This window comes from Desulfomicrobium macestii (assembly GCF_014873765.1).
Classification (GTDB): Bacteria; Desulfobacterota; Desulfovibrionia; order Desulfovibrionales; family Desulfomicrobiaceae; genus Desulfomicrobium; species Desulfomicrobium macestii.
Genome location: NZ_JADBGG010000003.1, coordinates 174,957 through 232,627 on the forward strand (window position 1 = coordinate 174,957; position 57,671 = coordinate 232,627).

A 57,671-nucleotide genomic window follows, 5' to 3' on the forward strand; every position below is an offset into this window, starting at 1 on the left:
CCCGCCGTCCGGCGCAACCCATCTACGCCATGACCACGGACGCGCGCATCATGCGCTGGATGAACTTCTTCTGGGCCATCACCCCGGTGGAAAGCCCGCTCGAGCCCCGCAGTCACCAGAAGAGAGCGGAAAAGTTCGTGCAGGAGTACGCGGGTTTCAGGCCCGGCGAGAACGTGATCATCGCCAGCGGCCAGGCCACCCCGGGCATGGGTACGGTCATGACCAACGAGATCAAGGTGTATTATAAGTAGCTTGGAGCAGTTAGAGAGCGCTCCGCCATCAAACGACCATGTTTTTGACGTAAACTTGTCTGCGAGGTATGCCGCATGACCGCGTGACGGTCGTGCGGCATATTTTTTTTTGCATCGCTTGGTTTTGAAAAAGGAGGCTTCTGTGAGAATCGCGATCTGCAGCTATAGCCAGGGTGTTGGCAATGGCATAGCCAGGATGGATGAGTATCTTTTGCAATATTTAGACAGAGGCACTTTTTCTGTTTTGTACGTCTTTATCGATACCAAGAAGGATGGTTTGTTCGAAAGAGTCTCCCCAGGGAGAATACATCTTTCCCTTGATATCGCGCTGGAAAATCTTCCCGACATTTTTAGACATGTCGATATCATACAATTCAATGGGAGCTATGATCCTGTTATCTGTTCCGCCGCAGAGATAGCCGGAAAAAAAGTGGTGATTGAGGTTATGCACAATATTGAGCCTGGGATGATGCATCGAAATGTGTGCCATACGGTTTGTGTATCCCGAACGGTTCAGAGGGCTCAGCTGAATGCCAGCAAAACCAGCGTTATATATAACGGTGTAGACACGCAGAAATTCGTTCCTGCGCGGATAAGACGCTATCCGGAAAAGATTGTTGTGATGCAGCCAGCCCGGCGTGACAAGGTGATGCACGCGAATCTGGAAAATCTCGCTCCTCGCATCTTCGCGCATAATGGCAATCTCGAGTTTTGGATGGTCGGCCCGGGCCAGGACACGGCCTACGGCGAAAATTTTTCCGCCATGAAATATCTCGGGGTGCGAGCGGACATGGAAGAACTTTACGCCAATGCCGATTTCATGCTTCTGCTGTCCAAAGGAGACTCTTTTGGTCTGGTTGCGGCCGAGGCGATGGCGTGCGGGTGCCTGCCTATAGTGTCTCACGATGGTGGAGCCGCCGAGTTCGTTGAGCATCTGAAAGATGGATATGTGGTTGACTGCTCGCGGCCGGAAGGAATTGTTCCTGCCATTCTGGAGGCCCTGAACGCTCGTGGCGAAGACGAAGTCATGCGTCTGGCGGCGCGCAGAAAAGCGCTGGACGTGCTCGATATTAAAAATTCAGTGTGGCACTATGAGCAACTGTACGCAGAGATAGTTTCAAAGTCCTGTGCTCACGAGTCTTGTGGTGCATGCTTGTCGAAGGAGCTTCCAATCATGGAGTCACGTATGATGACTTTGGCCATGTATCATCGGCAAGGACGCAGCTTGTGTGAGTTGGCTCCGTTTTTTTCAAAACTTGTCCTCACGGAGCAGGGATTTGATCCAGGCAGGCTTAGGCATCCGTTTTGGGGAAACGTATTTGAAATCGTTTCTTCCTTGGCGCACGAAATGGTTCTTAGTGGGCACAAGGATGTCGCGTTTAGATTCTACGACAAACTGTTGTCGAGTAGAATTATCTTTCCATTTTATTTGCAAAATTGGCTGGAGAGCGGTCCTGCTTTAGATGCACGTACGAGAATTCGGCATGCTTTGGATGTGCTTGGCTGCGGTTGAAAAGCATCGTGTTTGCAGGCGTCGCACAATAGGGTTTCAAGGTGAAAAATCGCAAAAGGTAAGGAAAAGGGGCGGTCCAGCAGGCCGCCCCTTTTTTGGTAACATGTCGGGATGAAGTAGCTTTAAAAATCCAGCGTCTTTTTCCAGGCTGTGGCCAGGTCTTCTACCGAAGCGTTGGCCAGGATTGCGCTTCCAGCGCGCAGGGTCAGCTTTTCGTCGGATGTGGTCCGGCCGATGGCGGCCATGAAGTCATCGGCGAAGAGGGCTTCGAAGGCGCCGCGCCTGTCTTCCGGCACCGTGACCACGAAGCGGCTGGCGGATTCGCTGTAGAGGCGCTGTTCGGGCAGCGGGCAATCAAGGGCCGGGATCTTGTCCACGTCGATGTCCGCACCGATCCGTCCGGCCAGAGCCATTTCGGCCACAGCCACGGCCAGTCCGCCGTCGGAGACGTCGTGGGCCGCGCTGACAAGGCCGGTGGTGATGGCTTCGTGCATGCGCTCGTAGCGGATGCGCGCGGAAACCGCGTCGACCTGCGGCACCGATCCGCACACACCCAGGGCGTCGGCATATTCCGAGCCACCCAGTTCGTTTTTGGTCAGGCCGAGCACGTAGACGTTTTCGTCCGGACGCTTGAAGTCGGAGGTCATGGTCCTGTTGCAGTCGTTAATCACGCCCATGACCGAGAAGAGGACCGTGGGCGGGATGGAGATCTTGGTTCCGCCGCCGGTGTAGTCGTTCTTCATGGAGTCCTTGCCGGAAATGCAGGGCACTCCGTAGGCGAGGCAGAAATGGGCCAGGGCCTGATTGGCGCGGACCAGCTGGGCCAGTTTGTATTCGCCGTCCGGGGTCTTTTCGGACTGGACCGGGTCGCACCAGCAGAAGTTGTCCACGCCGGCCATGTGGCGGATGTCGCCGCCGGTGGCCACGGCGTTGCGCACGGCTTCATCGATGGCGCCCGCCATCATCCAGTACGTATCGAGATCGCTCAGTTTCGGGCAGATGCCGTTGGCCACGACCAGGGCCTTGTCGCTGCCGAGCTGGGGACGGATCACGGCGGCGTCGGCCGGACCGTCGTTCCGGGCTCCAATGAGGGGCTTGATCACGCTTCCACCCTGTACCTCGTGGTCGTACTGGCGGATGACATACTCGCGGGAGCAGATGTTCAGGCGGCCGAGCATGGTTTGCAGAAAGTCCTGATGGTCCGTTACCTTGGGATGCGGCGTTTCGCAGCCACAGCAGACCTGCGGTTGCCGCCAGGCGGCGCGGAGCTTCATCTGCGGGCAGCCGTCATGCAGGAACTGCATGTCGAGGTCGGTCACGATCCTGTCATTGTAGCGCACATGCAGGTAGCCCGAGTCCGTGAAGCAGCCCAGATCCGAGGCCTCGACGTTCATTTCTTCCGCCAACTCCATGAAGGCCTGAAGTTTGGACGGGGGCACGGCCAAGGTCATGCGCTCCTGGGCTTCGGAGACCAGGATCTCCCAGGGGCGCAGGCCGTCGTACTTGAGCGGGGCCTTGGCCAGGTCCATGTCGCAGCCGCCGCAGTCCTGGGCCATTTCGCCGACCGAGGAGCTCAGTCCTCCGGCGCCGTTGTCGGTGATGGCGTTGTAGAGGCCCAGATCGCGGGCGCGCATCAAAAAGTCGTACATGCGGCGCTGGGTGATGGGGTCGCCGATCTGGACGGCCGTGGCCGGAGAGCCCTCGTGCAGCTCTTCGGACGAGAAGGTCGCGCCGTGGATGCCGTCCTTGCCGATGCGGCCGCCGGTCATGATGATGCGATCGCCGGGCAGGGCCTTCTTTTCGTAGCTGGGATGTCCGGCCACGGTGGCGGGCATGGTGCCGATGGTGCCGCAGAATACCAGCGGCTTGCCCAGGAAGCGTTCGTGAAAGACGATGGCTCCGTTGACCGTGGGGATGCCGGACTTGTTGCCGCCGTGTTCGACGCCTTCCCGCACGCCCTCGAAAACGCGGCGCGGGTGCAGCAGGCGGGGCGGCAGTTCGTCGTCGTGAAAGGGCGAGGCGAAGCAGAACACGTTGGTGTTGCAGAGCAGGTTCGCGCCCATGCCGGTGCCCATGGGGTCACGGTTCACGCCGACGATGCCGGTAAGGGCTCCGCCGTATGGGTCCAGGGCAGAGGGGCTGTTGTGGGTTTCGACCTTGATGCAGACGTTTATGTCTTCGCTGAAGCGGATCACGCCGGCATTGTCCTTGAACACGGACAGGCAGAAGTCGTCCTTGCCCATGCGCTGGCGCAACTGCTTGGTGCTGCCCTGGATGTAGGTCTTGTAGAGGCTGTTGATTTCAGCCTTGGTGCCGTTTTCAAGATTCTCGTAGCTGATGCGGGAGCTGAAGATCTTGTGCTTGCAGTGCTCGGACCAGGTCTGCGCCAGGCATTCGAGTTCCGCGTCCGTGGGTGCGGCGGGGAGATTTTTGGCCTTGCGGTGGGCGACGACCTCGGGGCTCGCATAGTAGTCGCGGATGCAGCGCATTTCTTCAAGATTCAGGGCCAGGATGTTTTCGCGGCTGAGCTTCATGAGCGCGGCGTCATCCATGCTGCTCAAATCCACGATATCGACGGTGCTCGAGGCTTCGCCCGTGACCGCCGCAGTGCGCGCCGGAAAGCCGGGGCTTGTGGTCCAGGTGTCCCTGTCCACGATCTGGAAGCGCTGGATCAGCTCGTTGGCCAGAAGGTCCTTGGCGATGTGCTCCACCTGGGCCGGGCTCAGGTCGCCGCTGATCAGGTACTGGGTGGATGTGTAGACCGCGATGTCCGCGTTGCGTTCCCCAAGCACTGTGCGCAGGGTTTCGCGAGCGGTGCGGCCCTCGTTGTCGGTCACGCCGGGGCGGAAGCCGACCTCGATGATCCAGTCGAAATCCGTGGCCGCCGGAGCGGTCTGGGCCGTATGCAGGACCGGGTCATGCAGGGCTCCGGCCTCGATGGCCTGATCCACCTGGGCCTGGCTCAGTCCGTCGACGGTGTAGATCCGGATTATCCGGACCTGATCCACGGTCAGGCCGAGCTCGTTTTTGATCTTGTGGGCGGTCTTGTTGCCCTGGGTATCGGTAACTGCCTTGCGCAGAGCCACTTCGACTCGGATCGGCATGTTGTTCTCCTAAGGTGGCGCTTATGGTTCAGAGGTACTGGTTGGCTGCAGGTGCACGATGGTGTTTCCGCCCTGAGCCTTGGCTTGATAATTGGCTTTGTCGCAGCGTTCAAGCAGGGATTGCGAGGTATCCTCGGGTTCGAGCATGCTCATGCCAATGCTCAAGGTAACCTGATTTTGGTGCAATATGCTGAATTCTTTCTGAATTCTTTCTGCGATCGTCAGCAGGTTTTCGACGGTGGAGTTGCTGGAGATGACAACGAATTCGTCTCCTCCGAAGCGGCAGGGAAAATCCAGCCCCTTGCGCAGGATGCGTCGCAGGAGCTGCCCCAGCTCTTTCAAGGCCTTGTCGCCCCCGTGGTGACCATGGGTGTCGTTGAAGAGCTTGAACTTGTCGATGTCGAAAAAGATCAGTCCGAGCGAGGATCCAGTGCGCTTGGCGCGGGACATTTCCCGGTCGAGAAGCGGCTGGAGGTGATGCCGGTTGAAAACCTGGGTCAGGGAATCGAAAAGAGCCTGTTCCCGGATCTTGCGCTCCAATCTTCTGATGGCCGAAATGTTGCGGCCGACAATCAGTCCATGGTCGGTTCCGAACGAAAAGCGTGAAAAGACGAGCTCAAGCTGCAAGTGTTCGTCGTCAAGGACGATCTGCACTTCCACCGCCGCCTGGCTCTGCTCCAGAAATTCCATGTCCCAGGCTTCTTCCTGCGCGTTCATGGGGCGGGTCAGGTGGAAGAGGTTGCGGCCGGTCAGGAACGAGCCGTGGCGACCGGAGGCAAAGGTGATGGTCCCGACTTTGTCCGTGGTCAGGACCAGGTCCTGCATGGACCCGAGCAGGGTGTTCAGGAAGTCCCGTTGGTGCAGGGCCTCGAATTCGAGCACCCGGATTTCCGCCAGATCCTGGACCATGGCCAGAATGTTCGTTTGCGAGCCGTGGCTGATTTTGTAACCGGCCAGGGAGAAGGACGAGGTCGCGGGCTCCTTGCCGGGACCAAGCGGGCAATGGATGGAGCAATGGCCTCCCTGGGATGAGTTGCTCAGGAAGTTGCGCCAGCCTTGCATGGCTTGCCGGGCCTGCTCCGCGTCCTTGCCCTGCGCCAGTCGGTCTTCGAGCTGCTCCGCGCCGTCGAGAAATTCGGTAAAGGTGGGATTGGCCCGCAAGATGCGCCCCTGTGCGTTGAGCAGCGCAACTCCGGTGGGAAGAATGTCAAGCAGCTCGGCCTTGATCTCAAGCTGGCCGACGGTGCGCGCCTGACGCCGGATGCCCCGGGCCAGGAGGCGCGTGTAGAGCGTGGCTTCGGCCCTGGTCCGGCTTGATTCGTTGGCGTCGTTCAGGTGCAGCTCTCCGACCGTTTGCCCCTCGGCTTCCAGTGGGTAGGCGTCTTCGGAAAATATCCTGAGTTTTTCAAGGGATGGGGCGATGTCGGGCCCGTGCACTCCGGCATTGTTCAGGACAAATCGTTCCCAGTACGTGTTGGCGGGCGCGTGCAGGATGATCTCGGCTTTGCGACAGTCCCAGTTCCAGCGCAGATGCCTGCCGATGCAGGCCGCGATGGCCGCATTGCCGCCGGTCAGGCCCTCGACTTCCTTGGCCTGGTGGTGAAAATCCTGGATGGATTGAAGGGAGTGGGCGTAAAGCCTGTCTTCCGGATCAAGATCCTTGACGTTCATGGCCTCGGACAGTTCCGAAAAAAGAGTCGCGCATTGCCGACGCAGCCCGTCCATGCCTTCGGGAGGCAGGGCGCCTGCCTTGGCCAGAAGAAAGCTGAGCTGGTTCAAGCTGTCCGGGGCCGGGTCGGTGCGAAATTCCGCTTCCGCCCATCTGGTTCCGAGAATGACCGCCTGGGTCAGGGGCGGGTAGTCGAAGACATGTTCCAGGTCGTGGTGCGCGGTGATGGCCGCGATCATGGGTTCGGGGAAATTCCACTGCGTGAGCAGTTCTGCGGTCAGGGTGGAGTGATCCTCCGGAAGATGGTCCTGCCAGGACATGAAGGTCGGGCCGGTGTTGACGAAGTCCGGCCGCTTGAGATGCGGCAGGAGATGTTCGGGAAAATTGGCGGCGTAGAGAAGCAGGGATAGGTCCTTGACCAGGGCGCAGATGTAGGCGGTTTCCGCTTCTTCCGGGGCCAGACGCTGGGCGATGAGCTGCGCTCCGAGTGCCGCCCAGATGATGATGCGCCAGTTGGCGAAGGTGTCGAAACCGTTTTTTTCCAGAATCGAGTTCAGGTTTTTCTGCAGGGACAGGGACAGGGCGATGCGCAGGATCTCGTTGTCGCCAAGGATGATCGCCGCCCGCTGCACGTCGGAAATCTTGCTGGTCTGTCCATAATAGGGCGAGTTGACGAGGGAAAGGATGGCCGTGGCCAAGGCCGGATCAAGCCGCAGTATGGAGGCGATGACACCGAAGTTCGGCTCGGATTTGACCGCCTCCTGGAGGAGCTGGGCCGTGGCCGGCGAAAAGGTCGCTTTCAGGCTTGCACGCAACGAGGTCGCGAGGTTGCGAGGGGGAAGGCGATCCTGGTTTGGCATGCTTATTTATCTCTTGTCAGGACGAATTCGATCATGGCTCCGAGCAGTTTTTTTTCCAGGCATTCGGGTAGCACGGCGAGAGCCTGGCTGGCTAGTGTCAAATAGGATTTGGCTTCATCCCGGGTCTTTTCGGCAAAACCCTGTCCCACGACATCGGCGACGATCTGGTCCTGCCTGACCGGGTGCAGGTTCACGTCCGTGAGCTCCCGGGTGGTAATCGCGCGTTGGTCCGCTGGCAGCGATTCAAGATACAAAAGCAGGGGCAGTGTGAACTTGCCTTCGCGCAGATCTCCGCCCAGCGGCTTGCCCGAGGTGTCGGCCCGCGACGTGTAGTCCAGGGCGTCGTCCACCAGCTGGAACGCGATGCCAAGGTTCAGGCCGAAGGTCTTGGCGCCCGTGCGCGCGCGCTCGGACCCTCCCGCCGCGATGACGCCGAACTCGCAGGCCGACTGGATCAGGTAGGCCGTCTTGCCGGTGATGATCTCAATGTATTCGGCCCGGGTGATATGCGCCTTGCGGATGGCGGCGATCTCCATGATTTCGCCCGTGGCCGTCTGCATTATGGCCTTGGTGATGCAGGAGGTCAGGGCCGGATTGTCCGTGCGGGCCACGATTTCGTTGGCCAGCGCCAGGAGCACGTCTCCGGCCAGCACCGTGGGTGTGATGCCGTAGATGGTGTGGGCGGCCGGTTTGCCTCTGCGCAGGTCCGCGTTGTCCAGGATGTCGTCGTGCATGAGGGTGGCCGAATGCAGAAACTCCAGGGAACTGGCCAGGGTCTGCAGATTGTCTCCCCGGAAATCCAGGGCGCGGGCAAAGAGAAGCGTGAGCATGGGGCGCAGGCGTTTTCCTCCGGCGTCCATGACATGCGCGGCCACGGGTCTGACCAGTTTGGGCAGGGCGTCGATCTCCCGCGCGATGGCGGCATTGATGGCCGGCAGCTCTTTGAGGAAGGTTGCTTTGAGTTGGGCGAAGGCTTCGTTCATGAAAGATCCCGCAATGTTTGCAGCGTGTTGAGAGCGGCCTGGCCGTCTGGGCCCATGTCCAGGCTGTATTCGTTGACGTAGGCGGCAATATGTTGTTCCAGCGTGATCGCGTCAAGCTCTCTGGCCAGGGAGGAGATAAATGGCATGACGGAGTCCTGCCGGGCCCTGGCATGAAGGATGCTCGCGCGGATGCTATCCGCTATGCGTGCGTGGAGGTCCGTGCCGAGTTCGTTCCGGGCCACGATGCAGCCCAGGGGAAAGGGCAGGGCGTTTGTGTGCTCACGCCACCATTGCCCAAGGTCGAGGCGCAGGGCAAGATCGTAGCGGTCATGGACCAGCGCGGTTTCGTGGATGAGCAGCCCCGCATCCACATCTCCGGCGCGCACGGCATCGACGATGGCGTGGAAGATCATGGGCACCGGGACAAAATTTCCGCCAAGGGCGGCGCGCAGCACGCAGGCCGCCGTGGTGTCGAGGCCGGGCACGGCGATCCTGTGCGGAGTGCCCGAAAAATCCTTGCGGGTCACGAGCTTGGGTCCATGTTCGAGGCCGAAAGCCCCGCCGCAGGGCAGGATTGTGTACGTGTCGCCCAAATTCAGGGCCGTGGCCGCGCTGACTTTGATCACGTCCCAGGCGCCGGCGAAGGCTCCCTGGTTGAGCTCCTGCACGTCATGCCAGAAAAACCGGCAGTCGCGTCCGGCCGGGGATGCGGTTAGGCCGAGCACCCAGGCTCCAAAGATGAAGCTGTCGTTGGGGCAGGGCGAAATGGCGACGCTAAGGGGGGTCATGCCGAGTCTCCGGTGAGAACGGGGAGAATGTTTTGCAGGGCGTTCAACGCCAGCTTGAAATTCCAAAGACGCTTGTCGCGGGCGCCGACAGGGTTGGACACGGTGCGGATCTCCAGAAACGCGATGCCCAGCCGCCGTGCCGCCAGCGCGAGGCTGAATCCCTCCATGTTTTCCGTGAGTCCGCCATGAAGGTCGCGAAGCGATTGCGCGCGCTGCGGGTCCCCGCTCACTCCGGCCACGGTCAGGCTCGGGCCGATGGCCCACGCGGGATGCAGGGTCATGCCCATGGCGGCCGCTTGCGCGATCGGATCAAGGTCGAGCCGGTTGGGGGGATCAAGGGGCAGGTCGGCGAACATCCGATGCCCAAAGACTTCCTCCTCTGCCGGTGAGGAATGACGCACTCCGTACTCCGGCCAGATTTCGGCGTCGGCGACGCAGGTCGAACCCAGGGGGGCGCGGGCCATGTCGAAGCTGCCGCAAATGCCCAGATTCAGAACTCCGGTCACCTCGGGATGGCGTTCGAGCAGGGCTCCCACGCTGAAGGCTGCGGCCACCGGCCCGATGCCTACCGGGCAGGGCAGAAAGTCGCGTCCTCGGATGCGTACGGGTTTAAGCGTATCCGTCGGAGAAGCTGCCGGCAGGTTTGCCGCGTTCTGGCATTCCAGCTGTGTTGCGCAGGCCAGGAGAATCATGCGGGGTCCATGGTTTACAGACGCCAGTATTTGAATTCGCGCGACAGGGCGTCCCTGTCCAGAAAGCCCTTGACGTCGATGACGATTCCGCCGGCGGGATTCTTGAACATGGCCGCGATGCGGCCCGCGTCAAGCTGCGCGAACTCGGCGTGCGAGACCGCCAGAATGAGAGCGTCAAGCTGCCGCAGTTCCGGCAGGGGCAAAAGATCCACCCCGTATTCCTCTTTGGCTTCCCGCGCATCGGCCAGCGGGTCGTGCACCAGGACATCGACGTGATAGTCGGAAAGTTCGTGGATGATGTCCTCTACCCGGCTGTTGCGCAGATCCGGCACATTTTCCTTGAAGGTCAGGCCCAGAAGGCCGACGCGGGCACCCTTGATCAGGCATCCGGCATCGATCATGGCTTTTATGGTCTTCTCGGCGATGAACTTGCCCATGCCGTCGTTGATGCGCCTGCCGGCAAGGATGACCTGCGGGTGGAAGCCGATGGATTCGGCCTTGAAGGTCAGGTAGTAGGGGTCCACCCCGATGCAGTGCCCGCCGACCAGGCCCGGCCGGAAGGGCAGAAAGTTCCATTTGGTGCCCGCGGCCTCGAGCACTTCGTTGGTGTCGATGCTCATGCGGTCGAAAATCAGGGCCAGTTCGTTCATCAGGGCGATGTTCAGATCCCGCTGGGTGTTTTCGATGACCTTGGCGGCTTCCGCGACCTTGATGCTCGAAGCGCGGTGCACCCCGGCCTTGACGATGGACGCGTAGAAGCGGGCCAGCAAGTCCGCCGTGGGCTGATCCTGGCCTGCGACCACCTTGACGATGCTCTCCAGGGTGTGGACCTTGTCGCCGGGATTGATGCGTTCCGGGGAATAGCCCACGGTGAAATCCCTGCCGCAGGTCAGGCCGGATTTCTCTTCCAGCAAAGGCACGCAGATTTCTTCCGTCAGCCCGGGATAGACCGTCGATTCATAGACGATGATGCAGCCCTTGCGCATGTGCGCGCCCACGGTGGCGGTGGCTCCGACCACGGGCCGCAGGTCCGGCTTGCGGTTGCCGTCGATGGGCGTTGGCACGGCCACCACGATGATTCCGGCCATGGCCAGCCTTGCGGGATCGTCGGTGTATTCGACCCGGGCGCGGGCCAGCTTCTCAGGCTCCACTTCCCGCGTGGAGTCCCTGCCGCTTTGCAGCTCTTCGATGCGGGGGCGGGAAATATCGAAGCCAATGACCTTGAAGTGGTCGCCAAGGGCCACGGCCAGGGGCAGGCCGACATAGCCCAGTCCCACCACGGCAACTTCCGAGGCGCCGGATGCGATATCTTCAAAAGTGATCATGGGAGTTCCTCGTTACAGCATGTCCCAAAGGGTTGAGGGGTGACGGCAATGAGCGGCCGGGAGGGCATCAGGACGGTTTTTGGGCCACGTGGATATAGACGATTCCCGAGCTCAGGGCCTGATAGCCGACCTGGTCGAAACCGGCGTCCCGGAGCTCTTTGGCCAGGGCCGAAGCGTTGGGAAAGGCCAGGATCGTGTCAGCCAGGTATTGGTAGGCTTCGGGATTCTTGGAGAAAAAGCGCCCGATGCGGGGCAGGACCTTGCCGAGATAGAAATTGTAGGCTCCCTGCCAGATCCTGGCCTGTCCGGTGCCGAATTCAAGAATGCACAGCCGTCCTCCGGGCGCCAGGACGCGCAGAATCTCGCTGTAGGCTTCGCTTCTGGGCAGGATGTTGCGGATGCCGAAGGCGATGGTCACCGTGTCGACACATTCGTCAGGCAAGGGCAGGGCGCGTCCGTCGGCCTGGACCGGAAAAATGGCTGGCTGGCTCACGACTTTTTTCTTGCCGCTGCAGAGCATGGCGCGGGAAAAGTCCATGCTCAGGATCTTTAGCGTGGGATGACGGCGCAGAATTTCCCTGCTCACGTCCAGGGTTCCGGCCGCAAGGTCGAGCACCGCGCCCGTGGCTCCGGTCCGCAGGGTGCGCACCAGACGATAGCGCCAGTAGATGTCTTGGCCCAGGCTCAGGAAATGATTGAGAAAGTCGTACCAGGTCGCGATGTTGTCGAAAAGGCTGGAGACCCGCTTTCCGTGCTCATTCGGGTTCAACGGCGCTGTCCTTCTCGATGTCCGAAATCTGACCGGTCTTGGTCACCGTGCGGTAGACGTCGTCGTAGATGGGTTCGAAGTATTCGGAAAAATTGGAAGGGGAGATGCGTCCGACTTCAATGAACTTGACGACGATTTCCTTGGCGACCTGCAGGGCTTGTTTTTGGATCTGGTCCATGAGTGTCTCTCTCTGGGTTGAAATGCAACAAAAAAACCGCCCGGGGGGAATGGTATCGACCTGCTTTGGGGGAAAACCGGGCGGTAAAAAAAGAAAGAAAAACCCTGAAGCCATCCCTTCGTTTTTTTTCTAGCTAGCACAGCCCAAAGTGGGAGTCGAGAGCCTCCCGGAGCCTTGACCCCGGGGGGCGGCTCAGTCTTCCATTTCCTGGAGCAGGGCCTGAATTTCCTCGCGGATGATCTTGGCCGCGGCGGCGGGCATCTGCTGCTGAACATATTCCTGAAGTCCGCTTCTGATCGCGTCCAGATCCGGGGTTGCGGGGGCCTTGGCGGCCAGGGCGTCGAGCTCCGCGCGCAGGCGATTTGCCTCGTCGCCAAGGGCAGCCATGGCGGCATCCTTGTCCGACAGGGCTTTTTGCATGGCGCTCAAGGCTTCTTCCTGTCCGCGCACAAGGGATCTCAGGTTTTCAAGTTCGGCTTCCATTTTCTGCATGGCCGAGGCGGGCAGGGTCTTGGCCAGTTCGGCGCGGATGTCCGGAATGGATTCGACCTGGCTTTGCAGGGCGTTCACGGATTCCTGCAGCCCGTCCATGCTGGCCGAGGACGCCAGTTCCGCCACCCTGGCCTCGACATGTTCGAGGATTTCCTGGCGCAGGGCTTCGGCCAGGGGCAGGTCCTTGGGGGATTGCGGCAGGAGGGCCAGGATTTGTTCGGCCCCGGGTTCTTCCCGGTTCTCAATCTGTGAACGCAGGCCTTCAAGTTCGGCCTCGATTTTCTGCATGGCCGAGGCGGGCAGGGTTTTGGCAAGTTCCGCCGAAAAGTCAGGCAGGGATTCAACCCGCTGTTGCAGGGCGCTCACGGATTCCTGCAGCCCGTCAACGCTGGAAGATGCCGCCAGTTCCGCCACCCTGGTCTCGACATGTTCGAGGATTTCCCGGCGCAGGGCCTCGGTCAGGGGCAGGTCCTTGGGGGACTGCGGCAGGAGGGCCAGGAGTTCTTCAGGACTCGGTGCGGGGGCGACTTCGGGCCGGGACTCCAGGGCGTCGAGCCGGGCGCTGATGATTTCGAGTTCGGCGCTTGAGACCGTCGGTTCACCTTCAAGCCGCGTCTGCGCGGCTTCAGGAGCCGCCTGGGCCGGAGAGGCCGCTGGCGGGGCTTGCTCTTTTGCCGACTGAAGAGGCGCGGGTTCATCCGCTTCCGCCTGCTCGGGCTCGTCCACCACAGGGGTGCCGAGCTGGATTACGGGAGCCTCCACGGGTTCTTCGGCCTGTTTTGCCTCGGCGGCAGCCTTGACGGGCGCTTCGGGGGCGGGGGGCTCGGGCTTGTCAGTCGATTCCAGGAGCACGGTTTCAGGAATGTCCGTGAGCAGGTCGTCGGTCAAGTCCTGGATGCTGGCGGCTTTTTCATCGCTCTTCAAACCCGGGATTTCGAGCTCGAGATCGATGGAGTCGGAGGAATAAAAAGTATCGTCGCCTTTTTGCTTTGGTTCCGGCATGTCCCCGTCGAGAATGATGTCGAGCGCGGTATCATCGTTGTCATTGTCTCCGATGCCTAGAGAATCGAAAAGATCGTCCAGATCCGAGATGTCCATGCCGGGATCGGGCGTCTGCGTTTTGGCCGGGGCTGCGGGAGCCTGGGGCCGGGCCGGGGTGGGAGCCGGTTCGTCGAAGAGGATATCAAGATCGATTTCATCGCCGGTTGCCTCGGCAGGCGCGGACTGGGGTTCGGCGTCGCGAAGCAGGTCGTCAAGCTCCTTGTCCAGGCTTTTGGCGTCAACGGCTTTGTCCATGGCGAAGTCTTCGAACTTTTTATCCAGCGCGATTCCTTCTTCCACGATCTCCGTCAGTTCAATGATATCGTCCGTCGGGTTGGTGCTTGTGGTCATGGCGTGATCCTTTCTTGGCGTTGTGGACATCGGCTTTTCCTATCAAGAAGCCTGGGCAAGGGCAATGCACGGGGCGGGTTATCTGATTTCCGACCGAAAAAAAAGCCCCCGCCACAGGGTCTGTGGCGAGGGCAACCAAAGGCCGGCCTTTGCTTGTGCTGATGTGCGGTCTCTAGCGTGAACGCTAGTTGGTGTGACACTTGCCACAGGCGGTGGGGCCGGTGGGCTTCTTGTCTTTTTTCAGAGCCTTGTGACAATCGATGCACTGGGTGTGGAAAGCGTTTTCCACCAGCTTGATGTCTTTGGCATTGGCCTTGTCGCGGAACTCCAGGGAGTCGTGGCAGCCGGAAGTGGTGCACTTCTTGACTGCGCCGCCGTCGGCTTCCAGGGTGTGGTGACACTGGACACATTCTACAGTGGCGTGTTTGGAATGGGGGAAGGGCACTGTTTTCTGCAGGGCCCCGGGTTTGTCACCCTTGGGTTTTGCCTTCATTCCCTCAGGGGCGCTGATGACGTAGTCGTCTCCGGGAGCGTCGGCAGCGCTGACGCTCATGACGGCGCCCAAGCACAGGAAAGCCGCGCAGATCAGGCTGATCAACAATTTCTTTTTCATCCTCTTTCTACCTCCAGAAAGAAAAGTTACAAAAAGCACAAGCAGGGACGTATATATCGACGGTCTTGGTCTTCAGTCAAGGACGCCCGGAAAAAGGGTTTGATTTTTCTAGAATTCAACCTTCCGGGCCGCCTCCAGGGTGCGTTCAAAATCCTGCTCGGAGTGGGCGAACGATGTGAAGGCGCACTCGAATCCTGAAGGTGCAAGATAAATGCCCTGTGCCCGCATCTGCTGGTAAAAAGACACGAAAGCCTTGCTGTCGGCCGTCTGCGCCGAGGGGAAGTCGACGACCGGAGTCTTGGTGAAGAAGAGTGTGAAAATGGAAGCGATGTGGTTACGGGTCACGGGCACGCCCTTGCCGCGCAAAATGTTCTCAAGTTCCCCGGAGAACGCATCGGTGCGGGCGGCGAGAGCCGGGTAATCCTGCTTGGCCAGCGCCTTCAGGGTAGCAAGGCCCGCGGCCATGGCCAGGGGATTTCCCGAGAGCGTTCCGGCCTGATAGACGTTGCCGCTGGGTGCGATGTGGCTCATGATCTCTCGTTTTCCGCCGTAGGCTCCAACCGGCAGGCCGCCTCCGATGATCTTGCCGAGGCACGTCAGGTCCGGGTCGATGCCGAAGGCCGCCTGGGCTCCGCCGAAGCTGACCCGAAATCCGGTGATGACTTCATCGAAAATGAGCAATGCCCCATGCTTGCGGGTCAACTCGCGCAGGCCCTCCAGGAATCCGGGCTTCGGCAGGACCAGGCCCATGTTGCCGGCCACCGGTTCGACGATGACGGCCGCGATGTCGTCTCCCTGCCGTTCAAACAGGGTCCGCACGGCGTCCAAATCATTATAGTGGGCCAGCAGCGTGTGCTTGACCACGTCGGCGGGCACGCCGGGGGTGCCGGGGATGGACTGGGTGGCGACGCCGGAACCGGCGCTGGCCAGAAATGCGTCGGCGTGGCCATGATAGCCGCCGTGAAATTTTATCACACCGTTTTTGCCCGTGTAGCCTCTGGCCAATCGCAGGGCGCTCATGGTCGCCTCGGTCCCGGAACTGACCATGCGCACCATGTCGATGCCAGGGACCGCGTCCACCACGGCCTGGGCCAGTTCGACCTCAAGCCTGCAGGGCGCTCCGAAGCTTGTGCCTCTGGTGGCCGTCTCGGCGATGGCCGCCGCCACTTTGGGGTGGTTGTGGCCGAGCAGCATGGGTCCCCAGGACATGACATAGTCGATGAATTCGTCACCGTCTTCGGTCGTGAGCTTGCTGCCGCCAGCCGAGGCGACGAAGAGCGGATCGCAGTGCACGCTCTTGCAGGCCCGCACGGGGCTGTTGACACCGCCCGGGATGAGGGTTCCAGCCTTCTGGAAAAGTTCCTGTGATATGGTCATGTCATCCCTCCGTGAATGCGCTAGAAATATTCCATTGATGTCTTTTTCAGCTCTTTTATGCTGAAAAGCATTTCGTACTGGGTCACCCCGGTCTGCTCCATGAGCGCCTGCACGACCTGCATGCAGTCCTCGCGGCTTTTGCCGTGGATCATGGTGTACATGTCGTAGGGCCAGTCCATGCAGTTGGGGCGCAGATAGCAGTGAGAAATTTCGGGGCGTGTGGCCATGATGCGTCCGACCTCGTCGGGGTCGAACCCCTCTTCGATGTACCAGGCCACCATGGCGTTGAAGCCGTAGCCCGCCTGCTGATGGCGCAGCGTTGCACCGAAGCGGCGAATCTGGCCGCCTTTTTTGAGTTTTTTGAGCAGCGCGAGGACTTCCTCTTCCGTACTGCCGGCCTGACGGGCAATGTCCGCGTAGGGGGTGGCGCTGTCGGGCAGGGTGTCCTGGACGATGCGCAGTATGTCGTGTTCGCTTTGGGTAAAATCCACTTTTTCTCCTGAGGGAGCCCGAAACTCCGGGTTTGTTTCGCGTCGGTCCTTACCTGTTTCGCCATATGCTGGCAATAGCGCCCTTTACAGAACGCGGAGCATCTTCGATAGTAAGCGGGCTTGCCCAAAGATCCGCATGGAGGTTTTTTCGTGAAGATTTCGATACTTGGAGCCGGGAGCTGGGGTACGGCCCTGGCCAATGTGCTGGCCTGCAAGGGCGAAGAGGCCTGGCTTTGGGCCCGGCGGACGGAGATCGCCGAGGACGTGAACGAGCGGTCCGCCAACAGCCGCTATCTGCCTGGTCTGCCACTTAACCCGAGCTTGCGGGCGGATACGGATCTGGCCCGGGTGCTGGCCGGGGCCGCCTGCGTCGTGCTTGCCGTGCCGTGCCAGAATCTGGCCCTTTTTCTGCGCGAACATCGCGGCCTTTTTCCGGTGCGGACCGGGATCGTGTGCGCGAGCAAGGGCGTGGAGCTGGGCACGTTCCGGACCATGGGCCAGGTGGTGCGCGACGAACTGTCCGGCCTTGAGCCTCGCTACGCGGTGCTCTCGGGGCCGTCCTTTGCCTCGGAGGTGGTGGCGAACATGCCTACGGCCGTGGCTCTGGGCTGCGCCGATCCGGCGCTGGCCGATCTGGTGCAGGGGCTTTTTTCCACGGAGAGCTTTCGCGTCTACGTCAACAATGATGTCACGGGCGTGGAGCTGGGCGGGGCGGTCAAGAACATCATGGCCATAGCTTCGGGCATTTCCGACGGCCTGGGGTTTGGAGAGAACGCCCGCGCGGCGCTGATCACCCGCGGACTGTCCGAAATGTCGCGCCTGGGCGCGGCCATGGGCGCGCGTCCGGCCACGTTTATGGGCCTGTCCGGCATGGGCGACCTGGTTCTGACCTGTACCGGGGATTTGAGCCGCAATCGGCAGGTGGGGCTGGCCATCGGCCGGGGGCAGACCCTGGAGGAAGTCCTGGCGGGGATGCACAATGTGGCCGAAGGGGTGAAAACGACCCAGGCCGTGCACGCGCTGGGCGTGAATAAGGGCATCGATTTACCCATCACCGGCCAGGTTCACGCCGTCCTTTTCGAGAACAAGAATCCCGCCGAGGCGGTGCGTGAACTCATGACTCGGCCCTTGCGGGAGGAATGAGTCAGCCTGTGAACGTGACCCAGATCGTGCGCGTTCTGGGTCCGTCGAATTCCCCCAGGAAGATGCGTTGCCATGTCCCGAGCATGAGCCGCCCTTCGTGTACGATGACTTGTACGGATGACCCGAAGAGCGTCGCCTTGATGTGCGCGTCCGAATTGCCCTCGGCGTGGCGAAAGCCTGCATGCTGGGGGATTATGCTCCGCAGGTGGGCCAGGATGTCCCGGCAGACGTCGGGATCGGCCCCTTCGTTGATGGTCAGTCCCGTGGTCGTGTGCGGCGTGTAGACCGTCATCAGCCCTGAAACGGTTTCCCGGCTTTTCAGAAGCTCTTCCAGACGCGCGGTGATGTCGATCATGGCCTCTTTGGCACTTGTCTTGATCTGAATGGAATGCATGGCTAGCCTCGATATTCAAGCGTCAGGGCATTGCCCTTGGTGTTGTAGCGGGCGGCCTTGGCATAATTGCGGAAAATCTCGTGCCCGCGGCCGCTGACGTCGTCAGCCTGGCTGCGGGCCTGCATGTGCCTGTCCCAGGCAAATCCGGGGCCTTCGTCCATGATTTGCAGATCAAAGCCGTCTGCGCGGGCCAGCAGCCGAAACATCACCGTCTTGGTGCGATCCAGGTTGTTGCCGTGGATCATGGCGTTGTTGAGCGCCTCGCGCGCCAGGAGCGAGAGGGGGAAGAGATGCTCGCTTGCGTTTCTTTCCTCCAGGAAAATGCGGATCTGATCCACGCAGCGGTCCACGTTTTCAAGGATGGTGTCCATTTCAAGGGCGAATCCCTGAGCAAGGGGCGTCAGTTCAAACATGTCAGACCTCCAGGCCAAGGAGGATGGTGTCATCCTCACGCGCTGCCCCAGGCTCGGCCAGCGTTTCGTGGATTGCATTCACGGCCTGCGCCAGGGGCAGATTCCGGTGCGCTTCGCAGACCGCTTTGAGCCGGGCCTGTCCTTCCTCGCGCGTCATCTTCTTGTCTCCGAAACCTTCTATGAGACCGTCGGTGTACATGAACAGCCGGTCGCCGGGTTGCACCGAAAGCTCCAGCGCTTCGAACCAGACGGAATCGAAGACGCCCAGAATGTCTCCGGAAGGTTGCGGGATTTCCGCGCTGCCTCCCGACCTGAGAAGGACAGGCGCGGGGTGCCCCGCGTTGACGTAGGTCAGGGTCCGCCGCTCGCGGTTCAGCCGGGCGAATCCGGCCGTGATGTGGGTGCCGCCGGTCAGGATGCGGCAGAGGACGCTGTTGATCATGGTCAGGCTCTCCGTCGGGGAGGTGACCAGATTGCAGTTCTGGCTGAGCAGGGCTTTCAAGGCCGAGGTGATGTAGGATGTGCCGAGGTCGTGTCCGCTGACATCGGCCACGACATAGTCGAAGGTCGTGCCGCCGACATGCAGCACGTCATAGAAATCTCCGCCCGCCTCAAGGACCGGCTCGAAGCGGACCGCGAATCCCGCCTCGGGCAGTTCGGCGGGCAGGACCAGGAGGGCCTGCTGCGCGTCCTGGACCTGGGCCAGCCTTTGGGCCTGGGCTTCGATGAGGGCGCGGTAGGTGAAGCGCAGCTTCAGGTGCACCTTGACCCTGGCCAGAACCTCGGCCTTCTCGAAAGGCTTGGAGATGAAATCGACTCCGCCAACTTCCAGCCCCCGGACCTTGCTTGAAGTGTCTGTCAGGGCGGAGATGAAGATGATCGGGATTTCGGAGGTCAGCGATTGCTGCTTGAGCAGTTCGCACGTTATGTATCCGTCTTCGCCGGGCATCAGCACGTCGAGCAGGATGAGGTCGGGGATGTGCTCGGCGGCCAGGGCCCTGGCAGCGGGGCCGCTGGTGCAGGACAGGGTGCGGTATCCGTTTTTTTTGAGCACGATATCAAGAAGCTTGATGTTGAGCGGCTCGTCATCGACGATGAGAATGCAGGGTGTGGTGTCTTTCACTGGCGCGCCGTGTTGCAGAGGTGGTGGATGCCTTTGGGGATAGCTGAAATCGGGGGGAATGCAAAGGTTCGGCCCCGGCTTTGCCCTGTCGGCCTGCGTCAATCCTGACTTGCGATCATTATTATGGATATGCAACGGGGTGGATCGGCCTTTGCGTTCTTGAGCGCGGGGCGTTGGCCGGCATGCGATGGCGAGGGTTTTCGGGAGAAGTTTCAAAAAAAATGCGCAACATGCAAAAGAGATATTGACAGAAGTCAAAAAGCGAAGATATATGCGGCTCTCCATTTAGGTGCGTAGCTCAGTGGGAGAGCACTTGCTTGACGTGCAAGGGGTCAGGAGTTCGACCCTCCTCGCGCCTACCAAAAAAGAACTCATAGGGAGGCACAGCCTCCCTATCGTGTTTGTGAGGCAGGGCATTATGGTTCAGATACAAGGTCAGGACGTCGAGGTTCAGGCTGGTCAGACATGCGCGGATGTGTTGCGCACGGTCCTTTCCGGCAAGAAGATGAAGGCAGCGGTGGCCTGTGCTTGCGACGGCGCGCTGCTCGACCTGGCTCGCCCGGTGCCTGCCGGAACCGCCGTCATGGAGCCCGTGTTCACGGACTCCGCCCAGGGCCTGACCGTCCTGCGTCATAGCGCCGCCCATGTCATGGCCGAAGCTGTCAAGGAGCTGTTCCCCTCCGCCAAGGTGACCATCGGTCCCGATGTCGAGAACGGCTTCTACTACGATTTCGATTTCGAGCGCCCGTTCACTCCCGAAGATCTGGAAAAGATCGAGGAGCGCATGGCGCAATCCGTGGCCGCGAACCAGCCCTTCACCCGCGAGGAGATGAGCGCTGCCGAGGCCAAGGAGCTTTTTGCCTCCATGGGCGAAACATACAAGCTTGAAATCATCGATGACCTTGGCGCCGATGAGGTGTCCATCTACCGCCACGGCAATTTCGTGGATCTCTGCCGCGGACCGCACCTGCCGTCCACCGGCTTTTTGCAGGCCGTGAAGCTGACCTCCGTTGCCGGAGCCTACTGGCGCGGGGATTCAAACCGTCCCATGCTGCAGCGCATCTACGGGACAGCGTTTGCCACCCCCAAGGATCTCAAAGCCCATCTGGCCATGATCGAAGAGGCCAAAAAGCGCGACCACCGCAAGCTCGGCCCCCAGCTTGACCTGTTCAGCTTCCACGAACGCGGCGGCGCGGGCATGGCGTACTGGCATCCCAAGGGCGGCCTGCTACGGACCATCCTTGAAGATTTCGTGAACAAGGAAATGATCCGTCGCGGCTACGGCATCGTGCGCACCCCCCAAATTTTGAAGCGCGACCTGTGGGAGACCTCCGGACACTACGCCAACTACCGTGAAAACATGTATTTCACGGAGATCGACGAGGTGCCTTACGGGGTCAAGCCCATGAACTGCGTGGCGCACATGCTCATCTACAACACCACCCAGCGCAGCTATCGCGATCTGCCTGTCCGCCTGTTCGAATTCGGTGTCGTGCACCGGCACGAGCTGTCCGGCGTTCTGCATGGCCTGATGCGCGTGCGCCAGTTCACCCAGGACGATGCGCACATCATCTGCCGTCCGGACCAGCTCCTGGACGAGATCAAGGGCGTCATGACCTGGATTCAGGATCTCATGGGAGTCTTTGGTTTCGAATATTCCATGGAGATCAGCACCCGGCCCGAGAAGTCCATCGGCTCCGACGAAGACTGGGAGCGCGCCACCGCCGCCCTCATGGACGCCATGGGTCAGATGGAGCTGCCGTATACGATCAACGAGGGCGACGGCGCCTTCTACGGTCCCAAGATCGACGTGAAGCTGCGTGACTGCCTCGGCAGGCAGTGGCAGTGTTCGACCATCCAGGTCGATTTCACCTTGCCGGATCGTTTTGACTTGTTATACGTGGGCGAGGATGGCGAGCGGCACCGGCCTGTCATGGTGCATCGCGCCATCATGGGCTCTGTTGAGCGTTTTATCGGCATCCTGACCGAACATTTCGCCGGAGCTTTTCCGGCATGGCTTGCTCCTGTCCAGGCCCGTATTTTGACAGTGACCGACAACCACAATGAATTCGCCCGCGATTGCCAGGCCGCGTTGCAGCGGGCGGGAGTGCGTGTGGAACTCGATCTGCGCAACGAGAAGCTGGGATACAAGGTGCGCGAGGCGCAGATGGAAAAGGTTCCGTACGCGCTGGTCATCGGGGATCAGGAAGTCGAGCAGGCCTGCGTCAACGTGCGCATGCTGGGCGGCAACAATCTGGGCGCCATGCCTATTGATACGTTTGTCGACCTTTTGCGGCAGGAATGCGAAAAACCATTTAAACATGGAGGAATGAGATATTCTTTCAGCTGCTAAGGCCCGCCGGAACAAGCAAATCAGGGCCAAGGAAATCCGGGTTGTTGGAGATGATGGGAATCAGCTGGGTATCATGACCGTGCCCGAGGCCTTGGAACAGGCCGAGGGAAAGGGACTTGACCTGGTTGAAGTGGCGCCCAACGCCAAGCCGCCGGTCTGTAAAATTATGGACTACGGCAAGTACCTCTACGAGGAAAAGAAAAAGTCACAGGAAGCCAAGAAGCGTCAGACCCAGATTCAGGTCAAGGAAATCAAGTTCCGTCCGCATACCGACGATCATGACTTGATGACCAAGATCAAGCATATCCGCAGGTTCATAGAGGACGGAGACCGCTGCAAGGTGACAGTGTTTTTCCGAGGCCGCGAAATGGCGCACAAGGATCGAGGGCAGGTCATTCTGGACCGGATCGTGGAGATGGTTTCCGACGTGGCCAAGGTCGAGCAGACCTCCCGAGTCGAAGGCCGGACCATGTTTCTCCTGCTGGCAGGGCTTCCCAAAAAATAAGCTAGCTCCCTCTGCCGCCTTTTTAAGAAAAATTTCCCGCCACATCGGCGGGAGGGAGCAGTATTGCCGGTCGCTCACGCGACCATTCAAGTCTGTTTGAGGAGGAACTATGTCAAAGGTGAAAACCAACAGAAGTGCGGCCAAGCGTTTTCGGGTCACGGGCACAGGCAAGGTAAAAAGAAGCCACGCCAACATGCGCCACATCCTGACCAAGAAATCCGCGAAGCGTAAAAGACAGCTGCGTCAGTCCACCATGACTGCCCAGTCCTGTGTCGGCGCGATTCGTCGTATGGTACCGTACATTTTCTAGTTCCGGCATTGTGCCGGGACGGAACGACTCAGCGCATAGTCATTTCCCACTATGCCTGATTGCGAAAGGAGAAGATCATGAGAGTAAAAAGAGGAAAGACAGCCCACAGAAGGCACAAGAAGTACTTGGCCCTTGCCAAGGGCTATCGCGGAGCGCGCAGCAAGCTGTACCGCACCGCCCGAGAAACCGTTGAGCGCGCCTTGTGCTTCGCCTACCGCGACAGAAAGCAGAAGAAGCGTGCCTTTCGGAGACTGTGGATCGTGCGCATCAACGCCGGCGTGCGTGAATACGGCCTGACCTACAACCGTTTCATGCATGGTTTGAAGCTCGCCGAAATCAATCTTAACCGGAAGGCCCTGGCCGACATGGCTGTCTATGAAAAAGACGCCTTTGCCGCGCTGTGCCAAATGGTAAAATCCAAGGCGAACTAGTGGCTAACGATATTATTCGCAAGCTTGAAAGCCTGGTCCCGGAGCTCAATGAAGCCCTGGGCCAGGCTTCTTCATTGGAAGAGTTGGAGGAACTGCGTGTCCGTTTTCTCGGACGCAAGGGACTCCTGGCCGATCTGATGTCCGGTTTGACCGCGCTGGGCCCCGAAGAGCGCCCGGCCGCGGGCAAGGCCGCCAATCAGGTCAAGGTCGCCATGACGACCCTGTGGGAAGAGCAGGTCGACGCCCTGAAGTCGCGTGCGCGCGAGCAGGCCCTGGGCGCGTTTGACGCCTCGGTGCCGTCCTGGCAGCCCGATCTTGGCTCGCTGCATCCGGTGACCCTGGTCACCCGCGAAATCTGCGCGGTGTTCACGAGCCTCGGGTTTGAGGTCGTGTCCGGACCGGAAGTGGAGAACGACTTCAACAATTTCGAAGCGCTCAACCTTCCTCCCGAGCATCCCGCCCGCGACATGCAGGATACCCTCTACATTTCGGATTCGATCCTGCTGCGTACCCACACCTCGCCGTTGCAGGTGCGGACCATGCTGGCACGCAAGCCGCCGCTCGGCGTCATCGCGCCGGGCAAGGTCTATCGCCGGGACTCGGACATCACCCACACCCCGATGTTTCATCAGGTCGAAGGGCTGCTCGTGGACACCCACGTGACCATGGCCGACCTGCGCGGCATTCTGACCGCCTTTGTGCAGAACGTGTTCGGTCACGACACCAGGGTCCGCTTTCGTCCGAGCTTTTTTCCCTTTACCGAGCCCAGCGCCGAGGTGGATATCAGCTGCGTGATCTGCGGCGGAAAGGGCAAGGTGAACGGCGAGCCGTGCCGCGTGTGCAAGGAAACGGGCTGGGTGGAGATTCTTGGATGCGGCATGGTCGATCCGGCCGTGTTCCATAAAGTCGGTTACGATCCGGAAATCTACACGGGCTTCGCTTTCGGTCTGGGTGTCGAACGCATCGCCATGCTCAAATACGGCATCGGCGATCTGCGCATGTTTTTCGAGAACGATCTGCGGTTCCTCCGGCAATTCGCCTGAGCGGACATAAGGTTTTGCCATGCTGTTAAGCTTGAACTGGTTGCGGGAATTCGTGCCCTACGAAGGGGACGTCAAGGCGTTGGGTGACAGGTTGACCATGCTCGGTCTGGAGGTGGAGGAGATCGCGAATCCCTTTGCCGCGCTGGAGAAGATCGTGGTCGGGCATGTTCTTGAAAGGGCTCCGCATCCGTCTTCGGACCATCTTTCGGTCTGCAAAGTGGACATCGGCACGGGCGAGATCCTCGACATCGTCTGTGGCGCCCCCAACGTCGCCACCGGCCAGAAGGTGCCTGTCGCCCCGGTGGGCACGACCATGCCCGGCGGACTGGTCATCAAGAAGGCAAAACTGCGTGGGCATCCGTCCTGCGGCATGATCTGTTCCGAGCGTGAACTGAACCTGGGCGAAGGCCACGAAGGCATCATGGTCCTTGATCAGGACCTCGTTCCGGGCACGCCGATCTGCGAGGCCCTGGGCCTGGACCAGGTCGTGCTGGACGTGAGCATCACCCCCAACCGCGCGGACTGCCTGTCCGTGCTCGGCCTGGCCCGGGAAGTGTCGGCAGCCTTCGGCTTGCCCCTGACGATTCCGCAGGCTGATCTGGTCGAGAGCGGGGATCCCTTCGAGGGTTTCGCCATCGAGCCGGACGCCGACCTGTGCCCGCTCTATCAGGCGCGGCTTATCCGGAACATAAAGATAGCTCCCAGCCCCGACTGGCTCAGATATCGCCTCCTGGCCGTGGGCCTGCGTCCGATCAACAACATCGTCGACGTAACCAACTACGTGATGATGGAGTGCGGGCAGCCCCTGCACGCCTTTGACCGGGATCTCCTGCGCGGAAACCGCATCCGGGTGGAACGCGCCCAAGAGGGTATGACCCTGACCACCCTCGATGGCCAGAACAGAATTTTGGCGGAAAAAGACGTGCTCATCTGGGATGACGAGCAGCCTGTCGCCCTGGCCGGCGTCATGGGCGGCGCCAATTCCGAGATCGGCGACACGAGCACCACGGTCCTGCTTGAGAGCGCGGTCTTTGATCCGGCGTCCATCCGCAAGACGGCCCGACGCCTGGGACTTTCCAGCGACGCCTCCTATCGTTTCGAGCGCGGCGTGGATCAGATCGGGAACACGCACGCCATGAACCGGGCCGCGAGCCTCATGGCCGCCGTGTCCGGCGGCACGGTCGCTCCCGGGGTGGCCAAGGCCGAGCCCCGTCCGTTCTCGCCCAGGATCATTCCCTTCACTCCGGCCAAGGCTACGAGGCTTCTGGGCGTCGAAATGTCTCCCGAATTCTGCCGCGAGACCCTGACCCGCCTGGGATGTGGCGTTGTGGACGGCGAATCCTGGCAGGTCACGGCGCCGTCCTTCAGGCTGGACCTTGAGCGCGAAGTCGATCTCATCGAAGAGGTTGCGCGGGTGTACGGGATGGACCGCATCGAGGCGGTGCTGCCCACGGTCAAGAAGAGCCTGGCCGATCTGGACAAGGCCGATCCCACCTTTGCGTTTTTGAGCCAGGTCAAGGACTGGGGACGTGGCGCGGGCCTGTCGGAAGTAGTGAATTACAGCTTTGTCGGCACGGCGGATCTGGACCGTTGCGGACTGCCCCTTGAAGGTCGGGTGAACATTTTCAATCCGCTGAGCGAGGAAATGAACGTCCTGCGCACGGAACTTGCGCCCGGGATGCTCGGTTCGCTGCGCCAGAATATGAGCCAGGACAACACACGCATCCGCATTTTCGAGGTCGCGCATTCCTTTGTGCAGGACCCAGGCAGCGATACCTTGACCCGGGAGAACAACCGTCTCGGAATCCTGCTGCACGGCGGCCGCTTTCCCACCCGCTATCCGTATCCCGAGGGCCGCTTCGGATATGCCGACATCAAGGGCTTGGTGGAGCACCTGCTGCTGACGCTGGGCGTGGGCGCCGCAAGCTTTGAACGCGGCGGTGAGCATGCGTATCTGGCTCCCGAGATTTTGGTGCGGGCCGGAGAAACGGTCGTGGGCCGGGTCGGCATGATCCGCGAGGATCTGGCCGATGCCTATCAGGCGCGCGGCGAGGTCTGGTACGCGGATCTCGACCTTGATCTGCTCATGGGCATGCGTCTGAACGTTGCGTTCAAGGCGATCCCCAAATTTCCGGTGGTTCGCCGGGACATGACCCTGGTCGCGCCCGAGAGCCTTGCAATCGGTGCGGTAGTTGATACGGTCAGGGCATTGCAGGAACCGTTGCTTACGGATGTCTTTCTGGTCGATGTCTACGCTCCGGAAGGGAGTACGGAGCGCAATCTGACCTACCGGTTTGTGTTCCGTCACGCAGAACGCACCCTGAAAGACAAGGAAGTGGAAAAAATCAATCTTCGCATTGGTCAGCATCTGGTCGAGAGGTTGCCTGTCCGTTTTTCCTGACAGGCTTCGCGGGCCAGGAGGGAACGTGCTCAAACCCGTTACGCCCGACACCGAAAAACGCTTGCGCATTGGACAGGTTGCCCGGCGGCTTGGCGTGGAACCCTATGTATTGCGTTTTTGGGAAGAGGAGTTCCCCCAGCTGACCGCTGCCCGGACTTCCAAGGGGCAGCGCTACTACACCGAGGAACATGTCCGCGTTCTGGAGCGGATTCGCCATCTTCTGTATGTTGAGAAACTGACCATCAAGGGCGCACGCCAAAAACTCGAAGGCGCGGAGTCCATCCGCGCTCCGCTGGATGCGATTCGGCGAGAGTTGGAAGAGATTCACCGCCTGCTGACCAAAAATCCCTGACTCGCCTAGAGATCGGGGTTTTTTTGTGCATGGTCGGCCCTGCCATATATCTTTACATGGCGAATTCGAGGCCGTAGCATTTTTGTGTTGTCGGTTTTTCGAAAAACCAAAAAATGTCCTCAAGGAAGGCCATGCTGAAAGTATACGCCGACAAAAATGGTAAAGCCGTATTCCATTGTCCCCACTGCGGCTTCGTCACCAATTTTGACGCCTCGGCGTATCGGGACCGCGACAGCCGCATCAGGATCAAATGCCGCTGCGGCGAAAGCATGACCATGCTGGTTGAGTTCAGGGAATACTATCGCAGATCCGTGTCCCTGGCGGGCAGGTGCTCCGTGCATAGGACCAGAGAGGAACTGGAGATCAAGGTGCGCGATCTGTCCATGAGCGGATTGTCCTTTTCCATTGAATCGCCAATGGTAGAGGAGTCGACAGTTCTGCAGATCGGCGACGTGGTGACGGTGCGGTTTCGTCTCGATTCTCCGCCGGAAAATCTGATCCAGCGGATGGCCTTGGTCCGCAATATCCGTAGCGGTACCATCGGCGCCAAGTTTGCCAGGAGCGAATATGACAAGGAACTCGGTTTTTACCTTCTGCATTGATCCTGTCCGGAGGGGTGCATGAACAGGGATCTCGACAACGGTAACGGCAATGGGACCGAAGAGGCCATGAATCCCATCGTCAGGCTTCTGATCCGTGAAGGCCATCTGACCGTCGAGCAGGCGCAATATGCGCGGCGGGTCACGTCCAAGCTGCACATGAGCAAGCCACTGACCGATGTCGTGCGGGAGCTCGGTTACGTCACGGACGAGACGATCCGCCAGACAGTTCGGCGCAATCAGGGCGAATTGCGCATCGGCGATCTGCTGAACGGCTTGGGCTATCTGACCGACGAGGAGCTCAACCGCGCTCTCGATTTGCAGTTGCAGGGCGGGCGGCAGCAGAAGCTGGGCGACATCCTCATCCAGCACAAATTTCTGGCGGACGAGAAGCTGACGGAAATACTGGCCATGCAGCTCGGCTTGCCGATTCTGGAGCTTGCGGCCAAGGATCCGGATCCGGGGCTGATGGCTCGCGGGCCCGTGGAATACTACGAGCAATACCGCTTTGTGCCCTTCGACATGCAGCCCGACGGTTCGGTGCGCGTCGCCTTCGCCGATCCCCTCGATCCTCGCAGCCTGGACGCGGCGCGGGATTATTTCGGCAAGAACATTGTCGTCTGCATCACCCGGGTCAGCCAGCTCGACGACGTGCTGACCAAGCGCAAGGAAGAGTTGCGCATCGGGAACGGGGCGGACCTGAACCGTCTGAACATCGTCGAGATCGCCAACTCCATCGTGCTGGCCGCGTTCAAACGGGGGGCCAGCGACATTCATGTCGAGCCCATGGCCGACCGCTTGCGGGTCCGTTTCCGCGAAGATGGCGTCATGGTCCATTTCCGCGATTATCCCATCGGTGCCGTGGCTCCGCTGGTCAGCCGTTTCAAGATCATGTGCGGTGCGGACATCGCGGAAAAGAGGCGGCATCAGGACGGGCGACTTATTTTCAATCACATGGGCGTGCAGATCGATCTGCGCATGTCCTTTTATGTCACGGTGTACGGCGAACAGATCGTCATGCGCCTGTTGAAGAATCAGGAAGAGCTTTTGCCCATGCACGAACTTGGGATGCTCCCGGGCATGCTCAGCCGGTTCATGGAAGAAGCCCTGGACGCGCCCTCCGGGGTGATCATGGTCACCGGGCCCACGGGGTCCGGCAAATCGACCACGGTCTACAGCTGCATCAACTATCTGAACCGGCCCGAAGTGAGCATCATCACGGCCGAGGACCCGGTCGAATACAAGGTTCGCGGCATCGGGCAATGTTCCAGCATGCCCTCCATAGGCCTGACTTTCGAGGAGACCCTGAAGCATATCGTCCGTCAGGACCCGGACATCGTGGTCATCGGCGAGGTGCGCGACCATTTTTCGGCGGAGATGTGCATCCAGACCGCCCTGACCGGGCACAAGGTTTTGACGACCTTTCACACCGAGGACAGCATCGGCGCCCTGGTCCGTCTTCTGGACATGAACATCGAACCGTTTCTGGTCTCCTCGACTCTGTCCTGCATCCTCTCGCAGCGCTTGGTGCGGCGGGTCTGCCCGCACTGCGCGGTTCCCTATCAGCCCGACCTCAGCCAGCTGAGACGCATGGGTTGCACCTACGGGGATCTGGCCGGAGCGGAATTCCGCAAGGGCCGGGGGTGCGCCATCTGCAGGCACAGCGGCTACAAGGGCCGTCTGGCCGTATACGAGATGCTCATCCCGGAAGTTTTTATCCGGGACGCCGTATTGCAGCGCAAGACCACCCACGATCTGCGCGTTATCAGTGTCGAGAAGGCCGGCATGATTTCCCTGATGGAAGACGGCATCACCAAGGCGGCCATTGGCATGACCACGGTGGAAGAGGTCCTACGGACCTTGCCCAGAGTCCAAAAACCCAGGCCTCTGGCCGATTTGCGAAGGATACTCGGAGTCTAGGAATGTTTGAAATTGCCTCCATTCATGACCGTGTGCGTGAATTTCTTGATGAACCCGGCAACGATCTGCCGGTTTTCGATCGCACGGCCCTCCTGGTCCATCAGGAGGCCACCAAGGCCGATCCGGACACGGACAAGGTCATCAGCTACATCGCCCAGGATCAGGTTCTGGCGGCGGAAGTGCTCAAAGTCGCCAATTCCTCCTTTTTCCGGGGCATCAAGAAAGTCAGCCGGATTCAGGATGCCGTGGTGCGCATTGGTCTGCGCGAGGTGGTCAACAGCGTGATGATGGCCACGCAGCGCAAGAATTACAGCTCCCGCAACCCGTTCGTGCAGCAGTATACGGCCACGTTGTGGAAGCATTCCGTGGCCTGCGCTTTTGGCGCGCAGTGGCTGGCCAAGCGCTGCGACCACTCCGAGCTTGCGCCTGAGGCCTTCATTGCCGGTCTGATTCATGACGTGGGCAAGCTCTTGGTGCTCAAGGCCCTGGTTTCCGTGGGCGAGAAAGACAAGGACGCGCCTCGGATCACCAAGACAGCGGCCGATGAATTCGTCGAGACCATGCATCCCGAATGCGGGTTTCTGCTGCTCGAAAAATGGAATCTGCCCGAGTCCTACTGTTACGTATGCCGGGATCACCATCGCCGGGATTATGACCAAGGGAGCACCCTGCTGGTTCTGGTGCGACTGGCCAATCTTGTATGCAGAAAGCTCGGCATCGGCCTGCGCCAGGATCCCGACCTGATCCTGGTCACCAGCAGCGAGGCCGGGATTCTCGGTCTGTCCGACATTACACTTGCGGAACTGGAGATCGCGATGGAAGACCACGTAGCCAACGCGGAAATCTGACCTTCATTCACCCCAATCGTCCCAACGGAGACACTACGACAATGAAGCTGGCGCAACGCATAACCAGGATCAAGCCTTCCGCGACCCTGACCATCAACACCAAGGCTCAGGAGCTGCGCGCCGCAGGGCGGCAGATTGTCAGCCTGGCCGTGGGCGAACCCGATTTCCGCACGCCCGAGCATGTTTGCCAGGCCGCCAAGGCCGCCATGGACGAAGGCTTCACCCGCTACACCCCCGTGCCGGGCATTCCCGAGCTGCGTACGGCCGTGGCCAAATATTTCAAGACCTTTTACGGCGTGGATGCGGCCATGGAGAACGTGGTAGTGACCAACGGCGGCAAGCAGAGCCTGTACAATCTGTTTCAGGTGCTGCTCGATCCGGGCGACGAAGTCATCATCCCCGCGCCGTACTGGGTCAGCTATCCGGCACTGGTGCAGCTGGCCGACGGCGTGTCCGTTTTCGTGGCCACGGAACCGCAGAACAATTTCCTGGTCAGCGTGGAACAGCTGGAGGCGGTCCGCACCCCGCGCACCCGTTGCCTGGTCATGAACACGCCCTCCAATCCGACGGGCTGTCATTACACCCAGACGCAGCTTGACGCCATCGCCGCCTGGGCCGTGGATAAGGGCGTCTTTGTCATCTCCGATGAAATCTACGATCAGCTGGTCTATGCTCCGGCCAAGCCTGCGTCCCTGGCTGCCTGGTGGCAGCGCTACCCTGAAAATTTTGCCGTGGCCAATGGCCTGGCCAAGAGTTTCGCCATGACCGGCTGGCGGGTGGGCTACACCCTGGCCCATGCGGATCTGATCAAGGCCATGACCAAGATTCAGGGCCAGTCCACGTCCAACATCTGTTCCATCGCCCAGAAGGCGGCCCTGGCGGCCCTGACCGGCGGGTGGGACTGCCTGACCCCCATGCGCGAGGCTTTCGTGCGCAGGCGTGACCTTGGCCTGGCCATGATCCGCGAGTGGGGACATGTGATCTGCCCGGAACCGGCTGGCGCGTTCTATCTTTTTCCGCAGGTGGACTGGTACTACACTCCTGAAGTGCCGGATTCCACGGCCCTGTGCGGCTTGCTGCTGGAAAAGGCCGGCGTGGCCCTGGTGCCCGGGGCCGCATTCGGCGACGACCGCTGCATTCGTATTTCGTATGCGCTCGATGACGATACTCTGTCCGGTTGCCTGGACAGGATCGGCCAGGTTCTGCACGGCTTGAAAAAATGATTGGAGGTAGGCCCTGTGATTGACCAGTCCCCCCCGTGGAAAGCCCTTGTCGAACATGTCGCGGAGCTCAAGCACATGCGTGAGCTTTTTGACCGTGATCCGGGTCGTTTCGACCGTTTTTCAGCGGAAGGCGCCGGTCTTTTTCTGGATTATTCCAAGAACAGGATCACGGACAAGACCATGAACCTGCTTTTCGATCTGGCCGGCGAGGCCGACGTGGCCGGGCGGGTGGAGGCCATGTTTTCCGGTTCGCGCATCAACACCACCGAAAATCGGGCCGTGCTGCATGTGGCCCTGCGGGCGGACGCGGACCAGTTCATTCTCGTGGACGGGATAAACGTCGTGGAACAGGTGCAAGGGGTGCTGGACCAGATGGACGTGTTCACGGGCAAGGTCCGCTCCGGGGAATGGAAGGGCTACACGGGAGCGCGCATCACGGATGTGGTCAATATCGGCATCGGCGGGTCGGATCTGGGGCCGCGCATGGTCACGGCGGCTCTCGACCACTACCGTCAGCAGGATCTTGATTTTCATTTTGTTTCCAACATCGATGGCACGCACATCTCCCAAGTGCTGGGCAAGGTGCGCCCCGAAAGCACGCTTTTCATAATTGCCTCCAAGACCTTCACCACCCAGGAAACCCTGACCAACGCGCACACCGCCCGCGACTGGTTTCTGCGGAGCGGGGCGGCGCAGGCCGACGTGGCCCGGCATTTCGTGGCTCTGTCCACCAATGAGGCCGCTGTCCGGGAGTTCGGCATCGACCCGGCCAACATGTTCGCCTTCTGGGACTGGGTAGGGGGGCGCTACTCCCTGTGGTCCTGTATCGGCCTGTCCATCGCCCTGGCCGTGGGCATGGAGAACTTCCGCGAGCTTCTGGCCGGCGCCAGGGAGATGGACAAGCATTTTCGCACAACGCCCTTTGAGCACAACATCCCTGTGCTGCTGGCGCTTCTGGGCGTGTGGTACCGCAATTTCCACGGTTTGGAGTCCCATGCCGTGCTCCCTTATGACCAGTATCTGGCACTTTTGCCCGCGTATCTGCAGCAGGCGGACATGGAGAGCAACGGCAAGGGCGTGAACCGGGACGGAATACCCGTGACCCACGCCACGGGCCCGATCCTGTGGGGCGAGCCCGGCACCAACGGCCAGCATGCCTTTTACCAGCTTTTGCACCAGGGCACGACCGTGGTTCCCTGCGATTTTCTGGTAGCGGTCAATCCGCTGCATGCGGTCGGCGAGCATCACACCATCCTGCTGGCCAATTTTCTGGCCCAGACCGAGGCCCTCATGCGCGGGCGCACCCTGGCCGAGGCCGAAGCGGAACTCGCGGATCTTGAACCCCAGGCCCGAGAGGCGCTGGCTCCCCACAAGGCATTTCCGGGCAACCGCCCGAGCAACTCCCTGCTCTACGAGCGCCTCACTCCGCGCACGCTTGGCAGCCTGATCGCCATGTACGAGCACAAGATTTTCGTGCAGGGCGTCATCTGGGGGATCAATTCCTTCGACCAGATGGGCGTGGAGCTGGGCAAGCAGTTGGCGGGGGTGATTTTGCCGGAGCTTCGCGGCGGGGCGGCAGGCGTGCACGACGCTTCGACCCTGGGGCTTATCCGCCACTGCATTGACCGGCGCAAGTCTTGAAAACCAACATTGAATGCCCCGGGGCTGCGAGCCCCGGCCCTTGCTCTTCCACATTTTTGACCTCGGCCAAAGCATGAAGCTCAATCCCTTTCGCGTTGATCCGGCCCATCCCTTTCAGCTGGTAAAATTCCTGTCCATCAGCACGCTGGTGCTGATTCTTGCGTCAAGCAGCCTCATGTCGGTGTTCATGACCAATTACGCCAAGAGCGCGCTCCTGAAGAAAAATCAGGCCTTCGCCAGACTGTTGGCCGAGAACCTGAACCATCAGATCTACAGGCGTTTCACCTTGCCCGTAGTGCTCGGTTTCGGGCGTGTCGAGCTCAAGCGCAAGGACCAGTACGAACGCCTGGAGCAGGTCATCGAATCGACCATCCATTCCTTTCATGTCCTTGATCTGCGCATCTACGACGAGCAGAACGAGGTCGCCTTCAGCACCGATGCCGAGCAGGTCGGTAACAACGAATTGGGCGACGAGGCCGTGCAGGCGGCGATACAGAGCGGCAAGATCAGCTTCGAATTGCAGAACTCCCTGAGCATCTGGGATGTGCTTGCCGCCATCAACCTCGAAGACGGGGACGTGGTGCTGCGCACGGTCTATCCCTTGAGAGCCGAACGCGATTTGCGCTTTCGGGACCAGCCCGGACCGCTGCTGGGCATTCTGGAACTGACCCAGGACATCACCAGCGATTACGAAACCGTGCTGCACCTGCTGCGGCTCATCATCCTGACCACGTTCATGGGTTCGGCCGCTCTTTACGGGCTGATCTTTTTTCTTGTCCGCAAGGCCGACCGGGTGCTCGATGAAAGGCTGCGCGACAAGGACCGCCTGGAAAAGGAGTTGCTCCAGAACGAAAAGCTTGCCTCCATGGGGCGCATGGTGGCCAGTATCGCGCATGAAATCCGCAACCCGCTGGGCATCATCCGCAGCAGCGCGGAGCTTCTCCTCAAAAGGCAAAAGGCCGAAGGCGGAACCAACGTGAAGATGCTCGAAGCCATTTTTCACGAGTCCAAGCGCTTGAGCCAGACCGTGAACGATTTTCTTGATTACGCTCGCCCCCGTCAGCCTTCCCTGGAGGACGTCGATCTGGAGAAGGTCGTGCGCCATGCCGTGGGATTCCTGACCCAGGAGGGACAGGAGCATGGGGTGGTGGTGGAAAGCTCGTTGCCGACGAGGTATGTGGTCCAGGGAGACCGGGATCTTTTGTATCGGGGTTTCTACAACCTGATCAGCAACGCAATCCAGGCCTGCTCCGATGGCGGGCATGTGCGCATCATGCCGGTCTGCCATGAGGACCAGATGGCAGTGCTGGTGCAGGATACGGGCACGGGGTTTGATTCCAAGCAGCTGGACCGTTACGTCGAGCCTTTCTTCACGACCAAGGACACAGGTACGGGCCTGGGCCTGGCCATAACAAGTTCCATTTTTCAGATTCACGGCGCGGAGATGATCTTAAGGAACGGTCCTCACGGTGGGGCCGAAGCCTTGGTGATTTTTTCCGAGCCATGCTAGCGGGTAATACACATGGGCAATCACATACTGATCATCGACGACGAGAAAAACTATCTCCTGGTGCTGGAGGCCATCCTCGAAGAGGAGGGGTACACGGTCACGGCCCTGGGCGACCCGGTCATGGCCATGACCTACCTCGACGAGTCCGAGGTCGATGTGGTCATAACCGACATGAAAATGCCCGGCATGACCGGCCAGCAGGTTCTGGAGACGGTACGCAAGCGTCATCCCCATGTCCCGGTCATGATCATGACTGCTTTCGGCACCATCGATCGCGCCGTGGATGCCATGAAGAGCGGGGCTTTTGACTACATCACCAAGCCATTTTCCAATGACGAGATCCTGCTCTCCGTAGGCAAGGCCATGAAACTCTCCCACGCGGAGCAGCAGAACCGTCTGTTGCGGGAAAGCCTGGCCGAAAAGTTCGGCAAGGAAACCATCATCGGCAACTCCAAGCCCATCCAGGATGTCCTGACCCTGGCGGGCAAGGTCGCCCCTACGCGCAGCAACGTGCTGGTCACGGGCGAGTCCGGCACGGGCAAGGAATTGGTGGCCCGGGCCATCCACATCGCCTCGGACCGCAAGGACATGCCGTTTATCTCGGTCAACTGCATGTCCCTGAACCCGGGCGTGCTGGAGAGCGAGCTTTTCGGCCACGAAAAGGGCTCCTTCACCGGAGCGATGGCCCTGAAGCGCGGCCGCTTCGAGCTGGCCCAGGGCGGGACGCTTTTCCTGGACGAGATCGGGGAGCTTTCCCAGGAGATGCAGGTCAAGCTTCTGCGCGTGCTGCAGGAGCGGGTGATCGAGCGGGTCGGCGGCACGGAGACCATTGCCGTGGATTTCAGGCTGGTGGCGGCCACCAACAAGAACCTGCAGGAGGAGATCGTGGCCGGCAGGTTCCGCGAGGATCTCTTTTACCGCCTGAACGTGGTCAACATCCATCTGCCGCCCTTGCGCGAGCGGCGTGAGGACATCCCCATCCTGGCCAGCCATTTTCTGCGCAAGTTCTCGCTGGAGAACAACCGTCAGGTGCACGGCTTCACTCCCGGCGCCATCGACTATCTTTCCGCCTACGAATGGCCGGGCAACGTGCGCCAGCTGGAGAACGTCATCGAGCGCTGCGTGGTCCTCAGCAGCCACGACGTGATCGATGTGGACGATCTGCCGGCGGAGCTGCGCGACGAGGAGATGCAGTTCAAGAGCGCCGTGGATCTTTTGCCGCTCAAGGTCAATCTGTCCGAAACCCTGGAAAAGATCGAGGCGGCCCTCATCCGCCGGGCCATGGTCCGCTCCGGATTCGTGCAGGTCAAGACGGCGGAGCTCCTTGACGTGTCCAAGAGCCTGCTGCAGTACAAGCTCAAGAAATACAAGATCTCGGCCAAGAACTAGCGCGTGTCCGGGATGAGCGAAGCCTCTGTCGCCGATTTGCTGGCCACGGTGGAGCAAACTCCGTGGCTGGCAGTGGATATCGTCGGGCGCCGGTTTTTTCCGGCGCAGGCCCCGCGATTCACCGCCCCGGCGCGGCCCTGGCCGCCCCCGGTGCAGCGCGGTCTTGAGCTTCTGGGCGTCCGCGAGCTTTACGAGCATCAGGTCCGGGCCATCGATATGGTCCGCTCCGGCCGCCACGTGGTCGTGGCCACGCCCACGGCCAGCGGCAAGTCCCTCATCTACAACCTGCCCGTGCTTGAGGCCTGCCACGCGGATCGCCGCACCCGGGCCCTGTATCTCTTCCCCCTGAAAGCCCTGGCCCAGGATCAGCGCCGGGCGCTGGATTCCCTGGCCGCCGGTCTCTTTCCCACGCCCACATCGGCCATCTACGACGGGGACACCTCGGCCTCGCAACGTTTGCGCATACGCCGGGACCCTCCAAACGTTCTCTTCACCAATCCGGACATGCTGCATCTGGGGATTTTGCCCAGCCACGAAAAGTGGTCGGAATTATTCGCCAATCTTAAATTCGTGGTCGTGGACGAGGTGCACACCTATCGTGGCGTCATGGGCTCGCACATGGCCTGGGTTTTTCGCCGTCTGGTCCGTCTCTGCCGGTTGCACGGAGCGAACCCGACCTTTGTCTGTTCTTCCGCGACCATCGCCAACCCGGAGGAGCTGGCCTCGAATCTGACCGGGCTGCCCATGAACGCGGTTCTGGAAGGCACGGCCGCAAGCCCTCCGAAGCACATGCTCCTTCTGAACGGTGTGGACGGAGCCGCCCGCAAGGCCATCGGACTGCTGCAAGAGGGCATGAAGCTGGGCTTGCGGACCATTGTCTATTGCAAGTCGCGGCGCATGACCGAGCTTATCGCCCTGTGGGCGGGAGAGGCAGAGGGCGAGGAGCGGGAGCGCATCTGTGCCTATCGGGCCGGATTCCTGCCGGAGGAGCGGCGCGAGATCGAAGCCCGCCTTTCTTCCGGAGAGCTGTTGGCCGTGGTTTCCACCAGCGCCCTGGAGCTTGGCATCGACATCGGGGGGCTCGATCTGTGCATTCTGGTCGGCTATCCCGGCTCCATCATGGCCAGCTTGCAGCGCTCGGGCCGGGTGGGGCGAGGGGGGCGCGAGGCCGCGACCTTCCTGATCGGACACGAAGACGCGCTGGACCAGTATTTCATGCATCATCCCGAGGAATTTTTTGCCATGAAGGCCGAACGGGCGGTCATCAACCCGGACAATCCGGTCATTGCCGCCAGGCATATGCAGTGCGCGGCGGCGGAAGCCTCGCTGCATCGGTCCGATCCGCTGGTCCGGGAAAATTCCGGGCTGGTAGCGGACCTGGTGCGTGGGGGCGAGCTGCTGCAGAGCCGGGACGGGCAGGAGTTCTTCTCCAAGGCCAGGCAGCCTCATCGGGGCGTGGCCCTGCGCGGCACGGGTTCGACTGTGGTCATCATGGACATGGACAGCGGCGAGCGGATCGGGATGGTGGACGGTTTTCGCGCGGTGCTGGAGACCCATCCCGGCGCGGTCTATCTGCATCGGGGCGTGACCTATGTGATCGCGGATCTGGATCTTGAGACCCGGATGGCCAAGGCGCGGCGGGCCAAAGTCTCCTACTATACCCGCGTGCGGCATGAGAAGAGTACGGAGATCATCGAAGTGAGCGCCACCCGGCCCGTATTCGGGGCCATGGTCAGTCTCGGACGGCTCAAGGTCACGGACCAGGTTACGGGATACGACCGCATCAGCACGCGCGGCGGACGGAACCTTGGCACCGTGCCCCTCGACATGCCTCCGCTGGTCTTCGAGACGCAAGGGGTCTGGATCGCCATCCCCGAGTCCGTGCGCAGGCAGGTGGAAGGGCAGATGGCCCACTTCATGGGCGGCATCCATGCCCTGGAGCACGCCGCCATAGGCATGATGCCTCTTCTGGTCATGACGGACAGGAACGATCTGGGCGGGATATCCATCCCGTTTCATCCACAGGTCGGCTCCGCGGCCGTGTTCATCTACGACGGCCTGCCCGGCGGGTGCGGGTTGGCCGAACAGGCCCACGCCGAATACGAAACACTGCTTGAGCGCACCGCCCGCGTGATCCGGGACTGCGCGTGTGAAAACGGGTGTCCGGCCTGCGTGCATTCCCCCAAGTGCGGCTCCGGCAACAGGCCCATCGCCAAGGGTGCGGCCTTGATGGTGCTGGAGGGAATCATGAACGCCGCCCCGCCGGTGGAAGCCGCATCGCAGGAGTTCGCGACCCCCCGCATCGAGATGGCCGAGCCGCCTGCCGTTGCCGTTCAGGATGCAGTGTTGAACCCGCTGCCGCCGGATTTTCGCTACGCGGTTCTGGATCTGGAAACCCGGCGTTCCGCGCAGGAGGTCGGGGGCTGGCACCGGGCCGACCTGATGGGGGTCAGCTGCGTGGTCGTCTATGACTCGGGGGTCGATGATTTTCGTGACTACGGGCAGGAGGACGTGCCGCGTCTGGTAGGGGAGCTGGTGGAGTTCGATCTGGTGGTCGGGTTCAATATCCTGCGCTTCGACTATGCCGTGCTGGGCGGCTTGAGCCGTTTTGATTTTTCAAGTCTGCCCACCCTGGACATCCTGAGGAGTGTCCATGAGACCCTTGGGTATCGCCTGTCCCTCGATCATCTGGCCCGCGAGACGCTGGGCGCAGCCAAAAGCGCCAGCGGCATGCAGGCCCTGGCCTGGTGGAAGGAGGGACGTCTCGCCGACATCATTTCCTATTGCCGCCAGGACGTGGCCGTGACCCGCGATCTTTTTCTCTTCGGCGTGAGGCATGGGCACCTGCTCTTTCGCAACAAGGCCGAAAAGATCGTGCGCGTGCCCGTGGATTGGGCCGTGAATTGGGAGGGATAGACGTGGCCGGGTCTTGCCAAGGGCGGCGGACAGGTTTACCGCCCTCCATGTTTTGATAAAACGTGAAAGGAAAAATTTCATGACACCCACTCCGGATACCACTCCCGCCAATGGCCGTGCGGGGCGCAAGCGTTTCGTCGTATTGATCGTCTTCATCCTCATCGTCGGAATCGGCGTCCTGCAGTACGTGCGCGGTCTGGGACGGGTGTCCACGGACGACGCCTTTGTCGATGGCCGAATCTATCAGATAACGCCACGGGTGGACGGGTACATTTTGCAGGATCTGGTCGAGGACAACCAGCTCGTGGAGGAGGGGCAGCCGCTCCTGGTTCTCGACCCCGTCGGTTACGAGGTGGGCGTGGCCCAGGCGCGGGCCGATCTGGCCACGGCCGAGGCGCAACTGGAGTCCCTGCGCAAGGGCGTGCCCCTGCAGAAAAGCCAGACCGAATTCCAGGTCCTGGGCGCGCGGGCCCAACTCGACAGCTTGATGCGCAGCCTGGATCAGGCCCGCCTGGAAGAGGCCGCGGCCAGACAGATGGTGCTGCAGGCCGAGGCGGAGCTCAAGAATGCGGAGCTTGGTTTCAACCGTCTTTTCGAATTGCGCCAGGGCGGGGTCGTTGCCGAATCCGCTTTGGACGAAGCCCGCTCCGGGCTGGACAGCGCCCGCGCAAGGACTGCAGCCGCCCGAGACAAGGCGGATGCGGCGGAGCGCAATCGGGCCTCGCTGCGTGAAAATGTGGCGCGCCTTCAGGCCAACATCGGTCTGGCCCAGACCGGGCACGAGGTGGCTTCAATCAAGGATCTGGAGGTGGCGGCCCAGGAGGCGCGGGTGGACCTGGCCCGGGCAAAGGTGCGCAAGGCCGAGCTCGATCTGGGCTACACCCGCATCCTGGCTCCGGCAAAAGGGCATGTGACCAAGAAGCGGGTTCAGGTCGGGCAGATCGTGACAGCAGGGCAGCCCATCATGGCGCTTGTGCCCCTGCACCAGGACCAGCTCTGGATCACGGCCAATTTCAAGGAGACCCAACTGGCCCGGGTGCGGCCCGGACAGAGGGTCGATATCGAGGTGGACACTTTTCCCGACCGGGAGTTCTCAGGCCGGGTGGAGTCGGTCATGGCCGGTACGGGAGCGGTTTTTTCCCTCTTTCCCCCGGAGAACGCCATGGGCAACTACGTGAAGGTAGTGCAGCGCATTCCGGTCAAGATCGTTCTTGAATCGGCCAATGCGACGGACAGCCTGCGGCTGGGCATGAGCGTCGTCCCGACCATCCATCTGGACTAGATCCATGGCTCCGGCGCGCGCCACGGGCAAGTGGCTCATCACCCTCAGCGTCATGATCCCGACGCTGCTGGAAATACTCGATACCTCCATCGCCAACGTGGCGCTGGGGCATATCCAGGGCTCCCTGTCCGCCGGTCAGGACGAGGTGACCTGGGTTCTGACCTCCTATCTGGTCGCCAACGCCATCGTCATTCCCATGAGCGGCTGGCTGGCCCGGATCATGGGGCGCAAGAACTACCTCATGGCCTCGGTGACCCTATTCACCCTGGCCTCCATGCTTTGCGGCCTGGCCCAGAGCCTTGAAGCACTGGTCGTGTTCCGGATCATCCAGGGCATCGGAGGCGGCGGCCTGCAGCCCATGTCCCAGGCCATCCTGCTTGAGACCTTTCCGCCCCGGCAGCGCGGGCTGGCCATGGCCATCTTCGCCATGGGCGCCGTCCTTGGCCCTATCCTGGGGCCGCTGCTTGGCGGGTACATCACGGACAATTATTCCTGGATCTGGATATTCTACATCAACGTGCCGCTGGGCATTCTGTCCCTTTTCATGTGCTGGTCCTTCATCTTCGACCCCTCCTATCAAGAGCGCCGCGTGGCCGGGGAAAAGGTGGACTATCTGGGCCTTGCGCTCCTGTCCGTGGGGCTTGGCTGCCTGCAGATCGTGCTCGACAAGGGGCAGGGAGACGACTGGTTCGCCTCGCAGCACATAGTGATACTGAGCATCCTGGCCGCGATCTGCCTGTGCGCGCTGGTGTGGTGGGAGCTTCGGCATTCCAACCCGATCATCAATCTGCGCACCTTCCGCTATCCCAATTTCGCGGCCGGCAACGTGGTCATGTTTTTCGGATTTTTCGCGTTTTTCGGGTCCATCGTGCTTTTGCCCATGTATCTGCAGAACCTGATGGGCTACACGTCCTATCTGGCAGGTCTGGTCCTTGGGCCAAGCGGAGCCATCATGCTCCTGCTCCTGCCCGTTGCGGGGAAACTCACGGAAAAGATCGACGCCCGTTTTCTGCTTTGTTTCGGACTGACGGTTTCGGGGTTTTCACTTCTGTTCATGTCCAATTTCACCCTGCAGATCGACATCGATACGGCCATTCACGGGCGTAACATCCAGGCCATCGGCATCGCCTTCTTCTTCGTGCCGCTGTCGTATCTGACCATGGCCTTCATCCCGCGCGAGAGCATGAACAACGCCTCGGCCCTCTTCAATCTGCTGCGCAATCTGGGCGGGTCCTTCGGCACGGCCTTCGTGACCACGATCCTGGCGCGCCGGGCCCAGGTGCACCAGCATCATCTGGTCGAACACCTGACGCCCTACGATCCACCGTTCACGCAGGCCCGCGACGCCCTGGAAAAATTCATGGGGCTCGATCCCGTGCAGGCCGCAGGAGTCATCTACAGCCATGTGCTCAAGCAGGCCGCATACATGGCCTACGTGGACGTCTTCTACATCCAGGCCCTGTTCTTCTTTGGATTGGCGGTGTTCATGTGGATCATCAAAAGGCCCGACCACGGCACGCACATGCCCGAAGGCATGCACTAGGACCCGGGCTGGGAGGGCAGGAAGACGGCGCGGATCCGCGTATCGTGTTCCAGGGCAAGCTCAAGGCGGCGCTGAAGGATTTTCCGGCCGTCCAAGATCCAGTGCGAAAAGTCGCGGTCCGGGCGCGGCTCCAGGGTGACCTTCTGCCCTTGAAAATACAGCCCTTCATATTCCCCGGGCGTATCCTGCCCATCGATCAGGACCGGTTCAGGGCTCTGCACCTGGCAGGCAACAACCTCTGGCGCTTTCAGATCGGCCACGGATTCGGCCATGAGGAGAGCGCGGCGCTCAAGCAGATAGGATAACGCCAGTTCTTCGTCGAAGCATTCAATTCCGGTCTCTTTTTCCAGCCGCGCATAGTGATCGACGCGCTCCGTGAGCCATTCCCGGCTCAGGCGGTGGTTGATGCTCCAGGTCAGCCGCCACAGCATCTCTTCTCTGAAACGCGGGCTCGAATCCCACATCCCTTTGAAGACAGAGGCCCGCATGCCGTGGGCGTCGCGGAAGTTCTTCCAGCCTGCCCGGTTGGCGGGAATTCCGTTTGCACGAAGCCCGGCAAAGGCCAGGTCGGCATCCCATAGCACGCTGCGCCAGCGTGGGGCAGGCTCCGTCTCGTCCAGCAGAAAGGCTCCCTGATTCCAGTCCTGCCATTGCAGAAAGGCAAAGGTGGTCATGGCATTCATGAAGTCGCTCATGTCCAGTATGCCTGACACGCGGTCATAGTCCCACAGGCCGAAGAAAGGGTCGACGCGCAGGCGCAGGGCTTTGTACCGGGCCGTGTCCAGGACCGAGTTTTCGGATTCGAGCATGTAAAAGGCGAAGTCCTCGTGTCCGAGCTTGCGCTCCCAGTGGGTGCGGTTGACGTGTTCGCTGGCCAGGCCCAGACCGAGATTCTCGCCGTTTCTGCAAAGCAGGATGGGAGCATAGTCCGGCGTGATCGATCCGATGCGCCGGGCCACGTCGAAGGCGAGCATATTCACGAAGCCGGGGATCAGGTTCTTTTCCGTGCGTGTGACCACCTTGCGGATCTTCATTTCCGAACCATCAAGGAACGCCGCGCCGGGGACACTTTTCTGCCCGTAGCTGTTGCGAAAATAGAGGCGAAAACAGTGCAGCATGTCGCGCGTGTCGCGATTGCCCTGCAGGCGGATTCCAGCGGGCGCGGCCAGGAGCTCCCGTCCGTTTTGCATGACCACGACTCCTGCCGGGCGCTCCCAGTTCCGTCCGCGTTCGCGGCTGTGGGCCTTGAGCCCGGTTTCCGGATCATGGAGATCTTCGTCCGCGACGCGAATGGCCACCACCCGCATGGCGGAATCGGCCAAGGGAAGTGCGTCTTTTCGGGCCGCGGCGATCAGGGCCGAGGCATCCTGTTTTTGTCTTGGGATGGTTACGGGGAGACCCTGCTTGGCGAGCAGGGACGACTTGCGCGAACTGCCCAGATCGTCCCTGAGCACGGCGATGCGCCAGGAGCGCTCCTCTCCCCAATGGTGCAGGCGCAGTCCGAAGTAGACCAGAATCAGGCCGCAGAGGACCAGCAGCAGGACCGAAAGGCGTCGCAGAGACCTTGGCATCAGATGCTGACCTGGTCGTTGAACATGGAGACGGTGGCCCCTTGGGCGCAGGTCAGGGCGTGTCCGCGTACGCGGGTCAGCAGGTCGGGACTGCCCTTGGCGAAGCGCAGGGTCACTGCCGCGCCTTCGCCGGTTTCAACCACGGAGATGACCCGTACGCCGGCAATGCCGGTGACGCTGGGCAGGAATTCCGTCGAGGACGATTCGGCGTTGCTTCCGGGCAGGTTGACCAGGATCGTGCCCTGTTCGCTGGCGGCCAGGGGCAGGCCGCGCCAATTGATGAGGAACAGGCCGAAGGTCGAAACGGCCAGCAGGATGAGCAGGAAAAGGAGGTTGAAGGTCGCGCAGGAAATCGCGGTGGCGATGGTCAGCATGATGAATCCGACTTCTTCGGGCTCCTTGATGGGCGTACGGAAACGGACGATGGACAGCGCGCCAAGCAGGCCCAGCGACAGGGGCAGGGAAAACTGTACGCAGATGAAGATCGCCGTGACCGAAATGCCCAGAAGCGGAAAGGAGCGATAGGCGAGGCTCCCTGTGCCGCGCGGCCGGTAGAAGCGGACATAGAGGCGCGAGATGTACAGGGACGCGAAGAAGGAGACCAGGAGCAGGATGAAGAAGGTGGTCAGGCCGATGTTCGCCATCTCTTCATGACCGGATGTTCCTGATTTGATCAGCGCCTCGTATATGTTGGCCAGAAAATCCACGCTGCTCGGGATGAGTTCGTTCACGAAAGGTCTCCTTAGATATGGTGCTGCATCAGGCTCTGGTAGCAGTGCAGGTATTTGGAAAAGGAATCGGGCCGCAGGCCCATGGTCATGAGGGGCGCGAGATATTGAGGGAGGCTCGCGAGACTTCCCTTCGTTTCGATCACGGCGAAAGAGAGCATCGGCGATCCTGCTGGGCCGGGACAGGACAGGGCGTGACGCGATGCGTGGATGTCCTGATCCAGGGCGATGCGGACGCCGGTCATGGGATCAATGAAGCGCATCCTGCGATAGCTGACCACAAAAACAGGACGGGTCGAGGCGCAAAGCCCCACGCCTTTCGTGGCGAGCAGGGCGGGTAGGGCCGCCAGTTCAGGATCGCCCAGGGACATCCCCGCGAGCTCCAGTCCTGTGCGTGAGACCCGTATGCGCACCTTGCGCTGCAGGCCGCCTTCCTTGATTTTGGCTTCGAGGACGGCCGGCCCGTTGTCGGGCTTGAAATCCCAGTCCCCGTACCAGCGCAGGCGGACCTTGGCCTTGAAGTAGGTGCTGTCGATCTTTTCAGTCAGAAATTGCAGGTCGAGGGTGTCGTAATAGATGCTGTGCACCGTGGCCGCAGCGAAATTTGGATCGGGCAGGCAGTGCGCGCTGATGATGGCCCTGGCCAAAAGGGCCTGGGCCATGTCGAGGACATATTTTTTTTCGGTGCGTGATTCCATGTGTTATTGGCCTTGCGTTCCATGCCTGAGTCAGCATGCAAAGCCGCACCTTGTGCACAACGAAGTAAAATCGCAAGCATTTGTTGGAGGCCAAAGAAAAGGGGGCGCCGAGCCCCCCCCCTCTTTAGGTTGAAAAGCCGGGTTATTCCTTGCTTATGGCTTCCACCGGACAGGCGTCGATGGCGTCCTGGGCGCATTCGGCTGTGGAGTCCGGGGCCGTGACCATGGCTTTTTCTTCGCCGTCGATCATGGCAAAAACTTCAGGACAAAGTTCCACACAACTTTCGCAGCCGATGCATTCTTCGTGGTCGATCACTATGGTCATGATTCCTCCAGGTTGGGGTTACGTTTGGTTTTTGCCATACAGCTTTCCAGATGTCCGTGCAAGCCGTGGTGCGTTTGGGATTGCTTGATCGTTTTTTTCGTTGGCATGAATTTGGCTCATGCTTAGGCGGAGGATTCCCATGCGAGAACCAACACCTGAAATCATGCGCGACGTGTCGGCGCGGCTTTCCCGCCCCGGGCCTGGCAAGCGGGCCATGGAAGGCGCGGCAGAGCCCTTTGGCGGTATAAACGGCGTTGATGGAGAGCATCCCGGCGGGAACGCTTTTGGTCAACACTTTGACATTTTTGCCCGGGAGCAGCAGCTCCGGCCCGCCAGTTGGGTCATCTGCTGGTCGGATCTGATGATGACCATGTTCATCATGTTCGCCGCGCTCTACATCTTTCAACTGCCCAAAATTCAATATAAATCGGTTTCGGAATTCTCCGTGCAGGCCTTGCCGCTGGGGACCGAAACCATTCCGCCCCAGGCTTTGGCCGGATCGATTCTGGATCGTCTGCACGACCGCTTGCGTGATCTGATCGCGCGCGATGGCCTGCAAGCCGTGGTCATGGTGCAGTCGGTTCCGGGAAAATCACTGCATGTGGTGCTCCCGGGCGATTTTCTTTTTGAAGGAAGTGGCACCGTTCTGCGGGGCGATGTCAAAAAAACGCTGCTGGACATGGGCGAAATCCTGGGCAGCGCGCCGCATGTTCTGTCCGTGGTCGGCCATGCGGCGCCCGATGGTGCGGCGGTGGGGGCCATGGGCCCCTGGGAGCTGTCGGTGGCCATGGCCTCCGATGTGGCGAATTTCTTGATGCTGGACGCGGGTCTGTCCGCCGGGCGCATGCTCGTGGCCGGGTACGGGGATCAGCGCCCGTTGGTGGATGGTGACGGCATCCGCGTCGGCTGGCGCGTGGAATTGGTCTTGAGTTCGGAAAATCCGACGGAGCCTCTGCCCACGGTGAGTGCCCCGACCGGAGATGGGTTTCGGCAATGGCTTGCCGCATCGAAGCCGGGAGAGCGATGATGGAAGGAAAAACGATTCTGGGCCTGCTGCTCTGCGCCCTGATTTTTGGAGCAGGTTTCGTGATCAGCGGTGATGTGGGACAGTATTTCAACCTGTCCGCGTTCCTGATCGTCTTCGGCGGCTGCCTGGGCACGGCCATCGCCAGCTTCCGGATGGAACGCCTCGGGTATGTGGGCAAGGTGCTGCGCAATTCCTACCGCTCGCGAATGAAGGAGCCGTCCGCCATAGTCGAGATATTGGTGGACCTGTCGGTCAAGAGCCGGATTCGCGGGCTGCACACCCTGGTCGAGGACGAGCGCGAGACCTCCATCATGTTTCTGCGGCGGGCCCTTGGTTTTGTGGTCGACAACTACTCCCGGGAGCAAACCACCGACATCCTGAACACGGAGATGTATTTCTTCAAGCAGCGCCGTGATGAATCCGAGCGCGTGCTGCGGGTCATGGCCGATATCTGTCCGGCCATCGGGCTGGCGGGCAGCGTGGTGGGGCTTATCGGCATGCTTTCCGGCGTGAATGACACGGGGGTTGTGCTGGCGACCATTCCCATTGCCCTGACTTCGACTCTTTACGGCGTCATCCTGGCCAATTTCGTCTTCCTGCCGCTGGCTGCGCGGATTCGCGAGGTCACGGACCACGAACTTCTGCTCCAGAAGATCATCATCGAGGGCGTGCGGGCCATTCAGAGCGAACTGAACCCCCGCGTGCTCGAAGTGAAGCTCAAATCCTTTCTCACCCCGTCGGCGCGAGAGGGGCAGCTTGTCTCCCTGGCACGCATTAAGGAACGCTTCCAGATCCGGGAGCGCGAAGAGGATGCCCCGCGCATGGCCGCGCCGGAGGAGGTTGGAGCCGCCCTGTGATGCGCCCGCTCAAACTTCAGGCGAGTTCTGTCCGGCCAGCGCCTTCAGGATCACGTCCCGGTCGACCATGCCGAGCAGGCGCCCTTTTTCGTCGGCGACCACCAGGCGCTTGACCCCGTTGTCCACGAGGGTGCGGATGACTTCGCTCAAGGGGGTATCCGGGCTTACGCTGAGTACCTCGCGGGACATGACTTCCTCGGCGGTGCCTTCAAGCGTTGCGGGCACGGCCTCGCGTTGGGTCAGGACGCCGAGGATCTTGGCCACCAGCGTGGGAGAGTTCTGACGCACGAAGCACTGCAAAAGATCCCAGTCGTGAATGATGCCGCGGATCGTCCTGTCCGCATCCACGATGACCACCCGGCGTAGAGGAGACGCGACAAGTTTTTTCAGAATGTCGGTCAATGGCGCGTCCGGAGCGGCGGTGGGCACGTCCGTGAACAAGACGTCACGGGCAAAGGCGTGCACTCCCTCGGGCAGGACGTCGAGATGCGCCGCCAGCGCGGAGGTGCGTCCGATGGCCGCGAGCACGTCCGCACGGCTGACGATGCCCATCAGCGTCCCGTCTTCGGCCGTGACCGGCAGGCGCTTGATGTTGCGGGTCGCCATCAGTTTAAGGGCGTCCGTGACCGTGGTCGTGATATTGAGGGTCGTGACCGGAGCCGACATGATGTCGCGCGCTTTGAGTCCTTCGAATTCCAGGCAATGGCTGTGCGTGTGGCGCAGTCCGGACGGCACGTGGCCGTGCATGTCCAGCCGCAGGGGCATGCGTGCACGGGACAGCAGGTCGCCGCCGGTGATTATGCCGGCAATACGCCCGGCCTCCATGACCGGGACGGCTTTTACCTCCTTGTGCAGCAGCAGATCCACCACTTCGTGCAGCGGCGTCAGTGTATCCACGGTGACGACCTGTTCGGTCATCACGTCGCGGATGCGCATGGGCAGGTGGAAGATGGCCTGGCCATCCTGGACCACGATGCTTCCTTCCTCGACGAGCGCGTCGGCCACGGGCAGAAAATCGGCGATGCGCGACGGCGTGTCCACGATCTCCACGATTATAGGCAGATCCTCGGCCAGTCGCAGGGTTTTGGCCGTATGCAGAAGATTGCTTGCCCCGAAGCCCATGAAGCCCCGGCAAACCGAAGCCCCTGCCATGCCTCGCCGACGGGCCTCGTCGACGATGACCTCATGGAGCGGCGAGCCGTTGTGCCGTGCCGCCTCGCCCACGAAAATCTTGAGAATCCTCACATCGATCAACTTGACCATCGGGTGCCTCCCTTGATGCGCGCTGTCTGGACTTGTGTCGCGAACATCGTGCCCGGCCGTGCGGCCGTATGTGTTTGCATGTTTGATCCCGGACGGTTGCGCGGCTTTGTGTCCTCTGCCCGGACAATCCATTTACACTTGATATTACATCGGCGCGCCGTGAACAAGACCACGCAGAATCCGCCAAGCACAAGATAGTTCAGACGCTTCTTCCGGGCATTGGCGGCAATGCCCGGTATCGATTCCTTCATAGGCCCCGGATGGATGGTTGAGTGCGACAAGCTGGTAAAAATGTGGCGCCGCTGTCAATGCAAAAATTTCTTTGCATGAAAGTTGATCGCCGAGCAGAAGGAAAAGATGGGAAAATCATACTATTAAAGTGTGGAATAGTTGCTTCATTGTTATTTATTTCGGACTTATAAAGTCGTATTAATTTATTTCATTACATATATAAATGCTTTCTTTGTTCACTCATTTGTATCGTAAATTGGACATATGTTGTTTCACTGGCGTATCCATCTAATATTCGTATCCGCAGGAGGTGAAAAAAAGCATGGAGCTGTGCTTTTTTTGTCCCGTCACGCGGTCCGTCTTTCGCTCAGCCCATTGGGATCAGGAGGGTGCATTCAAGGTGTGCGTCGACAGTGACGGACAAAAGCGTCTGCAGGGACGAGTGCGTGTGGCGTGTCCGCTTTGTGGTGGAATGCATGATTACGCACCGGACGAGCTGCCTTGCCCGATGCGTTTCGATGGAGATGACTCTGCGTTGGTCTGCAACAAGGAAGGAGGCGATTCATGGCAAGGGAAGTGAAAAATGTTTTTGCCACGAGTTTGGGGATTCTCGCCGTGGGCGCGATTATCGGGGTCGTGGCGGGATTTCTGCAAAAATTTGGCAATCCGGCGAATATGGGCATCTGTGTGGCCTGCTTCGGGCGTGACATCGCGGGGGCTCTCGGCCTGCACCGGGCCGCCGTGGTCCAGTACATGAGGCCCGAGATCATCGGCTTTGTGCTGGGCTCGTTCGCGGCGGCGCTGGCTTTCAAGGAGTTCAAGCCCAGCGGCGGATCCGCGCCGATCACGCGTTTTGTGCTGGGCATGATCGCCATGATCGGCGCCCTGGTCTTTCTGGGCTGTCCGTGGCGCGTCATTCTGCGTCTGGCCGGTGGTGACGGAAATGCGTTGTTCGGTCTGCTCGGTCTGGTCACCGGAGTCTGGATCGGAACGCTGTTTTTCAAAAGCGGATTCAATCTTGGGCGCACTCAGGTCCAATCCATGTCCACCGGGCTGCTCCTGCCTCTCATGATGCTCGGTTTGCTGGCCCTTCGCCTGATTTTTCCGCCTGTGGCGGGAGAAGCCCAGAGCGGGGTGCTCTGGTATTCGCTCAAAGGGCCCGGCGCTGCCTACGCGCCGTTGTTTCTTTCCCTGGGCGCGGGTCTGGGGATCGGCTTCCTGGCTCAGCGCAGCAGATTTTGCACCATGGGCGCCATTCGAGACGTGCTCCTTTTCAATCAATGGTATCTGATGACTGGTTTCCTGGCCCTCCTGGTCGCGGCCCTGGTGACCAACGTTCTGCTTGGTCAGTTCAATCCGGGGTTTGAAGGCCAGCCCGTGGCTCACACCATGTGGTTCTGGAACTTCGCCGGGATGCTCATGGCCGGTCTGGCTTTTGCCCTGGCCGGAGGTTGTCCCGGCCGCCAACTGTTCATGTCCGGAGAAGGGAACAGCGATGCCGGGATTTTTGTGCTTGGGTCCATTGTGGGCGCGGGCATTGCCCATAATTTCGGTCTGGCCAGCTCTCCTTCGGGCATTGGCCCGCACGGCATGGCAGCCGTGGTCATCGGTATGGTGGTGCTCGTTTTCATTGGCGTGACAAACCGCAAATAAAAGGAGGCAGCGATGAACCAGACAGTGGATGCCAGGGGGCTGTCCTGCCCCCAACCGGTGCTTATGGCCGTGCAGACCATGCGCAAGGCGGGTTCCGGTGCGTTTGAGGTGTTGGTGGACAACGAGGCGAGCCGGGAGAATGTGGCCCGGGCGGCCCAGAGCCAGGGTTGGGATGTGACCGTTCACGAGATGGAGAATGGCGAATTCAAGCTGGCCCTGGTCAAGCAATGAGATGGCTGGCCGGGGTGTTCTCCGGGAAAAAGGCCGCAAGGCGCGGTCTTTCGGAGAGGGGGATGCTCCTGTATCCGAGCACCGGCGAAGTCATTCGGGCCGAGTCGGCGCTGCGCGAGGCCGGGGTGGAGGCGGTGGTCAAAGGACCGCCGCCGGATCTGCGCCAGGGCTGCGACATGGTCATTGAATTTTGCCTGATGGAGGAAATGCGGGTGCGGGAGGTGCTGGCCGAGCGCAACCTCCCGCCGCTGCGTGTGGCCGTGGTGCAGGATCATCTTCTTGAGCCGGTCTCTCTTTATCATGTCAAGGCGCTTGGCGATTTCGTGATGGTCCGGGCGGCCAACATGAAGATAACCGTGGATCGCCGAAACCGCCGCATAGTCAATGTTTCCGGAGGGGGTTGCCCGGATGTGCCCTTTCTGGCGGAGATGCTCGTCGGCAAAACCCTGGACGAGGCTCCGGAGCCGCGCACCCTGGGGCGCACGCTTTGTGGCTATGCACTGCAACTGGCGTTCGAGGAGGTGTGCCGGCAATGTCGTGGTTGATTGTGGGCACTGTGCCTGACGCCGATTACGGGCTGACCTGGGGAAGCTTTGTCTTGCGCGGGAGGGAAATGCTGGTCGGGAACCGTCCGCTAAGCGTGGCGCGCGGCACGCCCGCGCTCATGGCCACGGCGGCATTGGCCGCGCGGACTCTCGGCATCGAGACCCCGCAAGCCCTCATCGTGGGGGACACCGGCACGGGCGAAGGCAGCGCCAGGCTCTACGCGCGGCTGGTGGAAGGTCTGGGCCGTTGCGGATACGCAGGGCTGACTTTTCATTATCTGATGCCCGATGTGGAGTGGCACAACAAGATCCTGTGGGGTCTTGAAGGTCTGGCCCACACGCCCATGCTGGTCGCCGATGCAGGGTTCATGTATGCGGCCAAGATGAGCGGTTTCGCGGCCCATTACGATCTTTTTACCCCCGATGCGGGGGAAATGGCCTTTTTGGCCGACGATACCGCGCCCCATCCCTTCTACACGAGGGGCTTTTTTCTGCAGGAAGAGGAGCGCGTGCCGGACCTGATCAAGGCCGCGCATGACGGGAAAAATTCGGCGCGTCATCTGCTGGTCAAGGGGCGTGTGGACCATGTGGCGGCAGCCGGAAAAATTCTTTCCGAGGTCAGGTCTCCCGATGTTCCAGCCATGGAGCCCATCGGAGGAACCGGCGACACCCTGACCGGCCTGGTCACGGCGCTTCTGGCGGCGGGCAAGCCCGTACCCGAAGCCTGCCGGATCGCGGCGCTGGCGAATCGGCTCATGGGCAGTTTGGCCGCCCCCGATCCATCGTTCGGCGTGGCCGATCTGCTCCAGTTTTTGCCACAGGCGCTTGAGCGGGCGCTGACCCTGGAGGGTCGCTGAATTCTTCATGACACGCACGCGGATTCGCTCGTGCAGAAAGCCAGGAGCGTCGGCGAAAATACAAAAAACGGGTGGCGACAGTTATGCCGCAACCCGTTGGTTCGTTTGAAGGGAAGTCGTTTTCAGTGTGCTGATGACACGTGGTGGAAATTTTGCGCGTTGAGCCGGAGGTGAGGACCTGACTATTGTCCGGCCGGGAGCATGCCGATTTCGGTGACAATGGCCTGGTCGATCCTGCGGATGAGGTCCGGGTCCACGGCTTTGGAATATATGATGTAACGAAGATTGCCCTGCGGGATGTCGTTCATCGCGCGCAGCATGAATTTGTCCCTGTGCGTCTGGGCCGCCTGCAGCAGGACATCGACTTCCTCGGGCGGTATCAGCATGAAATCGAAGCGTCTGGATTCAAGCATCTTGAGCAATCGCACCGTATCCGTTGTGACCTGCACCGTCCTGTGTTCGTATTTGGCCAGCATCCCGTCGAGTTGGGGGCCTTCCGATAGCCCCTGCACCCTGCCGAAAAAGAATTTCCCGCTTTGCAGCAGTCCTTCGAGGCTGTCGTACGGGCGGAATTTTTGTTCGTTCTCCCGCAGCAGGAACACTTCCGCAGGCCGGTTCACATAAATGGGCAGGGAAAAGCGGGCGAACTGTTCGCGTTCCGGGGTTTTGAACCAGCCCAGCGAGGCCGCCGGATGATCGCTTTTTATTTCGTGCAGGATTCGTTTGGCGGGAACGAAGAAAAATTTGGCTTCAATCTGGGCCGAAGCCAGAATTTTACGGGCAAGATCAACAATGATTCCCGACGCCTCGCCATTTTCAAGCTGGTGGTAATAGGGCGGATATTCGAAGTAGTAGATGTCGAGGGTCTCGGCGATGCCGCTTTGGGGCGGCATGCACATGAGCAGGAAAACGAGGCACATCAGCGTTTTCTTTAGCATGGGCCCTCCTTGGAAATGAAGAGTGCAGTGGTCGCTTCCGAGGTGTGTGTCATTTCCATGGGGATCGTCATACGTACAGACTGGCTCGGTCGGCAACCATTAGTTCTGCAGGATCAGACCTTGAATGTGTCAAATCGATATTCTGAATACTTCAGGAACGTGCAGCTCTGGGTCTCATGATCGCTGGTTTCTGCTGGTCTGATTCCAAGATTCCGGCACATGATTTTTCTGGGCGGATTGAGGGCAAGGGGCTCGGTTCGACAAGGACGAGAAGTTGTGTGCGGGAAGGTCTGTCCATGCTGGTGGGCGAGATCGATTTTATATCAGCCATCCGTTCGTTTCAGTTGGCCGGACAGGGTGGGCGTTTTTATAACGAGTGCTGGTATTTGACGGTTACGGAGAGTTGAAGGGGGGCGTTGCCGATGATTTTCGGGCGCTTTACCACCCCGCTGGCCGCGAGGATGCCGAGTTGGGCCGTGCGGTCCAGCAGGGCCTCGCCCGAGGTGCGGACCAAGCGTATGTCGTTAAAGGAACCATCCGGAGCGATAGTGACGACGTAGCGCGCGTTGCCGATCAGGTTTTCCAGGCCCTGACGGCGTGGTTGGAATTTGCGTTGTTCGATGGCCTCGCGCACGCAGGCGACGTATTGGCGGAGAGCCTGTCTGCGTTTGTCCGGGTTGTTTTTTTCTTCGTTGTCATGGCCCGCGGCCTGCTCAACCGTATGGCCCAGGCCCAGGGGAGCGACGCTGGAGAGCGCGGCAACGTCGAAGTCCGCAGGCACAAGAATCTGATTTGCATCCCGGAGCGAGGCAGAAGGACCGCTCATGTGGATCAGCAGGAAGTGTGCGAACAGAGAGAACGCTATACATGCGGTCAGCACTGGTTTGCGTGTCACCGCATGTCTCCGTCCAAGCCGGGTGGGGATGTGTTGACGCGCGTGCCGACGATCAGGTTGTTGAATCCGTGCTTGCGCACCATGTCCACTATCTCCACAAAAGGGGCCACTTCAGCATCGGGCGAGGCCTTGAGCAGGATTCGACCGGGTTGGCTGGCTGGAGCCAAGACCGCCGCGCGGTCCAGAATGAAAGAGAGGTCGCGCATCGTAGCCGGGGTACCGTCGCAGGACAGGGACCCGTCCGACTTGAGTTCGATTTCCAGCGACTTGCCTGAGACCGGATGCGCCGTCTCTGCATCCGGCAACTCCATGTCCATGCCTCTGGCCGTGAATACCGCTGAAATTACGAAGAAAATTAAAAGAATGAATACTACGTCCAGAAGGGGAGTGATGTCAGGGGCGGCTGGCTGCCGGCAGCTGTGTTTGAACGAGATCACGGCTCATCCGCCGCGGGGATCTGGTCCAGGATCAGGGCAGCCGTTTGTTGCATGGCGAAGGCTGTTTTTTCATGCTGGCGGAGGAGCCAGCGGTGGGCCAGGAGCGAGGGGATGGCGATACCCAGTCCTGCGCCCGTAGTCAGCAGCGCCTGCCAGATGCCGCCAGCCAGCATGGTGATGTCCACGTTACCGGAGTTCGCCAGCCTGGAAAACGCAGAGATCATACCCATGACCGTGCCGAGCAGACCCATGAGGGGGGCCGTTGTGGCGGTTGTGGCAAGGAAATCCAAGCGGCGGTTCAGTTCGAACAGGATTTCCTCCCCGGCGACCAGGGCGCGTTCCTCGCGTTGCCGAGGCGTGCCTTTTGTGAGCAGAGCGGCGAAGAATTTGGTGAAAAACGGAGTGTTGTTTTCCACCAGTTCAAGCGCGCTGTTTTTTTTGTCATGGAGGAGCATATCCAGAATGGCCGCGAGCATGTCGCGGCTCGGGAATCGTGTCGTGGTGAATATCACGAAGCGTTCTGCCATGACTGCGAGAGCTGCCACGGATATGGCGAGAAGCGGCCAGATCATTGGGCCGCCCTGCTGGAACAGGTTCATGTGTGCGCCTCCTGAAGTGCCGCGAGCGGGGAGAGATTCATGTTTTTGCCGATGGCGACCAGGAAGGATTGGTCCTCGAACTTTCTGCCAAGACTAGACAGTTCATGCCTTCCCGCAACGTATTGCACGACTTGGGCATGGTCGTGTCCGGTCAGCGATACGATCCCCTTGAGTCGAAAAACGTCCGAGGGGAGGAGGTCAAGGGTCCGGATCAGGGCTTCCCTGTCCAAGGGTGCGTCAAAGGTAAAGCGTCTGGAGGTGAATCCTTCCATCGCATGGATATGTCGAGGGCAGGACGCGGACATGGACAGGAGCCTGGGCGCGTCCTGCTCGAACGGATCGGCATCGTACAGGGTCGCTGGATTAATGGCCGCGTATTCAGTTTCGGCTATGTGCGCGCGGGAATTCAGGGTGCGGAGGCGATGGAAAAGAGAGGCTCGCTCCTGGTCGCTCACCAAGTCGCACTTGTTCATCAAGATAATGTCCGCAGCCTTGACCTGGTTCATGGCGATATCGCTTGTATCCAGTAGTTGCTGGGCGTTGACCGCATCAACCAGTGTCGTGACCGAGTCCAGGCGTGCCAGGGAGCGAAGCGTGTCGAGTTCCTTGAGAATGTTGAAGGGGTTGGCCAGACCTGTACTTTCCAAGACAATGACTTTGGGATTGAACCGCGTCTTGAGTTGCTCGATGCCCTTGGACAGGTTCCCGGCCAGAGTGCAGCACACGCAGCCTTCGTCAATTTCTACGATGGAATCGTCTCCTTCCAGAAGTTTGCCGTCCACTCCGGTTTGTCCGACTTCGTTTTGGATGATGGCCACGATTTCATCGCGGGACGCGTGGTATTCAAGCAATTGGTTCAGGAAGGTGGTCTTGCCCGCTCCCAGGAAGCCGCTCAGTACGATGAGTCTGGGGCGGGTGTCGAAAGCGTAGGCGTATTCCGCATCTGAACCCAAGGTTGTCAGGTCGTGAGTTTTCCAGAGCAGGGCCGAAGCAATGATCTGTGGCATGGCATCGACCTGGTCGGGGGTGAGCGCATCTTTTTTGAGCAGGTTGTACGCAAGGCGACGTGCCGAGTCGTCTTCTCCCCAGACGAGAGTGTCGGTGATGACCGTGTTTGTTTTGTCAAAATGAATACGCTCGCCATTGCGGGTGTAACCAGGGATCATGCTCGGCTGTTTCTCACGGGCATAGCGTGCCGGGCTGGAAGCAAGACTGTTGGATATCGCCGCGCCAATGACCAGGAAAACGTCCGTGGTGATATCGTGGGCCGGGAAATCCTCTTCGGGTGCACCCCGGGCGATGACCCACTCTCCGGACTCCGTGGTGACGCCGTCCTTGGCGATGCAGATTTTCCGGTCAAGGGCTTGGGCTTGGATGGCAAGAGCGGTTTCGTTACGGAGAAGATGGATGCTGACCGCCCCGATTCGAAACGGCACGGCCCGCTCCAGCGAGGTCGAGAAGGTGCGGACGCGCGCTATGTAGTCCGCCTGGGTTGCGGCCAGGTTCGCGGCCAGGGACATGTGTTCGAGAAGCGGTTCGTCCTCCGCCGGGAAATAGTACAGGCCAATTTTGGCGTTTCGGGATAATTCGTCCACCCCGGTTGCTTCGGCCAGTAGCCCATACACGCCGGGACGGCAGCGGAGTTTCATGGTCCAGGCGACAGTACCCCTGGGGCAGACGGCCATGCCTTTCCAGCCGACGAGCCGTTTGAATTCATTGTGTCGGCAAGCTGCAAGCAGACTGTTCAAGAGCAGGACGGGCGTGTCCACGGGCTGGCCTTTGGGGCGTAAGGAGGGGAGAATGGATGATAGATTCATGTCCGAAGATTTGTGATGCGCGCCCGGCCCCGAAGGGCCGGGCGCATGTGTGCATGGCGGTGTGGTGTCAGCCGAAGGTTATCTTGTCGCCATTTCCGAGGTAGTCCTCGGAAGCGGAGCGGAATCGTGCGGTGCCGCGCACCACGGGGTAGCCCGCTTCGACGAACTTCTTGGCCGTGAGATGCCCGGTGCAGTGGTTGCAGCCGATGAGTTCGAAGCCCCACTGGCCAAGGGCGATGACAAGATCGTCGTATTTTGGATCCCAGTCCTCGAACGGGGAGATGTGAAGCCCTCCGTAGATGCCGTAGAACTTGTCATTGTCATACTTCAGGTTGGTGAAGGCGAAGTCCGCGAACTGGAGAATTCCCTGGTGGTTGCACCCCGAGACCAGGACCAAACCCTTGTCCTTGATGTTGAAGGCGAGAGAGGTTTCGCCAAAGACACGATTGATGATGGGTACATCGAATTTGAGCAGGGCCATGCCCGGAGCTATCTGGGTCACGGGCTTGTTCACGATGACCGGCTCACCTTTGTATCCGGAATCTTTGATGTATTGAAGGCCTTCCTTGTAGAAACCGTCGTGCACGTACAATGGGATGCGGTTGTCGTACTTCATGGTGACAGGCAGGCCCCAGAAGTGATCCCAGTGCTCGTGGGAGATGAACAGCGCCTCGATTTCCTGATCGCGCAGCATCTGGTCGATGCCCTCGCGTTTGAAGCAGCTGTCCATCCATTCGTAGGACCAGCCGGTGTCCAACAGGAATTTGCGCACAGTGCCGTCCAGGGCTTCTACTTCGAGCAGGCAGGAGTAGCCGCCCGGATTTTCCGGGTGCAGGGAGAGTTTTTTCTGGATTTCCCATGCTTTTTCAAGGTCATGGGGCAGCAGGTCCTTGATGGTGCTTATGCCTTCCTCGTAGGATCCTTTGCCAGAGCCTTTGCCATTGGCGAGAGGGGCCCAGTTCAGAGTGTATTGGTTCACGAGCAGTCCGCCCGCTTCGTGGATATCGCCGATGAGATGCGCGTTGTTGAACCAGCTCGTTTCCGAGATGTTGGTCACGCGTACGCTTCGGCACGTGCCGAAGTCCTGTTGATTGCGCTGCGTTTTCGGAAGCCGGCTGTAGGCCCACGGGCTGTAGGAGTACATGCCCATGCTTGCGAACGTG

Annotated in this window: 52 protein-coding genes and 1 tRNA gene (2 of these 53 cut by a window edge); 27 read left to right on the forward strand and 26 right to left on the reverse strand. The window is 60.4% G+C overall.

The annotated features are described in order from the left end of the window. Positions 1-251, forward strand: the final stretch of a protein-coding gene (gene pyk / locus H4684_RS03195; RefSeq protein ID WP_192622798.1) for a pyruvate kinase. It extends 1,171 nt beyond the left edge of the window; the window shows 251 of its 1,422 coding nt (coding positions 1,172-1,422); the start codon falls outside the window, past its left edge; the stop codon is at positions 249-251. 142 nt (positions 252-393) lie between these two features. Next, the gene (locus tag H4684_RS21105) at positions 394-1,764 is read left to right on the forward strand and encodes a glycosyltransferase family 4 protein (protein WP_192622799.1); all 1,371 of its coding nucleotides are present in this window, start codon (positions 394-396) and stop codon (positions 1,762-1,764) included. 122 nt (positions 1,765-1,886) lie between these two features. Here the strand turns inward: H4684_RS21105 and H4684_RS03205 are convergent, their stop codons facing one another. The 12 genes from H4684_RS03205 to ahbB form a co-directional block, all read right to left on the reverse strand. After that, positions 1,887-4,868: an AIR synthase-related protein gene (locus tag H4684_RS03205; RefSeq protein ID WP_192622800.1), complete on the reverse strand. Its 2,982-nt coding sequence runs from the start codon at positions 4,866-4,868 to the stop codon at positions 1,887-1,889. Positions 4,869-4,889: 21 nt separating this feature from the next. Further along, the gene (locus H4684_RS03210) at positions 4,890-7,397 is read right to left on the reverse strand and encodes a sensor domain-containing diguanylate cyclase (protein ID WP_192622801.1); all 2,508 of its coding nucleotides are present in this window, start codon (positions 7,395-7,397) and stop codon (positions 4,890-4,892) included. Positions 7,398-7,399: 2 nt separating this feature from the next. After that, complete coding sequence (locus H4684_RS03215) at positions 7,400-8,380, reverse strand: polyprenyl synthetase family protein (protein ID WP_192622802.1); 981 nt, start codon at positions 8,378-8,380, stop codon at positions 7,400-7,402. After that, positions 8,377-9,168 (reverse strand): 1,4-dihydroxy-6-naphthoate synthase, encoded by a 792-nt coding sequence (locus H4684_RS03220; RefSeq protein ID WP_092189656.1) that lies wholly within the window; start codon positions 9,166-9,168, stop codon positions 8,377-8,379. The genes H4684_RS03215 and H4684_RS03220 overlap by 4 nt, the downstream gene beginning before the upstream one ends. Then, positions 9,165-9,860, reverse strand: a complete 696-nt coding sequence (gene mqnB / locus H4684_RS03225; RefSeq protein ID WP_092189654.1) for a futalosine hydrolase — start codon at positions 9,858-9,860, stop codon at positions 9,165-9,167. Before mqnB ends, H4684_RS03220 begins: the two co-directional genes overlap by 4 nt. 14 nt (positions 9,861-9,874) lie before the next feature. Then, on the reverse strand, positions 9,875-11,185 hold the full coding sequence (locus H4684_RS03230) for a nucleotide sugar dehydrogenase (RefSeq protein ID WP_092189652.1): 1,311 nt from the start codon (positions 11,183-11,185) through the stop codon (positions 9,875-9,877). Positions 11,186-11,252: 67 nt separating this feature from the next. Continuing rightward, positions 11,253-11,954: a ubiquinone/menaquinone biosynthesis methyltransferase gene (locus tag H4684_RS03235; RefSeq protein ID WP_192622803.1), complete on the reverse strand. Its 702-nt coding sequence runs from the start codon at positions 11,952-11,954 to the stop codon at positions 11,253-11,255. Further along, a complete protein-coding gene (locus H4684_RS03240; RefSeq protein WP_092189648.1) occupies positions 11,941-12,132 on the reverse strand; it encodes a hypothetical protein in 192 nt (63 codons plus the stop codon). The genes H4684_RS03235 and H4684_RS03240 overlap by 14 nt, the downstream gene beginning before the upstream one ends. A 192-nt stretch (positions 12,133-12,324) precedes the next feature. Beyond that, positions 12,325-14,046 (reverse strand): coiled-coil domain-containing protein, encoded by a 1,722-nt coding sequence (locus H4684_RS03245; protein ID WP_192622804.1) that lies wholly within the window; start codon positions 14,044-14,046, stop codon positions 12,325-12,327. Between the two features lie 154 nt (positions 14,047-14,200). After that, positions 14,201-14,629, reverse strand: coding sequence for a cytochrome c3 family protein (locus H4684_RS03250; RefSeq protein ID WP_092189644.1), 429 nt, complete (start codon positions 14,627-14,629; stop codon positions 14,201-14,203). A 108-nt stretch (positions 14,630-14,737) separates the two neighbouring features. After that, a complete protein-coding gene (gene hemL / locus H4684_RS03255; RefSeq protein ID WP_192622805.1) occupies positions 14,738-16,006 on the reverse strand; it encodes a glutamate-1-semialdehyde 2,1-aminomutase in 1,269 nt (422 codons plus the stop codon). 20 nt (positions 16,007-16,026) lie between these two features. Next, on the reverse strand, positions 16,027-16,497 hold the full coding sequence (gene ahbB, locus H4684_RS03260) for a siroheme decarboxylase subunit beta (RefSeq protein WP_192622806.1): 471 nt from the start codon (positions 16,495-16,497) through the stop codon (positions 16,027-16,029). A 150-nt stretch (positions 16,498-16,647) separates the two neighbouring features. On the opposite strand from ahbB, the gene H4684_RS03265 reads away from it, so the two are divergent. After that, positions 16,648-17,640, forward strand: a complete 993-nt coding sequence (locus H4684_RS03265) for an NAD(P)H-dependent glycerol-3-phosphate dehydrogenase (RefSeq protein ID WP_192622807.1) — start codon at positions 16,648-16,650, stop codon at positions 17,638-17,640. Between the two features lies 1 nt (position 17,641). Here the strand turns inward: H4684_RS03265 and H4684_RS03270 are convergent, their stop codons facing one another. The 3 genes from H4684_RS03270 to H4684_RS03280 are packed head-to-tail and all read right to left on the reverse strand — an operon-like array spanning position 17,642 to position 19,570. Further along, complete coding sequence (locus H4684_RS03270; protein ID WP_192622808.1) at positions 17,642-18,034, reverse strand: secondary thiamine-phosphate synthase enzyme YjbQ; 393 nt, start codon at positions 18,032-18,034, stop codon at positions 17,642-17,644. Between the two features lie 2 nt (positions 18,035-18,036). Then, positions 18,037-18,447 (reverse strand): ATP-binding protein, encoded by a 411-nt coding sequence (locus H4684_RS03275; protein ID WP_161949033.1) that lies wholly within the window; start codon positions 18,445-18,447, stop codon positions 18,037-18,039. Position 18,448: 1 nt separating this feature from the next. Then, positions 18,449-19,570: a PP2C family protein-serine/threonine phosphatase gene (locus tag H4684_RS03280; protein ID WP_318779605.1), complete on the reverse strand. Its 1,122-nt coding sequence runs from the start codon at positions 19,568-19,570 to the stop codon at positions 18,449-18,451. 287 nt (positions 19,571-19,857) lie between these two features. Between H4684_RS03280 and H4684_RS03285 the strand changes: the two genes are divergently transcribed. From H4684_RS03285 to H4684_RS03370, 18 genes are all read left to right on the forward strand, one after another. Beyond that, positions 19,858-19,932 (forward strand) — tRNA-Val (locus H4684_RS03285). Positions 19,933-19,985: 53 nt separating this feature from the next. Continuing rightward, the gene (thrS, locus tag H4684_RS03290) at positions 19,986-21,923 is read left to right on the forward strand and encodes a threonine--tRNA ligase (protein ID WP_161949052.1); all 1,938 of its coding nucleotides are present in this window, start codon (positions 19,986-19,988) and stop codon (positions 21,921-21,923) included. Next, on the forward strand, positions 21,907-22,428 hold the full coding sequence (gene infC, locus H4684_RS03295) for a translation initiation factor IF-3 (RefSeq protein WP_092189630.1): 522 nt from the start codon (positions 21,907-21,909) through the stop codon (positions 22,426-22,428). Before thrS ends, infC begins: the two co-directional genes overlap by 17 nt. Before the next feature lie 109 nt (positions 22,429-22,537). Beyond that, positions 22,538-22,738: a 50S ribosomal protein L35 gene (gene rpmI / locus H4684_RS03300; RefSeq protein ID WP_015775159.1), complete on the forward strand. Its 201-nt coding sequence runs from the start codon at positions 22,538-22,540 to the stop codon at positions 22,736-22,738. 77 nt (positions 22,739-22,815) lie between these two features. Beyond that, a complete protein-coding gene (rplT, locus tag H4684_RS03305) occupies positions 22,816-23,169 on the forward strand; it encodes a 50S ribosomal protein L20 (protein WP_015775158.1) in 354 nt (117 codons plus the stop codon). Further along, positions 23,169-24,212 (forward strand): phenylalanine--tRNA ligase subunit alpha, encoded by a 1,044-nt coding sequence (pheS, locus tag H4684_RS03310; RefSeq protein WP_092189628.1) that lies wholly within the window; start codon positions 23,169-23,171, stop codon positions 24,210-24,212. The genes rplT and pheS overlap by 1 nt, the downstream gene beginning before the upstream one ends. 19 nt (positions 24,213-24,231) lie before the next feature. After that, positions 24,232-26,613 carry a phenylalanine--tRNA ligase subunit beta gene (pheT, locus tag H4684_RS03315; protein WP_192622809.1) on the forward strand — a complete coding sequence of 794 codons (2,382 nt, stop codon included), beginning with the start codon at positions 24,232-24,234 and terminating at the stop codon, positions 26,611-26,613. Between the two features lie 25 nt (positions 26,614-26,638). Then, a complete protein-coding gene (locus tag H4684_RS03320) occupies positions 26,639-26,965 on the forward strand; it encodes a MerR family transcriptional regulator (RefSeq protein WP_092189624.1) in 327 nt (108 codons plus the stop codon). A 131-nt stretch (positions 26,966-27,096) separates the two neighbouring features. Further along, the gene (locus H4684_RS03325; protein WP_192622810.1) at positions 27,097-27,567 is read left to right on the forward strand and encodes a PilZ domain-containing protein; all 471 of its coding nucleotides are present in this window, start codon (positions 27,097-27,099) and stop codon (positions 27,565-27,567) included. Between the two features lie 18 nt (positions 27,568-27,585). Next, positions 27,586-29,484, forward strand: a complete 1,899-nt coding sequence (locus H4684_RS03330) for a GspE/PulE family protein (protein WP_192622811.1) — start codon at positions 27,586-27,588, stop codon at positions 29,482-29,484. A gap of 2 nt (positions 29,485-29,486) precedes the next feature. Then, positions 29,487-30,332 (forward strand): HDOD domain-containing protein, encoded by an 846-nt coding sequence (locus H4684_RS03335; RefSeq protein WP_092189618.1) that lies wholly within the window; start codon positions 29,487-29,489, stop codon positions 30,330-30,332. Between the two features lie 41 nt (positions 30,333-30,373). Next, positions 30,374-31,555, forward strand: coding sequence for a pyridoxal phosphate-dependent aminotransferase (locus tag H4684_RS03340; RefSeq protein ID WP_192622812.1), 1,182 nt, complete (start codon positions 30,374-30,376; stop codon positions 31,553-31,555). 15 nt (positions 31,556-31,570) lie between these two features. Further along, on the forward strand, positions 31,571-33,196 hold the full coding sequence (gene pgi / locus H4684_RS03345; protein WP_192622813.1) for a glucose-6-phosphate isomerase: 1,626 nt from the start codon (positions 31,571-31,573) through the stop codon (positions 33,194-33,196). Between the two features lie 73 nt (positions 33,197-33,269). Then, positions 33,270-34,706 carry a histidine kinase dimerization/phospho-acceptor domain-containing protein gene (locus H4684_RS03350; protein ID WP_225940202.1) on the forward strand — a complete coding sequence of 479 codons (1,437 nt, stop codon included), beginning with the start codon at positions 33,270-33,272 and terminating at the stop codon, positions 34,704-34,706. A gap of 12 nt (positions 34,707-34,718) precedes the next feature. Then, complete coding sequence (locus H4684_RS03355) at positions 34,719-36,095, forward strand: sigma-54-dependent transcriptional regulator (protein WP_092189610.1); 1,377 nt, start codon at positions 34,719-34,721, stop codon at positions 36,093-36,095. A 12-nt stretch (positions 36,096-36,107) separates the two neighbouring features. Next, the gene (locus H4684_RS03360; RefSeq protein WP_192622815.1) at positions 36,108-39,011 is read left to right on the forward strand and encodes a DEAD/DEAH box helicase; all 2,904 of its coding nucleotides are present in this window, start codon (positions 36,108-36,110) and stop codon (positions 39,009-39,011) included. 79 nt (positions 39,012-39,090) lie between these two features. Continuing rightward, positions 39,091-40,293 carry an HlyD family secretion protein gene (locus H4684_RS03365; RefSeq protein ID WP_092189606.1) on the forward strand — a complete coding sequence of 401 codons (1,203 nt, stop codon included), beginning with the start codon at positions 39,091-39,093 and terminating at the stop codon, positions 40,291-40,293. A gap of 4 nt (positions 40,294-40,297) precedes the next feature. Further along, positions 40,298-41,836 carry a DHA2 family efflux MFS transporter permease subunit gene (locus tag H4684_RS03370; protein WP_192622816.1) on the forward strand — a complete coding sequence of 513 codons (1,539 nt, stop codon included), beginning with the start codon at positions 40,298-40,300 and terminating at the stop codon, positions 41,834-41,836. On the opposite strand, the gene H4684_RS03375 is transcribed toward H4684_RS03370, so the two are convergent. The 4 genes from H4684_RS03375 to H4684_RS03390 all read right to left on the reverse strand — a co-directional run bounded on the left by H4684_RS03375 (position 41,833) and on the right by H4684_RS03390 (position 45,158). Beyond that, positions 41,833-43,407: a CotH family protein gene (locus tag H4684_RS03375; RefSeq protein ID WP_192622817.1), complete on the reverse strand. Its 1,575-nt coding sequence runs from the start codon at positions 43,405-43,407 to the stop codon at positions 41,833-41,835. The genes H4684_RS03370 and H4684_RS03375 overlap by 4 nt on opposite strands. Then, on the reverse strand, positions 43,407-44,138 hold the full coding sequence (locus H4684_RS03380) for a DUF4956 domain-containing protein (protein ID WP_244150280.1): 732 nt from the start codon (positions 44,136-44,138) through the stop codon (positions 43,407-43,409). The genes H4684_RS03375 and H4684_RS03380 overlap by 1 nt, the downstream gene beginning before the upstream one ends. Before the next feature lie 11 nt (positions 44,139-44,149). Continuing rightward, positions 44,150-44,833, reverse strand: a complete 684-nt coding sequence (locus H4684_RS03385; RefSeq protein WP_192622818.1) for a polyphosphate polymerase domain-containing protein — start codon at positions 44,831-44,833, stop codon at positions 44,150-44,152. Between the two features lie 142 nt (positions 44,834-44,975). After that, a complete protein-coding gene (locus H4684_RS03390) occupies positions 44,976-45,158 on the reverse strand; it encodes a ferredoxin (RefSeq protein ID WP_092189598.1) in 183 nt (60 codons plus the stop codon). Between the two features lie 139 nt (positions 45,159-45,297). Between H4684_RS03390 and H4684_RS03395 the strand changes: the two genes are divergently transcribed. Both H4684_RS03395 and H4684_RS03400 read left to right on the forward strand, forming a co-directional pair. After that, positions 45,298-46,185, forward strand: coding sequence for an OmpA/MotB family protein (locus H4684_RS03395; protein WP_192622819.1), 888 nt, complete (start codon positions 45,298-45,300; stop codon positions 46,183-46,185). Then, a complete protein-coding gene (locus H4684_RS03400) occupies positions 46,185-47,042 on the forward strand; it encodes a motility protein A (protein WP_192622820.1) in 858 nt (285 codons plus the stop codon). Before H4684_RS03395 ends, H4684_RS03400 begins: the two co-directional genes overlap by 1 nt. 9 nt (positions 47,043-47,051) lie before the next feature. Here the strand turns inward: H4684_RS03400 and H4684_RS03405 are convergent, their stop codons facing one another. Further along, positions 47,052-48,305 carry a DUF190 domain-containing protein gene (locus H4684_RS03405; protein WP_192622821.1) on the reverse strand — a complete coding sequence of 418 codons (1,254 nt, stop codon included), beginning with the start codon at positions 48,303-48,305 and terminating at the stop codon, positions 47,052-47,054. 795 nt (positions 48,306-49,100) lie between these two features. Between H4684_RS03405 and yedE the strand changes: the two genes are divergently transcribed. From yedE to H4684_RS03425, 4 genes are all read left to right on the forward strand, one after another. Beyond that, on the forward strand, positions 49,101-50,189 hold the full coding sequence (yedE, locus tag H4684_RS03410) for a YedE family putative selenium transporter (RefSeq protein WP_192622822.1): 1,089 nt from the start codon (positions 49,101-49,103) through the stop codon (positions 50,187-50,189). Between the two features lie 12 nt (positions 50,190-50,201). Next, entirely contained in the window at positions 50,202-50,420 is a 219-nt protein-coding gene (locus H4684_RS03415) for a sulfurtransferase TusA family protein (protein WP_092189580.1), read from the forward strand. A gap of 62 nt (positions 50,421-50,482) precedes the next feature. After that, on the forward strand, positions 50,483-50,965 hold the full coding sequence (locus H4684_RS03420) for a DUF3343 domain-containing protein (protein ID WP_244150279.1): 483 nt from the start codon (positions 50,483-50,485) through the stop codon (positions 50,963-50,965). Beyond that, positions 50,953-51,822 carry an NAD(P)H-hydrate dehydratase gene (locus H4684_RS03425; protein ID WP_092189576.1) on the forward strand — a complete coding sequence of 290 codons (870 nt, stop codon included), beginning with the start codon at positions 50,953-50,955 and terminating at the stop codon, positions 51,820-51,822. The genes H4684_RS03420 and H4684_RS03425 overlap by 13 nt, the downstream gene beginning before the upstream one ends. 182 nt (positions 51,823-52,004) lie before the next feature. Here H4684_RS03425 and H4684_RS03430 read toward each other — a convergent pair whose 3' ends face one another. From H4684_RS03430 to H4684_RS03455, 6 genes are all read right to left on the reverse strand, one after another. Then, positions 52,005-52,760 (reverse strand): substrate-binding periplasmic protein, encoded by a 756-nt coding sequence (locus H4684_RS03430; protein WP_192622824.1) that lies wholly within the window; start codon positions 52,758-52,760, stop codon positions 52,005-52,007. A 367-nt stretch (positions 52,761-53,127) separates the two neighbouring features. Then, positions 53,128-53,655, reverse strand: coding sequence for a TonB C-terminal domain-containing protein (locus H4684_RS03435; protein WP_192622825.1), 528 nt, complete (start codon positions 53,653-53,655; stop codon positions 53,128-53,130). After that, positions 53,652-54,092, reverse strand: a complete 441-nt coding sequence (locus H4684_RS03440; RefSeq protein WP_192622826.1) for an ExbD/TolR family protein — start codon at positions 54,090-54,092, stop codon at positions 53,652-53,654. Before H4684_RS03440 ends, H4684_RS03435 begins: the two co-directional genes overlap by 4 nt. Then, entirely contained in the window at positions 54,089-54,691 is a 603-nt protein-coding gene (locus tag H4684_RS03445; protein WP_192622827.1) for a MotA/TolQ/ExbB proton channel family protein, read from the reverse strand. The genes H4684_RS03440 and H4684_RS03445 overlap by 4 nt, the downstream gene beginning before the upstream one ends. Then, entirely contained in the window at positions 54,688-56,460 is a 1,773-nt protein-coding gene (locus H4684_RS03450; protein ID WP_318779606.1) for a CobW family GTP-binding protein, read from the reverse strand. The genes H4684_RS03445 and H4684_RS03450 overlap by 4 nt, the downstream gene beginning before the upstream one ends. 115 nt (positions 56,461-56,575) lie before the next feature. After that, positions 56,576-57,671, reverse strand: partial view of an MBL fold metallo-hydrolase gene (locus H4684_RS03455; RefSeq protein ID WP_192622829.1) — the 3' portion only. The gene runs 71 nt beyond the window's last position; 1,096 of the gene's 1,167 nt are visible here — the last part of the coding sequence; its start codon lies off the right edge, out of view; the stop codon is at positions 56,576-56,578.

Coding starts and splice junctions, on each gene's coding strand:
- H4684_RS03205 (WP_192622800.1), bottom strand. CDS start 4,868: ATGCCGATCCGAGTCGAAGTGGCTCTGCGCAAGGCAGTTACCGATACC.
- H4684_RS03210 (WP_192622801.1), bottom strand. CDS start 7,397: ATGCCAAACCAGGATCGCCTTCCCCCTCGCAACCTCGCGACCTCGTTG.
- H4684_RS03215 (WP_192622802.1), bottom strand. CDS start 8,380: ATGAACGAAGCCTTCGCCCAACTCAAAGCAACCTTCCTCAAAGAGCTG.
- H4684_RS03220 (WP_092189656.1), bottom strand. CDS start 9,168: ATGACCCCCCTTAGCGTCGCCATTTCGCCCTGCCCCAACGACAGCTTC.
- mqnB (WP_092189654.1), bottom strand. CDS start 9,860: ATGATTCTCCTGGCCTGCGCAACACAGCTGGAATGCCAGAACGCGGCA.
- H4684_RS03230 (WP_092189652.1), bottom strand. CDS start 11,185: ATGATCACTTTTGAAGATATCGCATCCGGCGCCTCGGAAGTTGCCGTG.
- H4684_RS03240 (WP_092189648.1), bottom strand. CDS start 12,132: ATGGACCAGATCCAAAAACAAGCCCTGCAGGTCGCCAAGGAAATCGTC.
- H4684_RS03245 (WP_192622804.1), bottom strand. CDS start 14,046: ATGTCCACAACGCCAAGAAAGGATCACGCCATGACCACAAGCACCAAC.
- H4684_RS03250 (WP_092189644.1), bottom strand. CDS start 14,629: ATGAAAAAGAAATTGTTGATCAGCCTGATCTGCGCGGCTTTCCTGTGC.
- hemL (WP_192622805.1), bottom strand. CDS start 16,006: ATGACCATATCACAGGAACTTTTCCAGAAGGCTGGAACCCTCATCCCG.
- H4684_RS03270 (WP_192622808.1), bottom strand. CDS start 18,034: ATGCATTCCATTCAGATCAAGACAAGTGCCAAAGAGGCCATGATCGAC.
- H4684_RS03275 (WP_161949033.1), bottom strand. CDS start 18,447: ATGTTTGAACTGACGCCCCTTGCTCAGGGATTCGCCCTTGAAATGGAC.
- rpmI (WP_015775159.1), top strand. CDS start 22,538: ATGTCAAAGGTGAAAACCAACAGAAGTGCGGCCAAGCGTTTTCGGGTC.
- rplT (WP_015775158.1), top strand. CDS start 22,816: ATGAGAGTAAAAAGAGGAAAGACAGCCCACAGAAGGCACAAGAAGTAC.
- pheT (WP_192622809.1), top strand. CDS start 24,232: ATGCTGTTAAGCTTGAACTGGTTGCGGGAATTCGTGCCCTACGAAGGG.
- H4684_RS03325 (WP_192622810.1), top strand. CDS start 27,097: ATGCTGAAAGTATACGCCGACAAAAATGGTAAAGCCGTATTCCATTGT.
- H4684_RS03330 (WP_192622811.1), top strand. CDS start 27,586: ATGAACAGGGATCTCGACAACGGTAACGGCAATGGGACCGAAGAGGCC.
- H4684_RS03335 (WP_092189618.1), top strand. CDS start 29,487: ATGTTTGAAATTGCCTCCATTCATGACCGTGTGCGTGAATTTCTTGAT.
- H4684_RS03340 (WP_192622812.1), top strand. CDS start 30,374: ATGAAGCTGGCGCAACGCATAACCAGGATCAAGCCTTCCGCGACCCTG.
- H4684_RS03350 (WP_225940202.1), top strand. CDS start 33,270: ATGAAGCTCAATCCCTTTCGCGTTGATCCGGCCCATCCCTTTCAGCTG.
- H4684_RS03355 (WP_092189610.1), top strand. CDS start 34,719: ATGGGCAATCACATACTGATCATCGACGACGAGAAAAACTATCTCCTG.
- H4684_RS03360 (WP_192622815.1), top strand. CDS start 36,108: ATGAGCGAAGCCTCTGTCGCCGATTTGCTGGCCACGGTGGAGCAAACT.
- H4684_RS03365 (WP_092189606.1), top strand. CDS start 39,091: ATGACACCCACTCCGGATACCACTCCCGCCAATGGCCGTGCGGGGCGC.
- H4684_RS03370 (WP_192622816.1), top strand. CDS start 40,298: ATGGCTCCGGCGCGCGCCACGGGCAAGTGGCTCATCACCCTCAGCGTC.
- H4684_RS03375 (WP_192622817.1), bottom strand. CDS start 43,407: ATGCCAAGGTCTCTGCGACGCCTTTCGGTCCTGCTGCTGGTCCTCTGC.
- H4684_RS03385 (WP_192622818.1), bottom strand. CDS start 44,833: ATGGAATCACGCACCGAAAAAAAATATGTCCTCGACATGGCCCAGGCC.
- H4684_RS03390 (WP_092189598.1), bottom strand. CDS start 45,158: ATGACCATAGTGATCGACCACGAAGAATGCATCGGCTGCGAAAGTTGT.
- H4684_RS03395 (WP_192622819.1), top strand. CDS start 45,298: ATGCGAGAACCAACACCTGAAATCATGCGCGACGTGTCGGCGCGGCTT.
- H4684_RS03400 (WP_192622820.1), top strand. CDS start 46,185: ATGGAAGGAAAAACGATTCTGGGCCTGCTGCTCTGCGCCCTGATTTTT.
- H4684_RS03405 (WP_192622821.1), bottom strand. CDS start 48,305: ATGGTCAAGTTGATCGATGTGAGGATTCTCAAGATTTTCGTGGGCGAG.
- yedE (WP_192622822.1), top strand. CDS start 49,101: ATGGCAAGGGAAGTGAAAAATGTTTTTGCCACGAGTTTGGGGATTCTC.
- H4684_RS03415 (WP_092189580.1), top strand. CDS start 50,202: ATGAACCAGACAGTGGATGCCAGGGGGCTGTCCTGCCCCCAACCGGTG.
- H4684_RS03420 (WP_244150279.1), top strand. CDS start 50,483: ATGCTCCTGTATCCGAGCACCGGCGAAGTCATTCGGGCCGAGTCGGCG.
- H4684_RS03425 (WP_092189576.1), top strand. CDS start 50,953: ATGTCGTGGTTGATTGTGGGCACTGTGCCTGACGCCGATTACGGGCTG.
- H4684_RS03430 (WP_192622824.1), bottom strand. CDS start 52,760: ATGCTAAAGAAAACGCTGATGTGCCTCGTTTTCCTGCTCATGTGCATG.
- H4684_RS03445 (WP_192622827.1), bottom strand. CDS start 54,691: ATGAACCTGTTCCAGCAGGGCGGCCCAATGATCTGGCCGCTTCTCGCC.